This is a genomic window from Pseudodesulfovibrio portus, assembly GCF_026000375.1.
Classification (GTDB): Bacteria; Desulfobacterota; Desulfovibrionia; order Desulfovibrionales; family Desulfovibrionaceae; genus Pseudodesulfovibrio; species Pseudodesulfovibrio portus.
The window spans coordinates 2503015-2560685 of the sequence record NZ_AP026708.1 but is presented as its reverse complement, the minus strand read 5'-3'; the positions used below and the strand labels follow the sequence as shown (position 1 = coordinate 2560685).

Sequence of the window (57671 nt, the reverse complement as noted above, 5' to 3'; positions counted from 1 at the left end):
ACCTTTCCCTGGACGGGTCCATCCTGCTGTCGGCCATGGCCGCCTTTGCCTGCGCCGCCACCTTCGACTCCCCGTGGCTCGGCGTGCTGGCGGGCGCGGGCGTGGGCGCGGCCATCGCCGGGGCACTCGGCCTGATCGGCATCTTTCTGGGCCAGTCCCAACTGGCCGTCGGCTTCATCCTCACCCTGCTCTGCCGCGACCTGGCCTACTTCCTGGGCCACACCTTTTCCCGCCAGCCCGGACCGGACCTCGGCCTGTGGACCATCCCCGGACTGGGCGACGTCCCGCTGGCCGGGCCGATCTTCGGCTCCCAATCCCCGGTGGTCTACCTCAGCCTTTTCGCCATCGGATTCTGCTGGTGGTGGATGTACCGCACCGAGGGCGGCATGCGGCTCCGGGCCGTGGGCGAATCCCCGCGCGCGGCCTTCGGGCGCGGCATCCGGGTGCGCCTGGTCCGCCTGTATTACTGCCTGGCCGGGGGCGCGCTGGTGGGCCTGGCCGGTGCGGCCTATTCCCTGGCCGTGAAGCCGGGCTGGGGCCGCCCCCAGGGGTGCGAGGGCGCGGGCTGGATCGCCCTGGCCATCGTCATCTTCGGCGGCTGGCATCCGGTACGCGGCGCGCTGGGCGCGTTCTTCTTCGCCGCACTCCAGGTGGCGGGCATCCACCTTCAGGAAATCTTCCCCTCCATCCCGGCCCCGGTCTTCCAGGTGGCCCCCTTCCCCATGATGATCCTGACGCTGCTCGCCGTGAACATGGGCCGCATGGGCTGGGTACAGGACATCGTCCGCCGCCACCCGCTGTTCAAAAAATGTTCGGGAGCCTGGCCCATAGAGGCCCCCGCCGCCCTCGGCCAGGATTTCGACCCCAAAAAAGGATTGTAATCGTCGGTCTATAATTGACTCCGCTGATCAGGGAGACATACTCTCCCAGAAAATCAGAACGTAAACCCGAGCGGGAGCACCATGGAATCACCCGACCGCCCAACCGTCCTCGTTGTTGACGACAACCGCTTGAACATCGACCTGCTTGTAGAAATCCTCAGGAATGACTATGAGTTGCAGGTCGCCCTGAACGGCATGACCGCGCTGGAAATCGTCCAGGATTCCCTGCCGGACATCATCCTGCTCGACATCATGATGCCTGAAATGAACGGGTACGACGTATGCCGCCGCCTCAAAAGCGATCCCCGCACGCAAAAGATTCCCGTCATCTTCATCACGGCCAAGACCCAGATCGAGGACGAGGCCCTCGGGCTGGCCATCGGTGCCGTGGACTATCTCACCAAGCCCGTCAACCCGGCCATTGTCCTGGCCCGGATCAAGACCCATCTGGCCCTGTACAACCAGAACCAGGAGCTGGAGGCCAAGGTCAGCCAGCGGACCGAGGAACTGGAGAAAAGCAGGGAAAAGGCGAAAGACGCGAGCCGCGCCAAGTCCGCCTTCCTGGCCAACATCAGCCACGAACTGCGCACCCCGCTCAACCACATCATGGGGCTTTCCAGCCTGTTGCTTGAGATGGACACCGACCCGCAACGCCTCGAGCTCATCCGCCCCATCAACCAGGGGGCCGGCCATCTCGCCAATCTTTTCGACCAGCTGCTCGACCTGACCATGCTCGAATCCGATGCCCTGGTCATCGATTTCAAGGCCTTCGACTTCATGAAGGCCGTTTCCCAGAAGGCGGCCATCTACAAGGCCTACGCAGAGAAAAAGGGCATCGAATTCAGATTCAACGCCAGCGGCGACCTGCCGCAGTCGGTGCACGGAGCCCCCGCCGAGACCATGCAGGCCCTGAACATCCTCCTTCTCAATGCCTTCCGCTACACGGAAAAGGGCTACGTCAGCCTGGACGTCCGCATCGACCCCGACAATTTCGCTGGGACGGACACGGACAAGGTCATGATCCTTTTCACGGTCAAGGACACGGGTGTCGGCATCCCCGAGGACAAGCTGGATACCATCTTCGACAGCTTCGAAATCGGCGAAAAGGTCATGACCAAACGACTCAGCGGATCGGGCGTCGGCCTGACCATCTCCAAATATCTGGTGGAGAAACTGGGCGGGAAGATCTGGTTCGAGACCGAACAGTTCAAAGGCAGCACCTTTTTCATCTCCCTCCCCTTCACCAAGGTCGGGGAGTGATCCCCAAAGACGGCTGCTTTCCCGGCGACACCCCGTTGACCGCCGAAATCAATTGCAGTACCACCATAGCGTCAAGAGGAACCACCATGACGCATGACACCACACCGGAAGGCCAGAAGGTCGGCCACGACATACCGATTCAGGATCTCAGGAGCTTTGTCGACGATTTCCCGGCACTGCTCTGGCGCATCGAGATCGCCCGCTCGCGCATCGAGTTTCTCAACGACTACCCGCTGTATCCGCTGGGCGACTCGGCCCGGCTGTTCCTCAAGAACCGGGCCTTCCGCAAGCAGATGCTCCTGCCCGAAGACGCCCACCTGCTGGACAGATTCCTGGACGCCGTCAGCCAGGGCAAGACCATGGCCACGGTCTTCAGGGTGCACACCCCGGCGGACTCCATCATGTGGCTCAAGCTCACCGGGGCGGTGAATTCATCGGACCCCCGCTACTATTACGGCTATCTCCTCGACGTGGGCGACACCGTGGACGTGATCCGGGACATCCAGCGCAGCGAGGCGGCCTCGCGCATGCGCATCGACAACGTGCCCACCCCGATCCTGCTCATCAACCACCAGTCGCTCAGGCTCCGCCAGGCCAATGCCGCGGCCCGCAACCTGTTCGGCCTGCCCAGCCCGACCACCGGCAGACTGCCCCATTTCACCGAAATCTCGTCCCATTCCCTCGAACACCTCGGGGCCATCCTCAACGACCTGCCCTACCAGCCGTGGAGCGGGAAGCTCGCATTCAACACCTACCAGGGCGAGCCCCTCAAGGCCGAGGCCGAATTGCGCTGGGTGCCGTGGAAGCAGACCGCCCTGGTCCGCATGTCGGTCACGCCCGTGCAGAACGACCGGAAGGACGCGGGCAGGCTCAGACGCAACGTCCAGGCCGCGTTCAGCGACGCGCCCAACCTGGCCGCCATGCTCAGCCAGGCCCTGGAACACCCTGACATCAGCAAGCGGTGCAACGCGGTCATGCTCTCGGACATCCGGGCCAAGAACGACACCGTCCAGGTCTTTGGAGCGGGAACGCCCCTGGCGGACATGGAGCCGGGCGAGAAGTTCTCCTACCGGGGGACCATCGCCGAAGACATCGACCGCTTCGGCCTGGACCACCTGGTGGTGGACGACACCATGGACTCCATCAAGCCCATCGACTGGGCCCTGTTCATCCCGCGCGGCATCCGTTCCTACTATGCCAAGCCCTTCTATCAGAACGACGTGCTGCGCACGGTGCTCATCCTCTGCTCCACGGAGCCGGAACGGTTCGTGGGCATGAAACCCGACGCCTTCGACACGGTCCTGGTCTCCCTCAACGAGGCCGTCAACACCCTCCGCATCCGAAACGGCGGGAGCTGATCCGCCCCCCTTGAATTCCGGCCGGAGACGGTATACGATTCTTCCCGTGCCCGTCCAAGCCCCCGGACGGACGAGGTTTCTCACCTGCCGAGCAGACGGCCGCTCCCCACACCAGCCGACATCGACAGAGCGTTTCGCATTGACGTTCAAACTCGTTGACGGAGTCAAACATGAATATCCTGGAACAGGGCGGCCTCATGATGTGGCCCATTCTCGCCCTCTCGATCCTCTCCCTGGCGGTCATCGCCGAACGGTTTCTCGCCTACACCACCCGACGTTTCCCCTCGCCCGACAAGCTCGACCCGGCCCTGGCCCTGTTCCGGGACAACCAGGCCGAATCGGCCCTGAAACACATGGAGGACGCGGCCCCGTTCTACGCGCCCCTCTTTGCCGCCTTTTTCAGCGCCCAGCCCGTTGAGCGCAAGGAAAAGGACATCCTGCACGCCGGGGAAGGGCTGCTCTTCGCCCTGAACAGGCGGCTGGAATTCCTGGCCACCGTGGCCACCGCCGCCCCGCTCATGGGGCTGCTGGGCACCGTGATCGGCATGATCTCGACCTTCTCCAACCTGTCCGCTTCGGGCAACGTGGACATCACCCTCCTGGCCAACGGCATCTGGCAGGCCCTGCTGACCACCGCCGCCGGGCTGGCCGTGGCCCTCCCGGCCCTGCTGGCCCACCGCTGGTTCTGCAACCAGTACGAAAAGACCGCCTACGCCATGCAGCATGCGGCCAACGTCTTTCTCGACCAGCTGAAAACTCCGGGGGACCGGGCATGATCTCCTGGACACGCGCCAGGCCGCGCCCGGCCGCGCCGGACATCACCCCGCTGTTGGACGTGGTCTTCATCCTGCTGATCTTCTTCGTGGTCTCCACGGTGTTCGCGGCCAGGGGCATGGACATGGACCTGCCCCCGGCGGAGTCCTCCACGCCCGTGTACGGCACCTCCATGGAGATCGAGCTGCGCGCGGACGGCGGGCTTTCCTGGGACGCCATGCCCATCACCCGGGACGCCCTGGACAACCGGCTGCGGGTCATCGCCGGGCTGCCCTTCGGCAAACAGCCGCAGAACATCCTGTTCAAGGCCGACCCCGAGGCCCGGGTGGAGGACTTCGTGCGCATCGTGGACCTCGTCCGGACGCACGGGTTCAGCAACCTGGTCATCGTCACCCGGTCCACCGACGGGCACGCCGGGGCAGGGGGACGGCCATGACGCGGAACCAGATTCTCGGCCTCTGCATCGCGGCCTCGTTTTTCCTGCACATGTGGGGGCTTGACCTGGACTGGCGGATGGACGACCCGGCGGGCGGCGACGAGATGATCATCCCGGCTGACTTCGCCATCGCCGCCGACGTCCCTGCCGGGGACGGCATGGCCCTGGAGCAGGCCGTGGACACGGGCAGCGAACACTCGGCGGATAGCGCGGCCAGGCGGCTGCTCAGGCAGGCCCGCCGCCGCTACTTCCAGCAGGTCAGGGAGGCCGTCGAGCGGCGCAAGTTCCAGGCGGGCGGAGACCTGTCCGGCCTCATCGGCAACGTCCTGTACTCCTTCAGCATCCGGGACGACGACACCTTTGCGGACGTCCGCATCCGGAGGTCCTCGGGCGATCCGGCCCTGGACCGTGCGGCCGGAAACGCCATCCTCGCCGCCAGCGGCCGGGTCAAGCGCCCGGACATCCTCAAGGGGCAACGTTTCAACCTGTCCGTGGCCGTCAAGTACCAGTACAACCTGTAGCCGGTCGCCCGGCTCCTCGCCCCGTCATTCCGCCGCGTCCGCATCGCCGGGCGCGGCTCCTTTTTTCAGGACCGATTCCCAACTGGTTCAACCACACTTTTGTAGTCGGAAATACAGTTGGTTCTACCAATTGTCTTATTGGGTCAAAAAATGCTAATTTCTGGTCCAATATAACACCATCGGCAAAATATATTTGTCTGTCGATGTTGCGGACCGGTAATTGGTAACTCCAATGGCACAACAACAGTGCAAGGACGGCGTGTCTCCCATGGGAAAGAAAGACAAGGCGCTTGAAAAACTCGGGCAGGTCATCCAGGACCTGGAACTCAAGGCCGGCGACAGGCTGCCGCCGGAACGCAGGCTCGTGGAGCTGCTCGACGTCAGCCGCAACACCCTGCGATCCATCCTCCATTCCCTGGAGGCGCGGGGGCTGGTCTCCATCAGGCGGGGCAGCGGCTGCTACCTCCGGGTGGGCATCTCCAGCGCCCACGACAACCCCCTGGACCTGAACCTGAGCCCTGAAAAGGCCATCGCCGACCAGCTGGAAGCGGCCTACATGATCATGCCCATGGTGGCCGAGCACGCGGCAGAGCGCATCGGCGAACGCCACCTGGACGAGTTGAAGCGGTGCAGCGTGAACATCTCGCGCTCCATTTTCCAGGAGTCCACCGAGCGGGTCTGGTCCGAGAGCCTGACCTTTTTCCGGCTCATCGCCGTGGGCACGGGCAACGACTTCCTGGTGCGGACCGTGGAGCAGATATGTTCGGCGGACATGCCCGCCTACGACTTCTTCTTCTCCATGCGCCGCGACGAGCGCGAGGCGATCTTCGCGGACCATATCAAGCTCCTGCACGCATTCCGCGCCCGGGACGCGGAGTGGGCCCGGTCCATAACGGCCAACTACTTCTTGCGCATGTGCCGAGTTCTGGAAGAACGCGAGCAGGTGCCCATGAACGATCTGATCTTCCGCTCCCTGAGGGAGAAAGCGGAACAGGACGAGGGAATTCAGACATGGCAAGCATGACGCGCAGACAACTTTTCAGGGGAGGTCTCAAGGCCGGGCGGCACGGTGCCGCCGAGGCCGTCGGCGATGATCAACCCGTGCCGCGGAGCGCATCGCGCATGGCGGACGGGTTGGGGGCCATCGCCGGGGACTTCCCCCCGGAAATGCTTTCTATGGAAGCACAACGACTGGGGCTGGACCCGGACTCCACGGACCGCGAAACCCTGCTCAAGGCCGTATACGAAGCCATGGCAGGGAGCGGCCCGCGAAGCGCCGGGCAATGACAACCGAACACGACCGGGAGACGGGGTGGGGCCCGCAACCCGGCAACCCCTGCAACGAGGAGGTTACTTATGGAACGGTTTGGCGAAGGCTACTTGGAGGAGCGCAAACTCGTCAAGCGCTGGTCGGGACCCATTCCCGCACTGGTCAGCTTGGTGTTGACGCTCGCCGTATTCTACGCGACCTGGTGGATCTTCCAGGACCCGCGCGGCATCATGCGCATGTACACGCCGTACGTGGGCTACATGTACTGCCGCTGGTGGCTGATCATGATGATCTGGATGGTCTACATCTTCAACTTCTGGCCGTTCAAGCGCAAATGGCTTGAGACAACGCATCCGGTGATCAAGGGAGCGATCCTGACGATCATTTCCGCAGTCATCCTGGTGGCCCTGATCAAGGGCTTCTTCGAAGGCCTGCTCGGCAACTACGGCCTGGCCTACTTCAACCCGGAACAGCTTGAGAAGCTGCCCGGCGTGACCAGCTTCTTCGCCATCGAGTACTCGGCCCTCGCCATTCTCATGTTCGCGGCCATCGCCAGTTGGCTCTCGCCGGCATGGGTGGTCGCCATGGAAGAAGCGCCGTGGCAGAAGCTCACCCAGCCCGCCAAGGGCTTCTCCATCCTGGTGATGACCTTCTTCCTGTCCACGGTGGTCTACTTCGTGACCATGCACCCGCATATGGGCATCCTGTATCACCCGTGGCAGTACTTCACCTCCATCGCGCCGCCGTACTGGGAACAGTTCGCGGACACCGTGTCCGGCAACTTCCACGTGTCGTGGATCATGTGCTGCACCGTGGTGGTCTGGCTGGTGGAAACCATCTGGGAACGCTATCCCTTCAACCTGATCAAGAACGACTGGGCACGGCGGTTCGCATGCTTCTTCGGCATCATCGCCATCGCCCTGGCCATGCACTTCTTCCTCTACTTCGCGCAGGAACTGACCTGGGGCGAAGCCATCAGGGGAACCCGCCGCGCATTCGCGCCCGACTGGCGCTGGCTGCACGTGGGTGAAATGGCCATCTTCTTCCTGGTCCCGGCCCTGTTCATCACCTTCTACTGCGACAACTGGCCCAAGAAGTACTCCATGCCCGTCAACGTGCTGATCCGCACCGTCGCGACCACGGTCGGCGCAATCGCCCTGTACATCGTGTACTACAAGACCTCGCACCTGTTCCTGGGCACCCAGAAGGGCTTCTCCCATCCGCAACAGTTCCCCATGATCCCCATGATCTGGCTGGTCAACATCTGGCTGGTCCACCACTGGTTCATGGACAACTGGCCCGCATGGAAGATGGTCCCGAAGACCGCGGAAGAGATCGAATCCGATCACGAAGCGCGCGCGGAAGCCGTCAGGGACGTCCGCTGGACCCCCCGGTTCGGCGTGGGCCTGACCGCAGGCATCGTCATGGGCGTGGTCTTCTACTTCGTCACCGTCTGGGCCCTGCCCGCAGTGTACGCGGCCGTCAACATCATCCCCGGCAAATAGCCCGGAACAGGAGAATCGCATGTCAGACAACATGAATCGACGCGACTTCCTGAAGGGAGCCGCAACCGGCGTGGGCGTCGGCCTGCTGGGCGCCATGGGGCTGTATTCATACTCGCCCGCACGCAAACAGCACTTTACACAGGCCGAGCGCAAGATGACCGATATCGGCATGTGCCGGTCCGTCAAGGTCACCAACATCTCGGAGACCAGCTGGTTCGACAACGGCACGCTCATGGGCGACATCAAGGGCGCCGGCGGGCTGCTCGTCAACCAGTACGACTACAACTGGCCGCCCTTCGGCAACGGCAAGGGCCTCGGCAAGGGCTCCTACGACGAGGGCATCGCCCAGATCAAGCACCTGCTGCCCAACAAGCTCGACGAAGCGTGGGAGATCATCCACGCCAACTCGGTCAACCCCGACAACGCGGGCGGCTACGCGGCCCTGGTCGAGGTGGAGGAAATGAGCGGCAACAAGCGCAAGTTCCTCCTGGACGTGGGCTGGTCCTACAAGTGGTGCGACGAGTGCTTCAAGCGGGAAGGCATCGACAAGATGCTCGAGAACAAGGAGATCGAAGCCCTGTTCTTCTCCCACGAGCACTTCGACCACTTCTGGGGCCTCCCGGTGGCGCTGAAGTACGACCCCGAGATCACCATCTACATCCCGGAAGGCTTCTACCCCGAGGGGCTGCAGTACATCAAGGACTGCGGCCACAAGGGCAAGCTGATCACGGTCAAGACCGGCCTCAACCCGGTCATCCCGGGCATGGCGAGCTACGTGTTCGCCATCCCCATCATCTGCCGCGTGTACGGGGAGCAGTCGCTCTACTTCAACGTGGCCGAAAAGGGACTGGTCTCCGTCACCGGCTGCTGCCACCAGGGCATCATCCGCTTCGCCGAGACCGCCTACACCGAGATCAAGTACGAGAACGACAAATGCTACGGCATCTACGGCGGGCTGCACATCTCGCCGTTCGATGACTGGGACCCCAAGTACGACGACCTGGTCATCTCCCTGGGCGACTACGGCTTCGAGCGCATCGGCTGCAACCACTGCACCGGCGTGCTCTGCGCCAAGAAGTTCATCACCGCCGGGTATCCGGTGGTCGAGGGAACCGCCCGGTTCCGCTCCAAGGACAAGGCCTACCTCGGAAACGGAGACACCATAACCTTCGGCTAACCAGCCCCCATCAACCAGGCCGTCCCCCTTCGGGGGGCGGCCGCCCCTATTTCGGAGCCGACATGCACGGACGACTGAACACCCTGCTCCCCCCCGCCCTGCTGGACAACCCGGTGCAGGCCGCCGTGGAACTGCCCCGCGCCCTGATCACCAGGGCCAACTTCATCCCCGGCGTGCGCCACCGGTTGGGATGGCGCGGAGTGCGCGACTGCGCCAAGGGCAAGGGCGGGCTGACCGCCAAGGTCACGGGCATGACCGGCGTGTTCGGGCTCTATCTTTTGAACGCCATGGACCAGGGGGGCGCGGGCCTGGCCACCATGGGCATCGTCTATTTCCCGGACCCTGAAGAAGAATTGGTGGAATCCTTTTCCATCGAGGCGGGCATCGCCGCCCAGGCCCCGGACTACCTCGACCGGGTGCGCGAATTCACCCTGTACGACGACCTGCGCTCCCTGTTCACCGTGGCCGTGGTGGAGATCCACTTCAGCCCGGAAGGCCCGGGCGTGTCGCTGGCCCTGACCGCGCCGGAAAGGGACACGGTCACCGCCCTGGACGGCGTCACCGTGACCACGCAGAACGGCCCGGTGCAGGCCGTCGCTCCCGGCGGCACGGACCAGGACCTGCCCGCCCTGGACACGGCCCTGCCCTTTTTCGAATCCCTGGCCGCCTCGGCCTCATACTGCATGGGCCATGGGCCGCAATCCCTCAGCCGCTCCTCCCGGCCCGGCATGCGCAGGGTCTACGGCGGCGACGCCGGGATGAAGTCCGAACCCGCGCCCGACGGCAGGGACGTCCGCTTCGGCCTCGGCTGGAACATGGCCGTGCCGGACAACCCGGACATGTCCGTCCCCGACCTCGCCTGGAACGCGCCCGACCCGCTGCCCGCCGAATTCGACGGCGCACCCTGGCTGACCGGCGACATCCCCGGCGCGGCCAACTCCCTGGACAAGCGGACCATGGGCATCACGGAAAAGCCGAGGCTCATCCTGCTGACCGGGTTCCTCGGGTCGGGCAAGACCACGTTCCTGGCCCGGTTCATCGAGGAACAGGCCGGACGCAACGGGTTCGTGGCCGTGGTCCAGAACGAGATCGGCCAGAAGGGGCTGGACGGCAAGCTGCTCGGCCAGCACTACGCCGTGACCGAGGTGGACGAGGGGTGCGTCTGCTGCACGCTGGCAGGCAGCCTGCGCGCGGCCCTGACGGGCATCCTGTCTGAATTTCAACCGGATTTCGTGGTCTTGGAGACCACGGGGCTGGCCAACCCGGCCAACCTGCTGTCGGAGATCGCCGACCTGGACGACATGCTCGAATTCGCTTCCGTGACCACGGTGCTCGACGCGGCCTGCGGCCTGCGCGCCCTCACGGACCATGAGGTGGCCCGCAGCCAGGTCAGGCTGGCCGACATCCTGCTCCTGAACAAGACCGACCTGGCGGACGGCGACGCCCTGGGCGAGCTGGAGACGCGAATCCGCGACCTCAACCCCACGGCGGACATCCACCGCACCACCCACGGCAACGTCCCGTCCACGGCGCTCTACGGCGTCAACTTCCGCAAACGGCTCAACCGGCCCGCCCCGTTCCTGCCGCCCATGGGCGGCCATCATGCCACCCACGAGGACGACTCCATCCAGAGCGCGCTCATCGATTTCGAATCGCCCCTGGACCGGCAATCCTTCCGGGACGGCGTGGCCGGGCTTCCGGACGACGTGCTCCGGGCCAAGGGCGTGGTCCGGTTCACGGACGCCGCCGCGCCCGAGGTGTTCCAGTACGTGCCGGGACACCACGACCTGACGCCCGCCGAGGACGCCGGGGACTGCTTCGTGGTCATCATCGGCCGGAACGCAGAACGCATCGCCGGGGCGTTCCGCTCGGCCGTCGGCGCTTGATGCAGGCCCGGATCAGCCGACCACCTCGTAGGTGGTGGACGGTCCCCGGCCCCGCTTGATCAGCAGCCCGCGTTTGACGAAGTCCTGCAAATCATAGATGGCGGTCCGGGAAGACAAGTCCCCCCCGACCATATCCTGGTACTCCTTGCGCGTGACCCGTTCCCGCTTGCGGATCTGCGGCCACGCCTCCTTCTGGCGCGGGTTCAGCTCCGGCTCGGCGGGCGACGGCTTCACGATCGCCGGGCGGTCCGGAACGCTTCGGGGCGCGTCCTCCGGTTCCGGCGAATCCTTCTCCTGCGCATCGGGCACCGGATACAGCGCATACGCCTCGTTCTCCAGACGAATCTCCTCGACCTGGATGATGTCCGTCTCGGCCATCACCGCAGCCCTGGTGATGCAGTTCACCAGCTCGCGGACGTTGCCGGGCCAGTCGTAAGCCACCAGCTTGGCCAGCGCCCCCTTGCTCAGGTCCAGGGTCTCCCGACCGGCCAGTTGCTCCGCCTGCCTGAGGTAGTAGACGCTGAGCAGCGGGATGTTCTCCCGGTGCTCGCGCAGGGCCGGTGTGGTGATGGAGACCACCTTCAGCCGATAGTACAGGTCCTCGCGGAAGGTCCTGTTCTCGATCAGCGAGGGGATGTCCACGTTGGTGGCGGCCACGATGCGCACGTCCACGACCAGTTCCCGGTCGCTGCCCAGGGGCTTGATCCGCCGGGAGGCCAGGGCCCGGAGCAGGGACTGCTGGACCTTGGGCGACGCGGACTGGATCTCGTCCAGGAACAGGGTGCCGCCGTCCGCCTCCACGAAGGCGCCGTTGCGGTCGTCCTTGGCCTCGGAAAAGGCCCCCTTGACGTGGCCGAACAGGGCGTCCAGGAGCAGGTTCTCGTCCAGCGCCCCGCAGTTGATGGAAACGAACGGTTTCTCGCTGCGGCTGCCGTGGTTGTGCACGGCCTCGGCCACCAGCTGCTTTCCGGTTCCGGTCTCGCCGGTGATGAGCACGTCCACGTCCACCTGGGCGGCCTTGAGAATGTTGACCTTGAGGTTGGCGATGGCCGGCCCGGTGCCCACGATCTCCGGGATGCGGCTCAGTTCCGCCTCGGCCAGGACTCCCTTCTCCCGGTCAAGGGAGGCACGCTCGCGCTTGTTGACGTTGAGGATGACCTCATCCCTGGCCTGAATCTCCTCCACCTGGTGGCGGACCCGCCGGATGATGTTGTTGATGGACTCCTGCAGGGTGGTGATGTCGAACCCTGAATACGGCAGACGGATTTCCTCCATGTCCTCCAGGGAACTGATGGAGTTGACCTCGGCGGCCAGCTCACGGATGGGCTTGGTCAGAATCCGACCGAACCAGAAGATGAAAAACGAAATCAGTATGATGGCGCCAATGGTCACGAACAGCATCACGTCGAGGTTCTTGTAGCCGGCCACCACGGGAAGCTGGCTCCGGTCCACGAAGACAACCCCGCCCAGCACCTCGGGCTCCCGGCCCGGCACGGACAGGAATACCACGGGAGCGTAGCCGAAGTAATAGGAGTCCACTGCGGACCTGCCCCCCCGCTCCTGGGCAACCTTCCTCAGACCGCTCTCGCCCTTGCGGATGTCCTCCACCACCGTCCAGTAGCGGAGGTACTTCTCGTTCGGCCGGAAGGCCGCTTCCTGCCCGGCCTTGCCCAGGGTGCCGGAGAAGTTCTCGCGGGCCAGATAGGTGGTCAGGGGCTTGTCCCCCTGCGCGTAGTCCTCGGACTGAAAAAGCATCCACCCGTCCCGGTTGAGGAAATAGCTGAAGCGCAACTCGTCGCTGCGCGGAAAGGCCCACAACGGCGATTTGTCCGAGTTGTACCAGGAAAGGATGTTGCGCAGCTTGGCGGCTTCAAGGGAGATGAAGAGCAGCCCCGGCGGGGTGGTGTCGCTGCCCGGCACCCTGGTGACCAGCCGGATGACCTGTCGCGTCTCGTACCGGTTGGCTGCGGCGGCGGTGGGCATGGGATAGGTCACCTCCACGACGTCCGAGACCTCCACCTGCCCGTCGGCCAGGGAGGCCAGCATGTCCAGCTGGGCAAAGGGGTTGGGCCGCACCTTGGCCAGGCCGTCCGCGCCCATGCGGCGGACGATGTCCCCCTGCCGGACCATGGCCACCGGATCGCCGCCCGTGGCCGGGACAAAGCACAACTCGAAGTATGCCTTGCCGCCCACGCCCATGCGCCGCTCGAACACGGTCTGCAGCCCGTCAGCCGACAGGTCGCCGCGGGCAAGGAAGAGCAGGTCCCTGCGGCATTCGTCCAGGTACTGCTCCACCTCGTGGGCCACTGCCAGGGTGTGCAGCTTCACCGTCCGCTCCAGGGCGATGTCGATGAACTCCTCGGTCACCGTGTACGAGGCATACCCCGTGGCCAGCAGGACCGCCACGATGGGCGGCAGCAGGGCCAGGAGCAGCTTTCCACGCAGGCCGAACCGGCGGACGACCCGGCCGAAAACCGGAAACCGCCCGACAAAAAACCGTTTGTCCGGCTTGGGCCTATCAGATGTGGCGGGCGCGGTGGGCATGAACACCTCCTGTTGCAAGTCGCGGCAGCGCAATGCGCGCAATACCTGGTCACACTTTGCCGTTATTCCCGCGCAAACCGTTTGTCAAACCAATTCTGGCACGACGATTGCTTAATTACACGGGACAACGACTCGCAAAGGGCTTATTTTTGCGAGATTTTTTAACTATTTAAAATACAATGGTATTTTTGATCTTCACGCGCAAAAAAATCGAGCATTCACCATGAACACCCCATCGAAACCTTGCGAGATTCGCCGCCTGCTCCTCATATCCATGATCCTGGTACCCGCCATCCCGCTTCTGTTGACTGCGGCTATCGGTTTCTACGCCTTTTCCGAAACCACCAGAGGATACGCCGTCTCCTCCCTGAGCCAGGCCGTGGTGGACCACCGGAGGATGATCGACGACTTCCTGAAGGAACGGCGGGGCGACCTGGAGTCGTTCCTGTCCCTGCTGCCGCCCGAAGCCCTGACCGGGGAGTTCGCCCGGCAGGAGGTCGCGGCCATGCTCAAGACCGGCGGCGGCGCCTTCCAGGACATGGGCATCATCGGCCCGGACGGGACCCACACCGCCTACGCCGGTCCCTATGACCTGCTGAACAAGGACTACCGGCAGGCCCCGTGGTACGTGGAGACCCTCAGAATGGGCTATTACGTCAGCGACGTCTTTCTGGGTTATCGCAACGTGCCGCACTTCGTGGCCGCCGTGGTCAGGCGCATCGACGGCCGCCCGTGGGTCCTGCGGGCGACCATCAACTCCGCCGTGTTCGAGGACATCGTCAACGCGGTCAACATCGGCGACTCCGGCGAGGCGTACGTCCTGAACCGTGAGAACCGGTTCCAGACCGGGCGGCGGTCGGGCGGCGCGCTGCTGGAAGAGGACGACTCCGTCTACCCGCCCCAGCAGGGCGATCTCATGACCTTCACCGACGAGAAGGACGGCGAGGGCTATCTGTCCGCGTCGGCCCCGCTCAACGACGGGAAATGGCGGCTCATCGTCCGCCAGAAGACGGCCGAGGCCTTCAACGACACGGTCATGGCCGGGTACACCGTGCTGCTCTGCCTGCTGTGCGGCGGCGCCGTGGTCGTGGTGCTGGCCATCGTGGTCAGTCGGCGGCTGTCCGACGCCATGGAGGAAAAGACCGAGGCCGTGCGCAAGCTGGAAGGACAGCTGCTCCAGGCCGCCCGGCTGGCCGAACTGGGCGAGATGGCCGCCGGGTTCGCCCACGAGATCAACAACCCGCTCCAGATCATGAAAGCGGACCTGGCCCTGTTCGACCTGACCCTCAAGGACATCACCGAGCGCGAAGCGGACAACGGGGAGAACAATGAAGCGAAGGCCGAACTGACCTCCATCGCCAACCAGCTCAATATCCAGATAGACCGGTGCGCGGCCATCACCCGGGAAATCCTGCGCTTCGGCAGGCAGGACGCCCCCTGCACCCAACCGCTCGAGATGGCCGTCTACCTGCCCAGGCTATGGTCCATGGTCGAGAACAAGGCCCAGGTGCACGGCATCAAGCTGCATTGCGACGTGGCTCCGCACATCCCCACCATCCAGGCGGACCCGGGCCAGTTGCAGCAGGTCATGATCAACCTGGTCAACAACGCCATCCACGCCGTGGTGGAACGCCACGGGAGCGAGGGCGGCGAAATAGAGGTCAGTGCCCAGAAGGACGACAGGGGGAACGCCGTCATCACGGTGTCCGACAACGGCACGGGCATGAGCCGTGATCACCTGGGCAAGATTTTCATGCCCTTCTTCACCACCAAGGCACCGGGCCAGGGCACCGGGCTGGGACTGTCCGTCTGCCACTCCATCATCGACTCCATGGGCGGCGAACTGTCGGTCGCGAGCCGCAAGGGCGAAGGCACCACATTCACGGTGACCATCCCGGGCATGAAGGCCTCCTGACGCGGCGTTTTCCCGGAAGCGGCCAAACCGCTTCCCACTGCGCCCGGTTGATGTCAGGCGCTACAGACACCCATCGATCTCGCCGGTCCGGTCGAGCGACCGGGCCAGTCCCTCCAGCTCGTCCAGGTACGGGGCGTACCGAAGCAGGTAGAAGGAAAGCGCCTTGGAGAAGTTGCGGCCCACGAGGCCGTTCACGAACAGGGTGGCCACCTCCTTCTCTTCCCTGAGTATCTGCTGCGAGGCAACGAACACGGCGCGCTCGTCGCGGGTCATCCGCTCCATGGCCTGGCGCAGGGCATCGCCCGCCCGGGGCTTGTAGGCCCGGATATAGAGTAGATCCAAAGCATTGGCCATGAGGGCGGATACGTGGTCCACCTCCCCGGCCCGGGACAGCTCCATGAACTCGGCGGGCGAGCGCAACGCGTCGAGCATGTTCCGAGTGGGGAAAAGAATCTCCAGACGGGTGAACAGCTCGAACACCTGGCGGATCTTTTCCGTGTAGTCCCATTTGCGCATGGAGATGTTGTACGCCCGGTCGGCCAGTCCCTCGATGATCCCGGCCACGAAGTCCGAGGCCAGCTTGGAAATGACCGCAGCCCAGAGTTGCAGGACCGCCGCAACGTCGGCCACGCCGACAATGGAGAGGAGCGAGCCTATCCCGCCGTTGAGCGCTATGGCCACCGGGATGGACAGGATGGAGCGGAAGAAGTTGGCCATGGCCGCCTTGCGCGGCAGCCCCCGGACGATGTTGTGGCCGGAGATGTAGACGCCGTTGGTCACGGCCATGATGGTGTAGAGCAGGAGCGGGCTGGTGGCCGTGGTGATGTTGAGCCCCCGGTCCAGGAGCATGGACTTGCACAACCAGTCCAGCAGGGGGACGGAGAAGCCGGTGTAGAGCAGGGAGTCGGCGATGCGCTCCCAGTTGATGTAGTCGTTCCAGGCCAGGTGGGGGGATCGGCGGAACCCGCCCCCGCCGAGCACGGACTGGATGACGTTGCGGAAGCCGGTGATGAAAAACCAGATCACCCCGCCCAGGTAGGCGAGCACCCACCAGTCCTTGGTCAGCCAGAAGGTCAGGAAGGCGGGGACGAAACCGGCCACGACCTTGAGCGCGTTCATCAGCGCGGTGTTGAGCCGTCCGAGGGGCGGCCCCCCTTCCTTTGCTTCCTGCTCCTCGAACAGGGTCAGCCCGTTGCCCTCCTGGCTGATGCCGCCCAGGGTGACCACGTCGCCGCAGGCCGTGGCGTCTATGCGCAGCTCGTCGACGTGCCACCAGTGGCGGGTTTGACAGAAGAGCCCGCGCAGGCCCGGCAACCGGGAGGCGAAACGGGCTATCCGGCCGGACAACCCGCCGCCTCGGGGCGGAATGAATTCCACGGAGGCGAAGGCCGACCCGGCCACGGGGATGCAGCTGGAAGGCGGCCTGCGCCGCAGCTCCCGTTGCGCCTTGAACGGCAGGGTTTCCGCCACGGCAAAGCCCATGCCGTGGGTGCGGGACGACCGGCCCGTGGACCCGCTGCCCACGGCGGACTGAAGGGGCGTGCGCCGATAGCGGTCGAGCAGCCGGTTGAAATCCGGAAGAATGGCCTCCAGCCGTGCTGCCCTGTCGTGGTTGTCCGGCTCATCACGGAACCGCTCGATTCGGTTGCGGATCATCCGCTTCAGGACCACGGCGTTCTGCTCGTTGATGGCCTGCTGCAACTGGCTGAACGGCCTGCGCTGCCGGACCTGGAGATCGGTCAGGAACTTGGTGTTGAAGACCTCGAAATGGGTGATGCGCCCCTGGCAGTCGTAGAGTATCTCGATGACGTCGGACAGGTCGAGGTCGGCCAGGATGAGGGTCAGGCTGCTGGACGGGCACGCCCTGCGCAACCGGGCCGTCAACTCGGCGGGCGTCAGACTGAGCAGCTCCGGGCCGTCCTCGCCGGACACCACGTCCGGATCGGGTATGGCCGGGTTTTCCGCCGGGAGCAGGTAGCGCGCGATGAGCGTGTCCGCATCCAGGGCGTCGAGGGACTCGACCTGCATGGCGATGGCGGCCTTGGCGTCGTAGTCCGCATCCACGTACTCCCGGCGCAGGGCTTCGACCCGCTCGGCGAACAGGGGCAGGGCCTCCTCGTGGATATGGTTGCCCAGGTGGTAGACCGACGGCTGGCCCGTCCCGATGACCCGCTCCACGGCGCGGTAGTCCACGGGCGGCAGGGAAATGCCGAATTCCTGGCGGATGGACTCGCGGTGCACTTCGTTGAAGGCCGTGGTCACGTCGCGCACGTAGCGGGTCCGCCGCGCCTGCACCTCCTGGCCCAGGCGCATCAGTTCCCGGACCGGCTCCTGGCGGAAGAACTCCTCGATGTCGCCGTCGTCCCGCAGCCCGTTGGGCCCCCAGACGATCTTGACGTACCGGTCCCGGAAGCGCGCCCGGAACTCGATGCCGATGCTGGCGTTCACGCCGAGTATGCGGGCCGAGGCGAACAGCTCCCTGGCCACGGCAGGGTCCATGAAGTTGTAATAGACCACGGTCAGGTTGCGGATGCCCTTGACCCAGGCGTCCATGATCAGGTGGGTTGCGGATTTGCGCCCCTTGCTGTTGGCGTCGTGGACCCGGTCGTCAAAGGTGATCTGGTTCCACTCCTCGGGCATTTCCAGAAGGTGGTACTTGCGCAGCTGCTTGCGCAGGAAGCCGACCTTGCCGATGGCCGCCCGCCTGAAGTCGTGGGCAAGTTCGAGTTGCCTGTCCTCCATGCCTTCGGCCCGGATCAGCTCCTTGCCTATCTGCACCAGGACCCGCGCCCGGTTGTTGCGCATGCTCCCCCTGGACGCAGCCAGGGTCTCGTCGCGCAGGGCGTTGAGCGCCTTGATGCGGTCGGCGGCCTGATCGGACTTGAGCGACTGCAGCAGGTGCATGATGGCGTAGCCGATGCGCAGGCCGGGATCGGCGGCCAGCTCCTTGATGCCGTGGGGCCGGAGGTACGGTTCCAGGATGGTCTTGAAATGCGACCGGTCCACCCCCCGCTGCATCAAATCATTCAGGATTTCAAGCAGCTTGTAGTCATTGGCGTCGTAGTACAGCGAACGAAAGGGCAAAATGTCTCTCCAAGGTTGGTTGTCACGCAACCGTAACATGCACCAACCATGCCTTGCTAGACCCCTCTCCCATATCCCCGCCCCGGAAATCACAACCCTTCCAAGCCCGGAAGCGGGCTTCAGCCCCCCGCCCCATTTCCTCCCCACCCTCTCTCCACTCCCGCGTCCAGGCCCCGGCGATCTATCACGCAAAGTTGTTTTGCGCAATTTTTCTTAATTTAGATCAATTATATTAGACTTTTGTGTTTGGCACACCGGTTGCTAAACGAAATTCATATTCGTTCAACAACGACGTTCAAAACGCATGGTGGCAACATGGAACAAATGACAATCCTGCTGGTGGACGATGAAGAGCGGCTGCTCAGCACCACAAAAAAACTCTTCGATAAAATCGGCATTGAGGCCCTGACGGCCAACTCGGGCAGGGAAGCGCTGGAGCTGCTCCAGTCGCGTGAAGTGGACGTCATTTTCCTCGATATCAAAATGCCCGGGATGGACGGCATCGAAACCCTGCAGCGCATCAAGAAGAGCCATCCCCTCACCGAAGTCATCATCCTCACCGGGCACGCGACCATGGAAACCGCCGTGGAAGGACTGAAGCTCGGTGCCCAGGACTACCTGATCAAGCCTGTGAGCATGAAGGATTTCCTCAAGAAGGCGGAAGAGGCCTTCGAGAAAGTCACGCTCCAGAAACAGAAAATCCGTTCTGCCCGCATGGCCGAAGCCGATGGCGGACAGGACGAACTGCGATAGCAAAATCAAGGAGGTTGTAATGGTAAAAATCAAGGTCCTCATGGTCGACGATGAGGAACGATTCCGCGTCACCACGGCGAAAATCCTGGACCGCAAGGGATTCGACACGATCCTGGCGGCCAGCGGTGAAGAGGCGTTGGAAAAAATGGCCGAGAACCCGAATGTCGTCATCCTCGACGTCAAGATGGGGGGACTCGACGGCCACGAAACTCTGAAACTCATCAAGGCCAGGACACCGGACACGCCGGTCATCATGCTGACCGGGCACGGCGGCGTTCCCAGCGCCCAGAAAGCCTATGACACCGGGGCATACGACTACCTGGCCAAACCGTGTGACGTGGATCTGCTGAGCGCCAAGATCAAGGACGCCCACGACTACGCCACCAAGGTCGCCTACATCGAAAAACTGGCGGGCGACATCATGATCCCCCTGGAACGGTACACCCAGATTCCCCTGGAATCCACCGTACGGGACGCCATCAAGGCACTGGAAAAAGCCATGCGCCATCTGATGGCCACGGACAGGCTCATGGACACCGGGCACCGCTCGGTGGTGGTCACCAACCTCGACGGCAGCGTGGCCGGGCTCCTCAGCCCCCAGGACCTCATCGACGCGGTCAGGCCCGAATACCTGTCCGCGCCCAAACCGGCCATGGCCGACAGCCTGCAATACTCCGCCATGTTCTGGCAGGGGCTGTTCACCTCCAGGGTGAAGGAAATCATGGACAAACCGGTCCGCGATTTCATGACCGCGCACATTCCGGTCATCGACGCCCAGGCCAACCTCATGGAGGTGGCCAACACCATGGTGTCCCTCCCGGCCCGGCGCATGCTGGTGCAGGCGGACAACGCCGATGTCGGCGTGGTGCGTGAGCAGGAGCTGTTCTATGAAATCGCCAAAATCATCTCATCGAGCTGATTTAATTGAAGTTCAAAACACAGAGGTTAGACATGGCTCAAGATAAGAAAAAAGCGACCGGTTACGACAAGTATGTCAACTGGAAGCTCTTCATATTCCCGGTTGTCCTTTTCGCTGCGGTCCTCGTCCTCCCCACGCCCAAGGGGATGAAGGACGTGGGCATGCAGTATTCGATCGGCCCCGACAAGGTAGTCGATTTCCTGTGCACCGAGCTCTTCAACAAGGAAAGCGCGGACTGCGAGCAATGGGAGCTCCTCACCGCCCGGATGATGGAACAGAACATGCGCATGGGCGCACTGTCCAAGGATCGTCTCATGAAGCGGGACCTCAAGTGGGCGAAAAAGTACAAGATTCCAGTTGATTCGACCAACTTCAAGCGGGCGTCGGACTTCATCAAGGACTCGGTCTCGGCCGAGGCGTACCTCAAAACCATGAAGAGCGCGTTCGACCTGCGCATGAAGGGGCTCAAGTACGACACCCTGTCCAAGCCGGACCAGAAGAGTGCCGACAAGGGCGCCTGGGACATCAAGGTGGCCATCGCCCTGGTGGTGTTCGTGGTCTTCTGCTTCATGACCGAGTGCATCCCCCTGCCCGGCGTGGCCTTCTGCATCGGCCTGATCCTGGTCTTCACCGGGGTCGTGTCCCGCAGCCAGGTGGCCGGACTCTACTGGTCCGACGCCTGCTGGTTCATCATGGGTTCGCTCATGTTCGCCGCCGCGTTCGTCAAGACGGGCGTGGACAAACGCATGTGCCTCATGATGTTCAAGAAGCTGGCCGTGCCCAACGTTCGCTGGATCACGCTCATCTTCTTCATCGTCATCAGCCCGCTGGCCGCGTTCATCTCGGACCACGCCCTGGCGGCCATGTTCCTGCCCATCGGCATGCTGCTCTACCAGAACAGCCTGTCCGATGAAGTCCCCGAGGACAAGGAGCTGGCCAAGATGCTGATGATCACCATCGCCATGGCCTGCAACATCGGCGGCCCCGGCGCACCTTCGGGCGGCGCCCGAAACGTCATCATGATGACCTACCTGACCGACATGTTCGGCATGGACATCGGATACGCCCAGTGGATTCTCTACTGCATGCCGTTCGTCATCATCATGATCCCCATCACCTGGATCGTGACCAACGTGATCTTCAAGCCCCGCATCACCTCCCTGGCCCCGGCAATGCGCCACCTCGAAGGCGAGATCAGCAAGATGGGCAAGTGGAACAAGCATCAGATCTGGGCGATGATCATCTTCGCGGTCATGGTCTTCGGCTGGTTCACGGAAAAGGAATTCTACAACATGGGCATCTACCCCATCCGGCTGGGCATCGGCGTCATCGCGGTTGCCGGTGCGGTGGCCTACCTCCTGGCGGGCGTGGTCAACTGGCGCGACTACCAGGAAAAGGTCGACTGGGGCGTTGTCTGGCTGTACGCGGGCGCGATCATCTTCGGCCGCACCCTTGACCAGACCGGCGCAGCCTACTGGCTGGCCCAGTCCGTCATCGACATGCTGGCCCCGCTGGGCATGGACCAGGGCATCCCGCTGATGCTGACCTCCAACGGGCTGACCGCCGTGCTGACCAACCTGATGGCCGACGGCCCGGCTGCCGCCGCGGTCGGTCCCATCACCCTGAACATGGCCAGCATCGTGCACCCCGGCACCACCTTCCTGCCGTTCATGGCCATGGCAACGGCGGTCGCTTCCTCGTTCGCCTACTGCCTGATCATCGGCACGCCGCCCAACGCCATCGTCTACGCCTCCGGTTACCTGGAGCCCAAGGACTACATCAGGGTCGGCATTCCCATGTGGTTTGTCGCCAACATCATGATCGTCGTCCTGACGGCGGTCTACTGGAGCGGCATCGGATTCAACAACCTGCCCGGCTTCTGACGAAGCTGAGGCGGGACATATATCCCGGCGGCCCCACGGGGCCGCCGGGCCAACAAGGAGAACAGACATGGAACGCAACAACGACGAACAACGATCCTTCTTCCACAAGGCCGGCGTCACCTACTACACCAAGCGGACGGAGCGGCGGGTTCTCTTCCTGCTCACCCTGGCCATGCTCACCTGGGGCGTCATCGACTACGCCATGACCCATTTCTAGGGAGACCTCACCATGGAAGCCACCACCGCCCGGACCTCCACCAAGCTCGGCATCAAGGAATACTTCGAAATCATCTTCGACGTCATGCGCTCCCCGGCCCGCCACTTCGAACGGGCCGCAGCCGAGACCGGCTCGCGGAGGGCGCTGCTTTTCCTCATGATCTCCGGCATCTTCTACTGCTCGGTTTCCATGACGTATTTTTTCGAGAACTCCCTGGTCATGGGCGTGGTCATGATGGCCAACGCCGTGCTCATGCCCGCGTTCGCGGCCGTGATCACCTTCATCCTGCTCGGCATGACCGGGCAGGGGCGCGTGCCCTTTGGCCGGGTCTTCAACATCTACGCATACGCCAGCGGCGCGGTCATGGTCGTGTCCTGGATACCGGGGCTGGCCATCATCATGGAGCCGGTCCGCGCCGTACTGGTGGGCATCGGCCTGGTCAAGATGCTCGGCATCGGCAAGGTCAAGGCAGGGCTGATGGTGATCCTGACCGGTGTCCTGCTGCTGCTTTTCTTCTGGAGCGCGGCCCCGCTCGTCTTGGAGCTCAAATCGATTGTTCAGTGAGGATGCACCATACTCCTTCCAGCGCAAACACTACGGTGCATTCCCCTCCCCTCCGGTCGGGGGCGCCCCCTGCCCCCGACCCAGGAAGGGCAACGCCCGGGAGAACCGACATGAAAAAGATACGCCTGCTGCTCGTTGACGATGAAAAGGACTTCCTGACCGCCTATTCGCGCCGGTTCATCCGCAGAAACGCCGAGGTGACCATCGCCTCAAGCGGCCCGGAGGCCCTGGACAGGATCGGGGAAACCGACTTCGACGTGGTCATTCTCGACGTCATGATGCCGGAAATGAACGGCATAGAGACCCTGCGCCGCATCAAGGCTGCGGCCCCGGACCTGCCGGTGATCATCCTGACGGGCCATGCCGACCACAAGACCCTCATCCAGGGCATGGACATGGGGGCCTTCGACTTCCTGCTCAAGCCGGTGGGAACCGACGAGCTGTTCTTCAAGGTCATGGACGCGGTCAAATCCCGGTCGCGGACGCGGTCCTAACCCCGGAGGCATGACATGAAGACAGCCATCAAGACCTTTTTCAACTTCATCCACAGGCAGCAGGACCGGGACGCGGAAACCAGGGGCACGTTCCTGGCCAAGTCCGAAAATTTCCGGCTGCTGCTGGCGGCCAACAACAAGGCCCTCGAGACCATGGCCGAGATGCAGGAAGCGACCCGCTCCGGGTCCGTTCTCGGCATCGCCCACGTCCGGGCCCAGAGCCTCAAGGTGGCGGCGGGCGTGCGCCAGATGATCGAACGCCTCTGCCGCATGGCCCCCGGCAAATACGAAGAGCTGCGGGGCGTGTTCAACGACATCGTCCAGTCCATGGACCAGACCCTGAACGCCCAGGCGGCCAGACCCACCGGCCCGCTCATCCTGTACATGGCCGATATCCGGGCCGGGTCCATGCCCGAGACCGGGTCCAAGATGGCCCTGCTCGGCGAGGTCCGTTCTGCCCTGGGCGTCAACGTGCCCGACGGATTCGCCGTCACGGCCTCCGCCTTCCACCTGTTCATGGAGCGGACCCGGCTCGCCGACGAAATCAACCGCCTCATCCAGATTCACGGATGCCGGGACCTGGAGGAACTCCGCGCACTGGAGGAGTCCATCCGCCGTGCCATCGACCTGGCCCCCCTGCCGCCCGAGCTGGAGACCGCCATGCGCACGGCCTGCGAGCGCATGGGCGACCCCCTGCTGGCCGTGCGCAGCAGCGCCCTGGGCGAGGACTCGGAACGGGCCAGCTACGCGGGCCAGTTCCTGTCGAAGCTCGGCGTCAGGCCGCGCCGGCTGCCCGACGCCTACCGCGCGGTCCTGGCCAGCCTGTATTCGGCCACGGCCATGACCTACACCCTCAACCGGGGGCTCAGGGAAGACGAGATGGTCATGCCCGTGGGCTGCATGGAGATGGTGCGTGCCGCAGCGGGCGGGGTGGCCTACACCCGCTTCCCCATGGGCAACAACGGCCGCCGGATCGTCATCAACGCCGTTCCGGGCCTGCCCTGCGCCGTGGTGGACGGCAGCTCCCAGGCGGATTCATGGGTCATCGACCGCAAGACCATGGAGGTCCTGGACCGGGAGATCGCGGAAAAGAGCGTGCGCTACGTGCTCCGCTCCGACGGCAGCGTGGGCAAGGAAAAGGTCTACGGCGAGGCGTGCATGGCCCCGGCCATCTCCGAAACCGACGCCCTGCGCCTGGCCCGCACCGCCGCCCGCATAGAGGAACATTTCAAGCACCCGCAGGACATCGAGTGGGCGCTTTCGCGCGACGGCCGGATCACCATCCTGCAATGCCGCCCCCTGGCGGTCTGCCGATTCCCGGTCTCGCCGCCCCCGGACAACGACGCGGACAGGCCGTTCACCCTGCTCAGCGGGTGCATCCCGGCCAGTCCCGGCGCGGCCTCGGGCTACGTGTTCAAGGTCGGGACCGACGACGACATGCTCCGCTTCCCGGACGGCGCGGTCCTGCTGGCCCGCAACGCCCGGCCCCAGCTATCCGCCCTGCTCCCGAGGGCCTCGGCCCTGGTCACGGAATACGGCAGCGCCGCCGGGCACCTGGCCAACGTGTCCCGCGAATTCGGCATCCCGGCCCTGATCGGTGCGCCGGGCGCCATGGAGCGGCTGTCCGGCGTGTCCATCGTCACCGTCAACGGCTCCACCGGCACCATCTACCTCGGCCACCGGCAGCAGCAGATTCACGACGCAGCCGAACGGAACGAGCCGCGCAAGCCGACCAACGTGACCCAGGCCCTTGAAAGCGTGCTCACGTTCATCTCCCCCCTGAACCTGACCGACCCGGAGTCCCCGGACTTCAGGCCGGACCGGTGCCGGACCCTGCACGACATCGCCCGGTTCTGCCACGAAAAGGGCGTGGCCGAGATGTTTGCAGGAGGCAGGCGGCCCGAGGGCAGCGCCCGCCGGCTCAAGGCCGGGCGCACCATGCAGTACTGGCTGGTGGACATCGGCGGCGGCACGTCGGGCTCCGACGACGACAAGACCATCAGCCTGGAAGACGTCCGCTCCAACGTCATGCAGGCCCTGTGGAAGGGCATGACCGCCGTGCAGTGGGAAGGCCCGCCCCCGGTCTGCGTCAAGGGATTCATCTCCGTGCTCACCAGTGCGGCCCAGAACCCGGCCCTGTCGCCGGGCGCCGCCAACGCCATGGGCGAGCGCAGCTACTTCATCGTGGGCCGGAACTACTGCAACCTGCAGTCCCGCTTCGGCTTCCACTTCTGCACCATCGAGGGATTCGCCGGGGACGACCCCAATGAGAACTACGCCCTGTTCCAGTTCCAGGGGGGCGGCGCGGACATGCTGCGGCGCAACGCCCGGGCCCGCCTGGTGGCCGACATCCTGGAGCTGCACGGGTTCATCGTCGAAGTCCGGGACGACGCCCTGTTCGCCCGACTGGAGGGCGTGTCGCGCCAGGCAGCCGAGCAGGCCATGGCCATGCTGGGCTACCTGCTCATGCACACCCGGCAGATCGACATGGTCATGGCCGACCCCGAGGCCATCCTCCGCTACCGGAAGCGGTTCGAGACGGACATCGAAACCCTCATGGCGGAAATGGGACACGAGCCCGGCACGGCGAGGTGCGCGTCATGACCGCCCCATCCTACGTCCGGCTCAAGTGGAACCTAGTCCTGACCACCCTCGGCCTGTCCCTGGTCCCCCTGTTCGCCCTGGGCTACGTCATCCATTCCGAGTTCAAGCAGGCCTACGAGGAAAAGCTGACCGGCAACCTGGTGCTCACGGTGGCCAACAAGCGCGACGCCATCGACATGTTCCTCAACGAGCGGGTCACCCAGCTCCAGATGCTGGCCGACATGCACACCTTCGAACAGATGAAGGACCAGCACCACCTGAACACGATGTTCAAGGCCATCCACGAGCGGTCCCGTTCCTTCGTGGACATCGGGGTCGTCGGCCACAACGGCCGCCACGAGGCGTACTGCGGCCCCTTCGACCTGAAGGAGGTCAACTACAAGGACGAGCCGTGGTTCCACCAGGTCATGCTCAAGGGGCTGTACATCAGCGACGTGTTCATGGGCTTCCGCAATTTCCCCCACTTCATCATCGCCGTGAAACGGCAGGAGGCGGGCAGGACCTGGATTCTGCGGGCCACCATTGACTCCGACGTGTTCACCTCCCTGGTGCGCAACGTCCGCACCGGGCGGCTGGGCGACGCCTACCTGGTCAACGCGGCCAACGAGCTGCAGACGCCCTCCCGGTTCGGCGGCAAGGTGCTGTCCAAGGCGGCCCTGCCCGCCGACGCGGGCGGCCAGGGCATCGAGATCCGGCGGTGGGCGAGCAGGGGCACGAAGTTCGTGGCCGGGACCACGGTCCTGGCCCACACGGGCTGGCGGCTCGTGATCATGGAGAACCCGGACGAGGAGCTCTCGCCCCTGCTCCGCTCCCGGACCCTGGTCTACATCCTGCTCGCAGCCTGCGGCCTGATGATCTTCGTGGGCGCCTACGCCACGGTCAATTCCATGGTCAACAAGCTCAGGCTCTCGGACCGGGAGCGGGCGGCCATGGACGCCGCCGTGCTCCAGTCGAGCAAGATGGCCTCGCTGGGCAAGCTGGCCGCCGGGGTGGCCCACGAGGTCAACAACCCCCTGTCCATCATCCGCGAGAGCGCGGGCTGGATACGGGACATCATCAACGACGGAGAGCTGGGGGAAGGACCTGCCGTGGACGACCTCCAGGAGGCCCTGGGCGACATCGACCGCCACGTGGAACGGGCGCGCACGGTCACCCACCGCATGCTCGGCTTCGCCCGCCGCATGGAACCCCTACACGAGGACGTGGACCTGAACATGCTGGCCAACCAGACCACCTCGTTCCTGGAAAACGAGACCCGGCACAGGGACATCAACGTCGCCTGCGAGCTCGACCAGGAGCTGCCGCTGATCACCACCGATTCCAACCAGTTGCAGCAGGTCATCCTCAACCTGCTGGAAAACGCCATCGACGCCGTGGGCGAAAACGGCTCCATCACCCTGTCCACCCGCCGGGAGGGCGACCGGGTGGTCATGGACATATCCGATACGGGCGCGGGCATCGCCAAGGAACTGCTGCCCAAGGTGTTCGACCCGTTCTTCACCACCAAGGATGCCGGGGAAGGGACCGGCCTGGGCCTGTCCATAGTCTACTCCACCCTCAACAAGCTCGGCGGCACCATCGACGTGCGCAGCGAGCCGGGCCGGGGCACCACCTTCACCATCAGCCTGCCGCTGAACTGCCCCTATTTCCCCGGCTGCAAGGAGGAATGATGTCCAGAATACACGTACTCGTCGTTGACGACGAACCCGATTTCCTGAAGCTCATCAAGCGCCGCCTGACCAAACGCAACCTGGACGTGGACACTGCGGCGTCGGGCGAGGAAGCCCTGGAATTCCTGCGAAGCGGCAACGTGGACGTGGTCATACTCGACGTCCGCATGCCCGGGCTCGACGGCATCGAGACCCTGAAGGAAATACGCAAGCGGTTCCGGGAGACCTCGGTCATCATGCTCACCGGCCACGGCTCCATGCAGTCGGGCATCGAGGGCATCAGCCACGGGGCCTACGACTACATCCTCAAGCCCTTCTCCATCGACGACCTGCTCGAACGCATCAGGGCGGCCTTCGAGCACGCCCAGCTCCGCAGGAAGGAAGGGGACAAGGCATGAACCTGTCGCGAGCCCGGCGCATCGTCCGGCTGGGGCAGTACGCCTGCCCCGCGTCCTGCGTGGCCATCGCGGCCATTGCCTGGGAACGCTCCGCGGCAGGCAACGCGGCCACCGTGGGCGTGGCTCTCGGGTTGGCCGCGGCCGTGTGGATGCTGCTCCGGATCTCGACCCGCCGCCTGGACGAGGCCAGCCGGGAGCAGGCGGACATCGGCAAGCAGCTGATCCAGTCCCAGAAGACCCTGGCCCTGGGCGAAATATCCACGGGCATCGCCCACGAGATCAACAACCCCCTGAACATCATCATGCAGGAAGCGGAACTGATCCGGGTCACCCTCGTCTCTCCCCCGTCGCCCGAGGCCATGCAGGAGATCCAGTCCAGCCTGGACGTCATCTTCGCCCAGGTGAACCGCTGCTCGGACATCACCCACAAGCTCCTGGACTTCGCCCGCAGCCGGAGGACGGTGGCCCAGTTCGCCGACATCAACCGCCTCATGGAGGACATGCTGACCCTGGTGGAGCGCGACACCGTGCCCAAGAACATCCGGGTGGTCCGCCTCTTCGACGAACACATGCCCATGGTCATGACCGACCCCCCGCTCCTGCGCCAGGTCTATCTCAACATCCTGATCAACGCGGTCCAGGCGGTGAAGAAGGACGGCCTGATCTTCGTCACCACATACTCCACCAATGACCGGGCGTGCGCCGAAATCCGGGACACCGGGCCCGGCATCCCGCCCGAGGACTGGGCGCGGGTGTTCAACCCCTTCTACACCACCAAGCAGCCCGGCGAAGGCACGGGACTCGGCCTGTCAGTGAGCCTGCGCATCGTCAACGAACTCGGCGGCTGCATCACAGTGGACTCCCCTCCCGACAGGCAGGGGGCACGGTTCACGGTCTGCATCCCCAGAAACCCCGGAGGTACGCATGACGACCAAGATACGCATTCTCGTCGTGGATGACGAAGACCGGTTCCGCGAGTCCATCGCCCGCCTGCTGGCGGCAGAAGGGCACTCGGTGTCCACGGCCCGCGACGGGATGGAAGCCCTGAACGCGCTGGCCGGCAACAGCTTCGACGTGGTCCTGCTGGACATGAAGATGCCGGGGCTGTCCGGAGCCGAGACGTTCAACGAAATCCGGTTGCAGGGCTTTGACGTGGAAACCGTCTGCCTGACCGGGCACGCCGCCATCGACGAGGCGACCCGCCTCCTCCGGAAGGGGGTCTTCGACTACCTGCTCAAACCCGCCTCGGTGGAGGAAATCCTCCAGACCGTAAAGCGGGCCATGGAAAGAAAACTGCTGCGCCACGGCAAGATCGACATGGCACAGCTCATCGACGGGTCCGCCGTGGACTGATCCCGGCCGCCCCATTTCAAGGAGACTCAGCTTGTATACCCCATTCCCCACCGCCTTTGCCCGCAACTTCCTCGGCAACGCGCCCCGCTGGTACAAAGGCGCCATACTCGCGTTCCTGCTGCTCAACCCCATCCTGGTCCGCACGGCCGGGCCCTTTGTCACGGGCTGGGTGCTCATAGCCGAATTCATCTTCACCCTGGCCATGGCCCTCAAGTGCTATCCCCTGCCCGCGGGCGGGCTGCTGGCCGTCCAGGCCGTGGTCCTCGGCCTGACCGGGGCGGACAGCGTCTACAAGGAGGCGCTGGCCAACTTCGAGGTCATACTGCTCCTGATCTTCATGGTGGCGGGCATCTATTTCATGAAGGACCTGCTCCAGTACACCTTCACCCGGATCCTGGTCTCCATCCGCTCCAAGATGATCATCTCCCAGCTCTTCTGCCTGGCCGGGGCGGTCCTGTCCGCCTTCCTCGACGCCCTGACCGTCACGGCGGTGATCATCGCCGTGGCCTACGGGTTCTACAACGTCTACCACCGGTACGTGTCGGGCAAGGACCGGGTCTGCGACCACGACCTGTGCGACGACGACCAGTGCAGGGAAGCCGTCAGGGAGGAGCTGTTCCAGTTCCGGCGATTCCTGCGCAACTTGATGATGCACGGGGCCGTGGGCACGGCATTGGGCGGGGTCTGCACCCTGGTGGGCGAACCGCAGAACCTGCTCATAGGGGCCGAGATGGGCTGGCACTTCTCCACCTTCTTCATCAAGGTGGCGCCCATCTCCATGCCCGTCCTCGCGGTCGGCCTGCTCACCTGTGCGCTGGTGGAGCGGTTCTCGCTGTCCGGGTACGGGGCGAAGCTGCCGGAGAACATCCGCGCGCACATGCTGGAAACGGCTATGGAACGGGAGGCGGAAATGACCCGGTCCGACCGGGCCAGGCTGATCATGCAGGCGGTCTGCGCCCTCTGGCTGGTCATCGGCCTGGCCTTCCACCTGGCCGCCGTGGGCATCATCGGCCTGTCGGTCATCGTCATCCTGACGGCGGTCAACGGCGTGACCGAGGAACACCAGCTGGGCCGGGCCTTCGAGGAGGCGCTCCCCTTCACCGCGCTGCTGGTGGTCTTCTTCGCCATCGTGGCCGTCATTCACGACCAGCACCTGTTCAAGCCGGTCATCGACTTCGTGCTGCACATGCAGGGCAATTCGCAAATGGCCGCCTATTACGTGGCCACCGGGCTGCTCTCCATGATCTCGGACAACGTGTTCGTGGCCACGGTCTACATCACCGAGACCAAGATGCACTTCACCCAGATGCTCCAGGGCGTGCCGGGCATCACCATGTCCGGGCAGGCGCTCATGGACATGCTGACCGATCCCCACCTGGCCCGGGCGGACGTGCTCGCCGGTCTGCCCGCCGAGGCGGCAGGCAGGGCCGGGGAGATCATCGCCAACTTCGACAAGCTTGCCGTGGCCATCAACACCGGGACCAACATCCCGAGCGTGGCCACCCCCAACGGCCAGGCCGCGTTCCTCTTCCTGCTCACCTCGGCCCTGGCCCCGGTCATCCGGCTCTCATACGGGCGCATGGTCATGCTGGCCCTGCCCTACACCATAACCATGTCCCTGACCGGATTTGTCGCAGCCTGGCACATGCAGGACATCGTCCGGTTCTTCTGCGGAGGATGACGCCATGGCCTCAAGCAACCCGACCCCGGAGACGAGGATGAACGATTTCACATACGAAAACATGGGCATCTGCTACTTCAACGGCGAACTGGGCCCGTTCAACGTGGGCGTGGTCGGCACCGGCCCGGCCCTCAAGGTCCTGATCAACATCACCTACAACGAGGCGTTCCGGGAATTCCTGCCGGGCATGGTCCTGACGGCCATCTCCAACGCGACCCCGGAAGACGTGTCCGGCAAATACGACACCTCCTGCCCGGTCTACCCGACCCATGAGGAAATGCTGGCCGCCCACCCCGAGATCAACCTGGTGGTGGAGATCACGGGCAACCGCGCCATTTGCGCCGCGCTCCGGCGGACCCTCCCGGAATCCGTGGCCCTTCTGGACCATCGGGAGGTGATCTTCCTGTGCGGCCTGCACGACATGGCCGTGGTCAAGGGCAACTACATGAATCACATGGACAACCAGCGAACCCTGATCCAATCCATCATCGACGAGATCAGGGAGGACATCTTTCTCCTGGACAAGTCCGGTACCGTGGTGGACCTGAACCGCACCGTCTGGCAGCGGGCGAACCGGTCCCGCAAGGAACTGCTGGGCAAGCCGTGCTGGCACGCGGCGCGCCTGATGGACGGCTCGTCCTTCTGCCAGTCCCTCGACCCGTCCTGCCCCTTCTACAAGACCCTCCAGAGCGGCAGGAAGGAGGAATCCCTGGTCACCCGGATCAACGCCAGCGGGCTGCTGCAGTACTACCGGCTCTATGCGTACCCGATCTTCGACATGCGCGGGAACATGACCCACATCATGGTCATGCACCGGGACATCACCGAACGAACCCACCGGGAGAAGTACCAGCAGCACCGCGACAAGTTCACCATCATCGGCGAGATGTCCACCTACCTGGCCCACGAAATCCGCAACCCCCTGTCCGCAGTGGGCGGTTTCGCCAACTCCCTTTTGCGCTCCCCGTCCCTCGGGGAAAAGGAAAAGGAGAAGGCGCAGATCATCGTGGACGAGACCCGGCGGCTGGACCGGCTGCTGACCGACATGCTCGATTTCGCCCGTCCGGCCCGCGTGCCCGGAGGGACCGTGGACATCCTGGCCGTGTGCACCGACGTGGTGGAGCTCATGGACATAGGCTACGGCGGGCGGGGGTATCGCATGGACATCAGGGCCGAGACGCCCATCCCGGCCGTGCTGGGCGACCCGGACGCCTTCAAGCAGTGCCTGGTCAACCTGATCCGGAACAGCTTCGAGGCCATGCCGGACGGCGGCACCGTCACCCTGGACCTGTCCCTGGTCGAGGACGAAGTGGTCCTCAAGGTCACGGACCAGGGCGTGGGCATGACCGAACAGGAGCAGGACAAGGCCTTCAGCCCGTTCTACACCACCAAGGACGGCGGCAGCGGTCTCGGCCTGGCCATGATCAAGAAGCTCATAGAAGAATATGACGGCACCGTGGAGCTCGCCAGCCGACCCGGTGAAGGCACCACCGTCTCCCTCCACCTGCAACCCGTCCTGGACATAGACGAACAACAGCCCCAAGCCGGATGCGGTGCGTAATCCTCCCAAGAACGCGCCGCACCAAAGGCAGCCCCCCGCACCATCGGGTACGGGGGGCTTTATTTCGGGGTACGGATAACCCCGACAGGGGATGGGGTGGTCTATTCGGAAACGGTTTGCGAGGTCTTGTCGCGGAAGGGGAACGGCGGCCCCTCGTGCTCGGGCGCGCCCTGGTTGAGTTCACGCCGCACCTCCTCGAGGTCGATGATGCGCGGCGGCACCAGGGTGAACCCCGAGGCGTCGCACCAGTCGTGGTTGGTGGCGAATTCGTCGTCGTACCGGACCTCGTCGAGGATGAAGTACCCCCGCTCGCCCATGATGCGGTCCCATTGATGCACCATGAAGTCGAACTTCGCCGGGTTGAACTCCTCGATGTTGCTCCACTTCCAGGTGAACTTGCAGACCTCGTTGTCGAAGCCGAGGACGCAGAGGAACTTGGCCCTGCTGTCGAGATACAGTCTGCGGCGTATCTTCAGGGGGTCGGCCACGATGGCGGTGCGGTCGAGTTCCACGGGCTCGCCGTCCAGGGTGACCCGTATATGGCAGACGTCGTCGATGCGCATGCCCCAGGTGGCGGTGTTGCCCTTGCGCCACCATTCCAGGGCCTTCATGGAGTAGACCTCGGAGCCCTGTTCCTGGATGATTCTGGCCGTCTTTTCGGACACGGGGTGCAATGCAAGATCGCATGAGTGGCCGTGCACGGTGAATTCGAGTTCCATTATCCATTCTCCTTGTTGGATTTTCTGTTTGCCCTGCCTCTGCATATGCAGGGGGCGTGCCTATCCTTCAAGGAATCGTGAATTTATATTACATGCTGATTTAAATGAATAATATCCCGCAAACAACACGCCTTTCGCGCATTGCGCGACCTGCGGGAAGCCGGCGGTACAGTGCGGGGGCATGAAGCGCGCCCCCCCGTACGGGCGGAATATGCGCCACGCGGCTACCGCCGGATGGAGTCGAGGAACTGCTGGAGCTTTTCCAGTTCGATGGGCTTGACCACATAGCCGTCCATGCCCGCCTCGAGGAATTTCTCCCTGTCCCCGACCATGGCGAAAGCGGTGACCGCCGCAATGGGGATGTCCTTGGCGGCTTCCCCGGCCGCGCCGGACCGGATCGCTTTGGTGGCCGTCACGCCGTCCATGACCGGCATCTGGATATCCATCAATATGACGTCGAAACAGCCTTCGCGCACGGCCGCGATCGCTTGCTCGCCATTCTCGACCACGCAGACGTCGTGCCCGGCCTTTTCCAGGAGACGCCGGGTGACCAGGCTGTTCACCCGCTCGTCCTCGGCCAGGAGCACCCTGAACTTCCCGCAGGCGCAGCAGACGCGGTTCGCGGCGACGGCGGGGCGGGGCTGCTCGGGCGCCTTGCTGATCACGAAAGGCAGGACCACGTAAACAGCCGTGCCCCGGCCCACCTCGCTTTCAACGGAGATGCCCCCGCCCATCAGCTGAATGAGCTGCTTGCAGATGGCCAGCCCCAGTCCGGCACCCTGATGCTGCCGCGTGTATCCCTCGCCGACCACCTGGGTGAAGGTGTCGAAGAGCGTGCCCAGCTTGTCGTCGGGGATGCCCTTTCCCGTGTCGGATACCGTAAACAGGATTCGGTACACTTCCGGAGTGCTTGAAGGCAGAACCGAGGCGGAAAGGGCGATGTGCCCTTCGGGCGTGAACTTGAACGCATTGCCGATCAGGTTCGTCATCACCTGCTGCACCCGGAGGGGATCCCCGGCCAGGAAGTCGGGGATGGCGGGATCGATTTCGCAACGCAACGCAACGCCGCTCTGGTCGGCAGTCAGGCGGTACAGGTCGCAGACCTGGCGGCAGGACTCCTTCAGGTTGAAGGGGATGTCCTGGACCATGAGCTTGCCCGCCTCGACCCTGGAAAGATCCAGGATGTCCGTCAACAGCCGCGTCAGCCTCTTGGATGATTGAATTGCATCCACCACGTATCCCGCCTGCTCCATGTCCAGGTCGGAATTCTGCAGCAGCTGGAGCATGCCCAGGATGCCGTTCAAGGGCGTCCGTATCTCATGGCTCATGTTGGTCAGGAACTCCGTCTTGGAGCGGCTGAAGGCCTCGGCCTCCTCCTTGGCGCGCTGCAATCCGTCCCTGGTTTCCTTGCGCTCGCTGAAATCCTCCAGCGTGGCGATGACCTCGGTGGGCGGCCGACCGAGGTTCACCGGATTGAACTGGACGTGCAGATAGGTCTCCTTGTTTCCCGACACCGAGGTATAATAATCCTCATAGGACGACGGCTCCCCGTGCAGCGCCTTGCCGAGGGCCTCCCGCATCTTCCGGTTGCTCCTCTTCAGGGTGTGGAACCCGATCAGCTCCTCGCGGGTGGACCCCATCAGCTCGACGAAAAGGCTGTTGCAATCCAGGATTCGACCATCCACGCTGAAACGGACCATCCCCAAGGGCGAATTTTCGAAAATGACCCGATGCCGGAGCTCGCTGTCCCGCAGTTCCTTTTCAGCCTTCTTGCGCTGGGAGATATCCCGGAACTCGACGGTTCTGACCATCCTCCCCTTGTACGGGATATTCCTGCCTTCCAGCCGGAGCGGGTACTCTTCGCCGTTTTTCCGAACGCCGACGGCCTCGTAGGGCTTTTCATACCCGGCGAGGATATTCCCCATGACCTTTTCCCGGGCGGACTCGCCAATGAGCTGCAACCCGTCCATGCCGATCAGCTCTTCCATGCTGAACCCGGAAATGTCGGCCAGCCCCTGGTTGCAGTCCAGGATGAGGCCCTTGTCATGAATGGCTATGCCGCCGAAGGACGCGTTGTGCAGGGCCTTGAACCGAAGCTCGCTCTCTTTCAACTGGTCCGCGATGCGGTTTCTCCTGGTGATGTCACGGGCCACGCCCAGAACGCCGATCAGCGCTCCCCGATCATCGAGCATGGGCGTCTTGATCGTCTCAAGTTCCTCTATATGCCCGTCGTCCTTGTACTTCACCGTCTCTTCGTTGACCGTAGGCTTCCCTGCGGCCATGGCGGCCCTGTCGTGCCGCCTGAAAGAATCCGCCAGTTCCCTGTCCACGAAATCATAATCCGTCTTGCCGACGATTTCCGCTTCGGGTGCGCCGTACAGTCTTTCGAACCGTTGATTGCAGGAGAGGAACACCCCGTTCACGTCCTTGAGCCAGACGAGATCGGGGATGGTCTCCACCAGGGTGCGCAGGTGGGCCATGTTCAGGCGCAGGGCGCTGATAGCCGCCTCGGCGGCGTCCTTGGCCTCCTTGAGTCCCAGTTCCGCCAGCTTGCGCTCGTGGATATCCGTATGCGTCCCGACCATCCTGACCGTGCCGTCGCTGTCGGAAGAAACGACTTTGGCCCTGGCCAGGATCCACCGCCACTCCCCCGCCTTGGTCAGCATGCGAAATTCGTACTTGAAGGAGCCTCTCTTCTCCAGAGCTTCCCGAAGCAGAGACTCCGTCTCCTCTATGTCACCCTTGTGGACCAACTCCCGCCAGGTCTCATATCCGGGCGGTTTCTCGTCGGGTTCGTAGCCGAGCATGATGAACCACTGGGGGCTGAAAAAGACCTCATGGGTCACGGGATTCCATTCCCACACGGCGTCCCTTGCGGCTTCCAGCGCCAGGCTCAACCGCTCCTCGCTCGTGTGCAGGGCGGCCTCGGCCTCTTCCTGTGCGGTCAGGTCGATGCCCAGGCTGGTGACGTTGAGCGCATGCCCTTCCTCGTTCAAGGTCAGCACGTTGAACCAGGACACGTCCCGGACGTTGCCGTCCCTGGTGACTATCTTGTTCTGGTGCCTGGAATGGGGGCCGACATCATTGCGCCGCATGGTCGCCAGGAACACCTCGCGCACGCCTTCCCGGTCGTCATCGGTCAGGAACAGGTCGAACCAGCTCCTTCCGGATATCTCCTCGAAACCCCACCCGGTGAGGTCGAGAAAATACTGGTTGGCGAACACGATGTTCCCCTCAGGGTCCAGACTGATCCCGATCAGGGGCACATACTCAATGATGCTGTGCCATTTCGATTCCGACTTCTGCAGCTCCCTTTCCAGGAAAGCGACCCGGCTGCCGCCGGAAATAGAATTGTCTTGGGACTCTCGCTTCACCTACGCCTCCTCAAGGCAAAACCCGCAATACATCACACCACTAACCGCGCTACCATGAACAGAGGAAAACGAGAACCCGGTTATAAAATTTAAGTGGTGGGACCCTGAACAAAAAAGGGCGCCAACCGGATCGGTTGACGCCCATGGTCGCGACTGCGGAGCTTGTGGCCCGCATTCCTATTGACGGATTCCTATTGCAGGCGGCCGAAGACCGCGACGGCCTCGTCCGGCGGCTGTTTTTCCACCCGGCGATACTCGCCGCCGTCGGGCGTCCTGTCCACCAGCCCCAGGTCGACCAGCCACCGCCGCAGCAGGGTATGGTCGCAAAAGGCATGGCCCAGGATCAACCGCTCGTCCAGCTCGAGCTCCGACATGGCGGTCCGGGCGGGCAGCCGGGACCAGAGCACCCACAGGCACAGCTCGCGAAGGCTGTGTTTCTTGGGCCAGGTGGACAGTCTGCCATCCAGGTCGAAATACCCGGCGGCCTTCTTGACCCGCTTCCGGTTTATCTCGGCGGGTTCCGGCGCGCCGGGCGCGTCCTGTTCCGCCTTCAGGTGCTGGAAATTCCTGTACCCGCCCGCCTTGGCCAGCAGGTTGAGCATCTCGACATGGCTCGGCACGCGCTCCTGCTCGCCCATGCGCCGCCTGAGCGACCGGGCCAGAGCGGACACGTCGCCTACGTGAATGGAGAAGGGTTTTCTCGACATGGCTTATCCTTTGATTCGCGCCCTTCCGCAAAGGGATCGCCGGTGGTCGCCGACTTCCGACCCGGCACGAGGACAAGTGTCGAATGGAATGAGTATGCAGGCAGGTTTAGCTCCCCAAACGGGGCGGCGACGCCTCGGTGAACTGCCGACCGGCTTCTTCGTTATAAAAAATGCCGGGGAGTTGCAACCCGCCGGAAGAGACAAGACCATGGTGATCGACCCGGCCGACCCGACTAAAATCATGGACCGGGTATTCCCATCCCCACAAATATGGTTACAATCAAAGAACGGATGCATGCCCCCGATATGCCGAACCCCGGAGAAAGCCATGAAGCATGACAAGATACAGGACCGCGCCGCCGGTGCCCTCATGGGGGCCTGGATAGGCGACGGACTGGGCCTCGGCCCGCACTGGTACTACGATCTCAAGGAACTGCGCCGCGACTACGGGGACTGGATCACCGACTACACCGACCCGAAACCGGACCGCTACCACGGCGGCATGAAGGCGGGCCAGCTCTCCCAGTCGGGCATCATCCTTGAACTCATGGTCCGCTCCCTCACCGTACGCGGCGGGTATGACCAGGAGGATTTCTGCCGCCGCATGGATGAGGAATTGTTCCCCCAACTCAACGGCGAACCGCCCCACGGTCCCGGCGGATACACCAGCCAATCCATCCGCGAGGCATGGCGGCGGCGCGTGGAGCAGGGACTGCCCTGGGGCGAGACCGCAGGCCATGCCGACACCACGGAAGCCCTGGAACGGGCCCTGGCCATCGGCATCCGCTACGCCCTCGATCCGGGCGCCATGGCCGATGCCGTGAGCCGGAACACCGCGCTCACCCAGTCCGACGAAACCGTCGCGGCCATGACCGTGGCCTTCTGCGCCGCCCTCGGCCTGGTGGTCAAGGGCAGCAAATTCAACCGGGTCATCTCCGGCAAGCTCATGAAGCTGGTCAAGGACGGCGTCCTGCCCTTCCACGCCGTGACCCGCGACAACCTCAAGCCGCCGCGTCCCGGCGATCCCGACCCGCCGCGCGCGGGCCGCTTCTCCTCGCCCGACGCCCTGCTCTCGCCCGGCTACATGGCCACCGCCGCCGAGGACCCGGACATCCGCATCGAGCCCGCCTGGAAGGTCTCCCTGGTGTACGGCATGCCCTGCGCCATCTACCACATGCTCCCGGCGGCCTACTACCTGGCCGCCCGGTTCCCGGACGACTTCGAATCGGCTGTCCTGCACGCCGTCAACGGCGGCGGGCAGAACCAGATCCGGGCCATGCTGACCGGAACCCTGGTCGGCGCGCAGGTCGGGCTGTCCGGCATCCCGGCGCGGTTCATCGACGGGTTGGAAAAAGGCGAAGAATTGAAGGGGCTGGCCCAGAAGCTGGCCGGACAGGCGACCGGCGAAGCCGACTAGGCCGTACCGCAACCGAATGGAGCAGGCATGACCGACACCAGGCATACCGTGTTGTACATCTCTCACGGCGCAGGCCCCCTGCCCATCCTGGGCGACGAGGCCCACACCGAAATGGTGGCCAACCTCAAGGAGCTGGCCTCCCGCATAGGCAAGCCCTCGGCCATCGTGGTAGTAAGCGCCCATTGGGAGGAGCCCGTGCCCGCCGTCACCGGCGCGGCCCGGCCCGAACTGATCTACGACTACTACGGCTTCCCGCAGGAATCCTATGAGATCGAATATCCGGCCCCCGGCGAACCAAAGCTGGCTGCGGCCCTTCATGGCGCGCTGACCCGAAGCGGTGTGGAGTGCCGCCTCGACGGCCAACGCGGCCTCGACCACGGCGTGTTCATTCCGCTCAAGATCATGTACCCGGAGGCGGACATCCCCTGCGTGCAGCTCTCGCTCATCCAGGGACTGGACCCGGCGGCCCACGTCGCCTTGGGCAAAGGGCTGGTCGGAGTCGAGCACGACAACCTGCTGATCATCGGCTCGGGCTTCTCCTTCCACAACATGCGCGCCTTTTTCGCGCCCGACACGCCGGACACGCGGCAGCAGAACGCGGCCTTCCAGGAGTGGCTCGTCGAGACCTGCGCCACGGACATGAGCGCCAAAGACCGGGAGGACCGGCTCCTCGACTGGGAGTCCGCGCCCCACGCCCGCTACTGCCACCCGCGGGAGGAGCACCTGCTCCCCCTGCACGTCTGCTGCGGCGCAACCGGCCGCCCGGCCGACGACCATTACGGGCTGACCATCTTCGGCAAGCAGGCCACCGCCTTTTTGTGGGAGTGACCCGGCCCGGTCCACCGAGGGGCCGCCCCCTGAAACATATCGAGCGTAAAACAAGGGATTCCGGGTTGTTGCCCGGGTCCCTTCTTTTGCCGATCAGCGCGGTCCTTCCCGAGCAAAAAAATATCGATGCCACGCTGCTGCATTCCAGTTGACACCGGATACGGATAGGCAGATATTTATATTGATGTATCTATTTTTAACCTGGTAAATCAGGAGGTTAAAATGTCAAAAGACATCGTGTCCAAACAGCGGAACAGGTTGGTGAACCGACAGCGCCCGGAAAATCTCTTCGACATGATGGAGAACTTCTGGCGCACTCCCTTCAGCGCCTTCAGCCACATGCCTTTCGAGGGGGGAGATTACCCGTCCATCGACGTCAGCGAAAGCGACAAGGCGATCATGGTCTCCGCCGAACTGCCCGGAGTCGCCCCGGATGACATCGAAGTCACCGTCAACCGGGGGCGTCTGACCATCAAGGGCGAAAAGAAGTTCGAGGATGAAGAGAAAAAGGACAACTACCACAGGATCGAAAGGAGCTACGGCAGCTTCCAGAGGACGGTGGCGCTGCCATCGGATGTTGACGACCAGCACATCACGGCCACGTTCAAGAACGGCGTATTGAAACTGGATATACCCAAGTCCGCCGCCAGCAAGACCGTCAAGGTGAAGGTCGAATCCAAGGGATAAACCAATCAACCGACTCGAGAGGGGCGGATCGCCTGATCGGCCCCTCGTCGCCCCCCCCCTCGAAACGCCGTCCTCAGACCGCGCCGTCCTTACCCCGCCGAAATCTCTTCCCAGAGCAGTTCCATGATTTGCGACTTGACCTCGGAGAACTCCGGGGTGAGGGAGGCCTTGTGGTCGCGGGGACGCGGGATGGACACCTTGACCCTGGCCTTGATGCGGCCCGGGCGACGGGACATGATGTAGACGTTGTCGGCCAGGAGGATGGCCTCGTCGATGTCGTGGGTGATGAATAGGATGGTGGTCTTTTCCTTGCGCCAGACCTCCAGAAGCAACTCCTGGAGCAGCAGCCGGGTCTGGGCGTCGAGGGCGCCGAAGGGCTCGTCCATGAGCAGCATGACAGGGTTGTTGGCCAGCACGCGGGCGATGGCCACGCGCTGTTTCATGCCGCCGGAAAGCTCCTTGGGCAGGGCGTTCTCGAACTCCGACAGCCCCACCAGGTCGATATACTTCCGGGCGATGCCCGCCCGCTCGCCCGTGGGCACGCCCTTGAGGCGCAGGCCGAACTCCACGTTCTTGCGCACGGTCAGCCACGGGAACAGGGTGTAGGATTGGAAGACCATGCCCCGGTCCGCGCCCGGCCCGGCGATGGGCGCACCCTCGAGCACGGCCTCGCCCGACGTGGCCTTTTCCAGCCCGGCCACGATGTTCAGGAGCGTGGACTTGCCGCACCCGCTGGGACCGACGATGACGGCCAGTTCCCCCCGGTCCACGGAAAGGTCGATGTCCTCCAGGGCGATGACCGGCCCCTTTTGGGAATCGAACACCTTTTCCAGTCCGTTGATGGCGAGCATGCTCATTGTTTTTCGCTCCAGGGAGTTATGACGCGCGTGAGCAGCTTGAACAGGAAATCCGTCAGCAGGCCGAGCACGCCGATGACGATGAGCCCGGCAAAAATGCGGTCGATGGCCAGGAAGCGCTGGGCGCGCAGGATCATGTAGCCCAGCCCGGAGTTGGCGGCCACCAGCTCGGCCACCACCAGATAGGTCCAGGCCCAGCCCACGGTGATGCGCAGGTCGTCCATGATGGACGGCAGCGCGCCGGGGAACAGGACCAGCCGGTAGGTCTGCATGCGCGAGGCCCCCAGGGTGGCGGCGGCGCGGCTCAGGTCGCCGGGCACGGCGGCCACGGAGTCGGCCACCATCAGGACCAGCTGGAAAAACGTGCCCAGAAAGATGATCGCGAATTTCTGGGCGTCGCCGATGCCGAAGTAGAGCAGGGTCAGCGGGACCAGGGCCACCACGGGCAGGTAGCGGGCGAACTCCATGAGCGGGGCCAGCAGGGACGACGCGCGGCGGGAGGTGGCGATCAAGAGTCCCAGCGGCACGGCCATGACTGCGGCCAGGGACCAGCCGACCATGACCCGGTACACGCTGTCCCAGGTGTAGGAGAAGAGGATGCCCTCTTCGTACATCTGCCCGAAGGACAGGAACACCGCGTGGGGCGGCGGCAGGAACAGGGGCTTGACCGAGCCGGAATAGGCGGCCAGCGCCCACAGGGCGAAAACAGCGGACAGGGACGCGGCCGCAAGCCACGCCCCTTTCCGCACTGTCGGTTGTTTCATGCTAGTCCGCGTTCACGTACTCGGGAGTGATCAGGGTATCCACCGACACGTCCTTGGTGATGATGCCCTTGGACTTCCAGAAGGTGATGGCCCGTTCGGCAACTTCGAAGATGCTGTTTTCCTTGGACTTGTCAAAGAAGACCTTGTTGTCCGCACCGCCGATGAAGGTCACGCCGGAGGCCATGTCGGCCATTTCCTGGGTCTCCAGGCCCATGGCCTTGGCCATGATCTCGTTGCCCTCGTCCGCGTTCTGCTCGTACCAGGCGATGGCCTTGTTCCAACACCTGGTCATCTTGGCGGGCACCTCGGGGTGGGCCTTGACGAAGTCGGCGTTGAGCACGAACACGTCCACGATGGTCTTGGGCATCTCCTTGGAGGAGACCAGCACGTGGCCGCCCTCGCGCTCGCCGGCGTTGGTCAGCCAGGGCTCCCAGGTCACGGCACCGTCGATGCGCCCGGCAACAAAGGCTGCACCCGCGTCGGAAGCGCCCATCTCCGTGATGTTGATGTCCTTCTCGTCCACGCCGTACTTGGCCAGGAGGGACAGGAAGAAGAAATAGGAAGTGGAGGACTTGTCCAGGCCCACGGTCTTGCCCTTGAGGTCGGCGACCGTCTTGATCTCGGCGGAGGAGATCACGCCGTCGCCGCCCGAGGACTCGTCCATGGCGAAGACCACGACCTCGGGGGTGCCCTTGGCAAAGTGGATGACCTCGCGGTCGAGCACGTTGCCCAGGCCGTCGATGTTGCCGGAGGCCAGGGCCGCGGCGTACTGAGCCTCGTCCTCGATGATCACGATATCCACGTCAAGGCCTTCTTCGGCGAAGTAGCCGAGATCCTTGGCGATATACAGTGGGCCGTACCCGACCCAGGTGGCGTGGGCCACTTTGACGGGAGTGCCCGCAAAAGCGGTGGAAGCAAAGAGAACGAGTGCGCAGGCCAGCAAAATGATGCGTTTCATGGTATCCTCCAGGGCATTCGGGACGGGAAATCGACACAAGCCGCACGCTGCCGGAACCAATTCACGCACATTTCGGCCCGGATTTCCCCCAATCCGTATTTTGATCATCCCTGATAGTCCGCTTCAGGCACAAACGCAACTTTTTCGGAAGGATAAAGGCGCATCCGAAAGCGAAAACCCGTCCGGGATCACAATTTTCGCATTTCGTTTACCATGTTGCGGCCCGCCAACACCCTCCGCCCGAACAAAGAGGACGCCGTCCATCGTCGGCGTCCCTGTTGTGTGCATGCGGGTCCAAAGCACCTCGCTCCTGCGGTCGGTTGCGCTCACTCCCGCCAGTGCTCGGGCCGGTGCAGGGCGTCGGCGCATGCGAACGTGCCCTGCACGTCCCCCAGCGCCGCGCCGTTCAAGGCCCGGACCATCCAGGCACCGGCATGCTTCTCGGGGATCGAATACGGAGCCTTCAGTCCGTAGGTGTGGGCCGGAACGAAGCCGAACCGGGGATAATACGTCGGATGCCCCAGCACGAAAACCAACTCAACGCCCATTGCGGCCAGGTGTTCCAACCCGGCTTCGACGAGCTTGCCCCCGACGCCCTTTCCCTGGGAATCCGGGACAACCGAGAGTGGAGCCAGCAACGACACCTTGACCCCGCTGCCCTCGATCCGCCCCGCGGTGAACAGGATGTGCCCCACGGCCCGGTCTCCGTCCATGGCCAGGAGCGACACACGGGGCTCCGCCGTGGGATCATCCAACAGGGAATCCACCAGCCTTGCCTCCTTGTCATACCCGAACGCCTCGGCCTCGACCCGGAACACGGCTTCCCTGTCCGCCCCGTCAGTCATGCGAATATTCAATTCATTCTCCTTTTGCACTTTGATTACAGCCGGATATCCGCAACAAGTGGTGCTGCGGCAGCCTCAAGCCAAAAGGAACCCTGAACTATAAACCCATAGACAGGTCAACGCATCGCGGTCGTTATTTGGAAAGAGATGGCTCGTTAATCTGCCTACCTAAAAAAATCGCCGCTCGGTGGTCCAACAAAGTGGGACCACTTCTCCTAGACGCATGATGCAAACAGGAGTATCGATTATTCGAACACTTGAAGCTGTAGCCACATATTCACAGTTGAGGTTCTTATGATTTCAAAGATATCTAATGTTTGCGACTTTGGTCCATTTTCGAAGTTCAATTGGGATACGACAGTAAAAGATCAAGATGATAACATCATCGAGTTTAACAAACTGAACATCATCTACGGACGGAACTACTCTGGGAAAACCACCCTATCTAGAATCCTCAGGTCGATTAAACAAAAATCAGTTCACGAGGACTATCTGAATGCCAAATTCGACATAGAGCACTCGACCTGCGGATCCTTTTGTCAGGACGACTTAGAAGATATCGATGTTGACGTTAGAGTGTACAACTCTGACTTCGTCAAAGACAATCTTAAGTGGCTGCAAGATAAAGATGGCAACATCCAACCGTTTGCAATTGTTGGTTCTAAGAACATTGAAATTGAGAAGAAGGTTAAGACTTTAGAAAATGAAATCGGAAATGAAAAGTCTGGTCTAACAAAGGAAAGTGAAGAGACCCACAAGCGCTACCTATCCCAAAAAACTCTAGCAGATAAAACCGAGAAGAACCTTGAAGGAAAGCTCAGAGATCAAGCTCGAGAAATCAAAAACAACTCTGTTAGGTATAATGTACCGACATATAACATTGCTTCGATCAAAACCGATATTCGAAAGGTTCACGGCAAAAAATATACTCTCACGGAGGAAGAGCAGGTCAAACATCAGCAAACCATCAACGAAACTGTTAGACCTAACATTGAACCAAGAAGGGTCGTAATTCCTAACTATGAGAAGCTAGTAGAATCCGCGACGAACCTTCTTACTAAAGAAATCTCTCCCTCAAAAACAATTAAGGAACTACTCGAAGACCCTAACCTGCAAGAGTGGGTAAGGAAAGGATCGCAGTTGCATAGGGGAAAACGCAATCTATGTGCTTTCTGTGGCAATGAGATACCGAGTGGTTTGTGGGAAAAGATAGATGCTCACTTCAACAAGGAATCTGAAACCCTCAGGAAAGAATTACAAACTGAAATCGAACATGTTGATAACGAGATCGATCTTTTCAAATCAAAAGTAGTTGTCCCCGATGCATCGATATACTCACAATTAAGAAAGCAAATATACTCTCAACAAGATGAAGCTAACAACTTCATTAGCGAGTACAAAAAGAATCTAAACAAACTAAAAAAAGCTATAAACAAACGGCTCAACAACATCTTTGCAACCACGACCTATGACAACAATTATGATAATGCAGACAAGATCGTCATTGCTATAGAAAATATTAACAAAAGCATAGAACAAAACAACCTGCTAACCTCTAAAATTGATGAAGAGAAGGTTCAAGCTAGGCAATCTTTGAGACTACACACCGTTCAAACCTTACTCTCGACAATAGATTACGATAAAGAGAAGCAAAACATACTCGACCAAAACAAAAATCGAGACTCCTTAAAAGAAGAGAGGGATACACTAATCAACTTAATCGAAAGAAAACGATTAGAAATAAGGACATTAAAAAGTGAACTAAGCGACGAGACGAAAGGAGCTGAGGAAGTAAATAACTATTTACGGCATTTCTTTGGACATGACGCACTAACCCTCTCATCTGAAAAAGATGAAACTGGTTCTAGGTTCGTACTTAAACGAGGAGAAGAAAAAGCTCACAACCTCAGTGAAGGCGAGTGCAGCCTAGTGGCCTTTTGCTATTTCATCGCAAAACTTCAAGAAGCAGGGTTTGAAAGTAAAAATTCTATCATATGGATAGACGATCCAATCTCTAGCTTAGATAACAACCATGTATTTTTTACTTTTAGCCTTATCGAAAATGCTCTGGCAAAAAACCAAAACTATGAGCAATTGTTTATCTCTACCCACAACCTTGAGTTTCTTAAATATCTTAAGAGATTAACATGGGCCAACAAAGAGAAGAAAGCGAACTTTTTTATTATTGAAAATGACAGTAAGTGCGCTAGACTTCGACCAATGCCATCCCATCTCAAAAAATACATAACAGAATTCAACTACCTCTTTAGTGTCATTTACAAGTGTGCACACCCAAAACCAAATGGGGAAGACACTTTTGACTACTATTACAGCTTCGGTAACAACCTAAGAAAGTTCTTAGAAGCCTACTTGTTTTATAAGTATCCGAATCAAACAAAGGTAATTAATAAGATCGATAGGTTCTTTGACGGGGATCACCAGTCAACAAAACTGGTCAACAGGGTCATTAATGAATACTCACACCTAGAGGAAATCTTTGACAGAAGCACAACCCCTATTGACATACCTGAAATGAAAAAGTCTGCGCTTTATGTACTTGATACAATTAAATGTAAAGACCCAGACCAGTACGAAGCGTTATTAACTAGTGTAAACATCGTACCATAGAACAATAAAAGCCCTTTGAACTATACATCAAAGGGCTTTTTTATCGTGTTCCGATCAACAAAAAGAAAAGGACATTAACCCATATCAGATTAATGTCCTAATTCTTTTAGTGGCGGAGCCGACGAGACTCGAACTCGCGGCCTCCGGCGTGACAGGATATTGCAGCGTGCGCACTCCCCGCATTAACCCGCATTTCACCGTGGTTTACAGTGTCTCAAAGAGGCGGTTTGCGGATAGATTTACGTCCCGATTTACGTCCCTTACTAGCTATATAACATGTTCCTTTCAGCCTCATCTTTCGCCCACCTACTAATTCTCCGATTGAGCAAACGAACCTCTTGTGCAGCCCAACGTCTAACATTTGGGTGAGGATGGTCGAGGCAAGTACTAATAACCCCTTGGGCCCGTTCCATGTGCGGCACTATCGAACCGCTCCATGACGAAGGAACACACTTGTTCGCCAACGTGCTCAGGAAACCATTATTATCCGGGAAGGCATCTAACATTTTAGCGACAAAATCACTCCACTCATATTTCTCATTTTCATCCTTCTGTAAGATCGGTGCTATATCTAGCAAGAACTCTGGCCCGACTTCAGGATACTCCATTGCCCACCTAAGAAGCATATCATGAGGAAGATCAAACAATATCTTAGCTGAGAGTGGCCCCCTGCTTCCATAGTCAGACAACATCATCTCAAGTCCCATCCTAAAACGCCGCCCATCATCTAGTACATATTTTTGGATTGGTCCCCACACCTGCTCAGGGTAGTCGGCTATTAAAGACTTAATAATTTCTCTAAAGGTGTGATCGACATCATGATGGAATATCCTATCGCCAGAAACTGTATTCACAATTATTTCAACCAACTGAACAACAAAGCCTTCATCACGCCCTGTCAAAGCTGCTTTGATAGCAACTCGCTCATAAGAATAGTGCCGGTCATGGCTGTCGACCTTTTCAGAAAATAATTCCGGGCTAATTGTTAGTGCCTTTGCCGTAGCCAACAACTCATCTGGGATATATTTTTCACCATGTAGATACAGACTTAAAATATCTATAGCCTGCCACTTTTCACGGCTACCCCTTTCCGATAAAGCAACTAGCAATTCTGCAACCTTGCCCCTGCTAACAGTATCGAGACTTCTTCCCATTCCGAGATAAGCGAACGCCCAAGGGTCGTAGTCTTTTTTTAAAGACGCCACTATCCGATCGATGTCGCTGTCTGTCATATCTTTTATGACGCTGAACAAGGGCAAAAAAGCAATCAATACTTCCGACTCAAAAACTCTGTCTAGAATTCGGGCATGCAGGTCCATATCCTGGTTTGCGTAAATCAAACCTTTCAATACTCCATCATTTAAATGCTCAATCCCCCCTTTTTCTGCGGCTTTAATTACTTCAAAAATGTCGCTCTCAAGTGAATCACTTAGCTCGCCCACCTTGCGCATAAACGAAACAACATTCCCTGCATCAGAGTATAAAAGTCTCTCAAGTATCCACCCAAGTCCTAACTCCTTTGCCTTCCATTCTTCAGCGATGGATTGGGCCATAACCTCAGCATACTTTTCACCAGCAAGCACATCGCCATCTTTATCGTACGGGACATTGGGGTCATGAATCCCCCAAGGCTTTTGCAAGACAAAGTATTCAAGTCTGCTTTCAAGCGAATCAGGCCCAAGTTGCCCATGAAGGATTTTAACCCTTTCAACCAAGTCTCCATCGCTATCCTCAGCATTGTAATACAGCCAGTCCGCTATCGCTTTTACACAATCAGGCCAAAACCCAACCTCTTTGCAGACAGCCACGACAAACTGCTCCACAGGGTCAAACACACCGTTTCGAATCAAGCCCCGTATCTGGCCTGCCACTCTACCCCTGACACTTTCTCCCACGCTGTCCTTTCGTACCGCCAACGGTTGAAGACGGTCCAATATCCCAACAAAATGCCCCACAAGCTCAACATGGGTTTTTGGCTGCCAATCTACTAACGCCTTTTGTCCTGCCTGTTCCTCTGCCCCGCCCATACGACTAAAATGCCAAGACGTTAATCCGTGACATAAGGCTTCGATACAAACGTCCCTCACACGTTCGTCGCCCATCCCTAAGCCACTATCAGCAACCAACAGCCGCTCTTCCGGAGGGGCCTCTGTTCCCGATAAATAACACTGATAAAAATTCTTAAATTGATTAAAGGCGTTGTTACCGATACCAGTCTCGACCTCAGCCGCGCCGAGCTTCATCATCATTGTTGCTGCTGGCTCAAAATAATCTTTTCTAAAGGCCAGTTTTTCTAAAGCCCAAACCATGTATCGCCGACCGTCCTTGAACGAAAACAAGTCATCAATCGACAGACCTTCAAAGACATGCTCAAGGATTCTTGAAGCCGCTTCGGGAACAATTTCAACTAGGTAATAAAAAGACTTTGCTCCGACCTCTGAGTTCAAGGCTTCAAAAGAGCCGAGGATTGAGGCATCAAACAGTAACTTTTCAGCTACCGCGAGAGACTTCCCGTGCTCCCCCAGGCCAGCAAGTCGGCGACAGAACCCCGTTGTTAAAGATTGGGGAAAATCTTTCGTAAAAAACTTTGCAAAAGTATCTGTAGGGGTACGGTCAACAACATCTCTCGCTAACCTATTGGCAATGGGGTGTGGCCGAACTTGCCCATAATCTCCTTGCCGTTGCAGCACTTCACGGGCAGTCCATTCAGCGGCATGGCGATAAGCAATCTCTGGATCAATTTTGAAAACCTCAGCAACAGCATCTAGCTGTTTACGAGGGCCTGCCCCGTCAACTCCAATATGTTGAAACAAAGAGAGCACTCCCAAAGTCCACTCAGCAGCAGCGTCTTCCCCTTTACGCTGCCGGACTATTTTCCAAACCATCTCATCGTCTTGTAGCTCTGAGATTCCTGCACCGCCATCAACCAAGTAATCACCAAACAAAACAGCCATGCCCGGATAGCCCTCAGCGAACTTGACCACCCTCTTCAAATCTTTCTCGCCCATATAGGGGTATCTCTGTTGAAGTATCGCTTCAATCACTGAATCACTCGCTGGCAAAGCTTTATAAAACAATGTCTTATTAGCAGTGTCGGCGGCATCGTGGTCTATCGTCACCAACCGCATCCGACTCTTGTTTGCAGAAATCAGATCATATAGAGCGTTATGGACAGGTAGTGGACACTCATCAACAATGTACACACAGTCAGCCCCTATATCTCGCAAGGACATAGCCGTTCGAACAACCTCATCTCTTACGACTTGGTAGTTTACATACAAGGCTTGTTCTGACCGAGCTCTTCCATCCAGACTATCATCTGCCTTGAACGCTTCCAAAATCAAACGTGTCTTGCCAAGACCGGACAATCCCACAAGACGAGAGCACTGCCTAGGTGAAGCCAAATGATCTCGCAACTCTTGAAAAGCCTCGCCAATGGCCAAAGCTTCATTCTGATCTTTAAGCGTCCTCACAACACGGGGGCTGTCGTCCCCTTCAAATGAATAATTCTCAGCACCCGAATCATCTGCCCACTCTGCCCAAGTCTGATATCCGCCAAGAGAAATTCTCTTCTTTAATTCAAACAGCCACAACGCGACTGTGGGGTACAAGTTGCTCCAATCTGCAAGCTTTGTTGCATCATAAAAATCAAGTGCTGCTGCTTTGCGCCAATCTTCATCACATTCAGTAATACCGTCTCGTATCGCCTTTTGCCTTCTCGCCAACTTTTGCCCAACGGCGGTTTCGTTACATATTATTATGTAGGCATGGCCTTCATTCAAAACCTCTGCCATGGCTTCATTTAATATATCATCGCCGCCTTTAACTTTGACCTCTTTCTTACAATCTGACGGCTGCATGATCGTGGCCTTTATTTGGATAACGCAGTTGCGGTGGGGCAAATAGTCTGTTTTCTCTGGGCCATCCCCCCATTTTATCCGCGCATCCTCACCACCATCCGGAATGTTGATTTCGCAAGGAACATGAATTCCTCCTAGTAATATACCGTTAGAACGTGCCTCCGCGTGAAGCAAACGCCTCACCAACTCTACAAGCTCTACGGCATCAAGAGACTTAATCATCTCAGAATCAACTTCAAATGGCATTGGCATTACTGACTCCCATGCAATATATAGTGGGCATAATTATGGCGAGCTAAGGCAAACACCTCGCCAAAAACCTTGATATTATTATACGAAGACTACTGGCTCTTCTCAACAGCACTAGATTCAATCTCTTTGTAAGTCCACTCAGAGCACTCGTTAGTACTGCCAGTGCATAGCGTCATGTAACTATTCGTTCCTGAATTGGTATCAAATACCAATTTCTCAACAGTTACAGACTCTCCAGAATCGCTTAGATCACTGGTATAATTCCATCTCATTCCATTGGTGAAGACCAAAAAGCTTGAATAGATGTTGCCGCACTCGATTTCTAACTTAGCCTTTTCACAGTGCCCTAATGGGGTACATATTTCATAAACGGGCATCGCAGACTCACCCTTTAGAGAATACTCATTGCACCCCGCATATGTGGAAGTGGCTCCACAAAAAATAATAACAATAACAAACAAAATATTTTTCATAGCTAGACGGCCTTTAGTCCTCAAACAGATTTAAAACATAAACGTACGCGACTACTGTTGAATCTTCGCCATCGCCGAACTTGAGACAAATCCAATTCCACCTTCGTTGCCAGTGCCAGCCTTCTTTACCGTTACAATGATGACAGCCCCTTCATACCCCTTCAAACCAACATTGTACGCTATTTGCTTCTGAATCCCAGACTCCAAGACTCCCGCTTGCTTGGCTTTGTAAAGCTGCCTTATCATCTCCAAGACTTCTTTTTGGGGAAGGTCTTTAACGAGGACTGAACAACCGCCCCCTTTAACATACGCTACAATGTACTCCACCTCGTCACTTTTGAAATGAAATGCCTTACCGTTATTCTCCCGCATCACAGGGTCCCAATTCGTTAAGTTTTGAGGGACCTCTTTGCCACCAAAAGAATCCATAAAATGGTCAATATTTTCATAGTGTTCAGAGCATTGGACACAAAGCCCGTCAAAAGCCTCGATAATGCTTGAAGCCCTCTCTCCTGAATCAACACCGTTATCAATCTGCTCACTCGCAAAACAACCAACCGACATCCCGGCCATAACTACAAACGATAACAGCATATTAGCGACTAGCCTAAACAACTAATCCTCCTCACTTTCATGGGACCACCCAGACAGAACATTGCGCATAGTCTTCATATTGAGCACCAACAAGACGGCACATAACAAATCCACAATGACCCAAATCTCTCGGCCCAGATTTACTTTCACGAATGGATTGAACAGAACAGCCATTACTCCAAAACAAACCACCCAATAATCCAAGCCTCTTATGCGATGATGCCGCAAGGCCAGGTACCCGGCAGCGGAACAAACCATGAAGCGCAATAGGGTATAATAACCGTAAGGCATAGGAAGCAACGCCAACAAAAGCGCCCCTGCTGGCACGAGCCAAATCAATTTAGACATATGAGACTAGCCGTAGTTTTTCTCACGCATGAAGAAAGCGAAAAGAATCATCAAACCGAAGCTCCCAAAAAAGAGAAGCCCTGCCTGAATAAAGGACCACCCCCACCCCTTCATTGCCCCGAAGAATCCGACAATAGTTCCTACGACCGGAGTGTATGCCAGGAAAAGGGCCAATGGCCCCTGGATAATAAAATGCCACCCCAGCCATTGATCTAACCCCGCATAAACCGCTGCTAGTTGGAAAATACCCAACACAAAATATGCAATATAAACGATACCTGCCATTGCCCCCTCCTTTGGGTTCAAACGACGCGCTCTTGTATTAACCAAACTATCTAAACATTTGTTTACAATCATTAACACAACCAACCAACTACAAACAATGAATTAATATCCTACCGCCGAACTTCAAAATCTAAAAACGAGCTTGCATGCCGACTTCCCGAGATGTACACAAATAGTTAAACCTTGATTTAAGAATTTGATACTGCTAGGGTGAGGCATGGTCAACAAGTTTATTTCATATCTCAGAGTGAGCACTGCCAAGCAGGGTAAAAGCGGATTGGGCTTGGAAGCGCAGAGGACAGCCGTCATCGAATACCTTAATGGCGGTCAGCATGAGCTAATCCACGAATATGTAGAGGTGGAGAGCGGGAAGAAAGATAATCGCCCAGAACTTCGCAAAGCCCTCAAGCATTGCAAGGTGACAGGAGCAATCCTTGTGATCGCCAAGCTTGATCGACTTAGCCGAAATGCACGCTTCCTACTGGAGCTTCAAGAAAGCAGAGTGAGTTTCATTTGTGCCGACATGCCGGAAGCAAACGAGATGACCATTCAGATCATGGCGGTAATGGCTCAACACGAACGAAAGATGATATCTCAGCGTACTAAAGCGGCGCTAGCAGCAGCCAAGGCGCGGGGAGTAAAGCTAGGAAATCCCCATGGCGCAAAATATTTGCAGGGGTTGGGCAACTCCGAAGCGGTGACGCAAATAAAAAAAGAAGCACATGAAAGAGCAGAGGACCTACGAGAAATAATCGAAGACATTCAACAGAACGGAATAACCTCAGTCAGAGGGATTGCTTCCGAACTTACAGCCAGAGGAATCAGAACTCCGAGGGGTGGCAAATGGCACCCAACAAGTGTGGCTCGCCTCTTGAAACGTCTCGGCGAGTAACCGCCTTTGCAGCTTTAGGGGAGCTGCTTCGGCTACCCCTATCAGTCTACACTCTTCCGTAATCCTTTTTAGAGAGCGGCCCACTAACTCACATTTTTATTTACTTTTTTATCTTATTCGGGGGAGTGTTCAACCAAAATCCCCACACCGCAAGAATCCCCACGCAGTAAGAATTACCCCTTAATTCCAACCCGTTGAATTAGGTTGCCGATGATAGAGAAAGGTATCACCGGTTGCTGGTGATGCTGAGAAGACATCCCCACCCTACCCATCTCACCAGCATAAACCACACATTTTCAACTTAGTGGATAAGGAGGTAAACGATGCCACCGGACATAATAGTCATCGACGGAGTCATGGGGGCAGGTAAAACTACCCACATAATCAACGAGATAAACAAGGGAGTCATGCAGAGATACATCTACGTCACTCCCTTTCTTGATGAGGTTGAGCGAATCAAGCTGGCCTGCCCAATGCACGACTTCAAAGAACCCAAAAGCCTCGACGGAAGAAAGCTAAAAGGCTTGAAGGAACTGGTGGATAGTAATGCAAACATTGCAACCACACACGCCCTGCTCTCGCTCATGGACAACGAACTAATCACCCTTTTACACTCGAAAGACTATACGCTGGTGATTGATGAAACGCTTGAAAGCTCAAGCATCGAGTATGTTTCTCCGATCGCCCGTCAACTGATAGCGCAAACTCAATGCGTTTCCATCTGTCCCGAAACCGCGAAAGCAACATGGGACTCCTTCGCTTTCCCCTCCACCGAGGGTAACGAGGAGTTTGATCGTATCCGCAAGCAATGCGATTGTGAGGCTTTGTACTGGCTCCCCCGCAACAGGGAGAAGGGCGACGGCTTCATCGCGTGGCACTTCCCGGCGAAAGCCTTTGCCTGCTTTAGCAAAGTCTACATCCTGACATATCAGTTTGAAGGCTCGCCAATGGATGCGTATATGCGTCTCCAAGCCCTTGAGTACCGCATAGACAATCGTTTCTCAGACTTAGACACAGAGAGCCGAACAAGGTTCAAGGCCCTTATCAACTTCATGGATTCACAATCCCCATGGGTAACCGATCTTGACGACTACGCACTCTCACGGTCGTGGTTTATGCGAGACAAAGAAAAACGAATAAAGCAAGTCAGTGCGACACTTAAGACGCTGTGCAACAAGCACAAAGTAACGTCCAAAGAGGCCATGTGGACTTCTTTCAAGGAGCCCGCAAAAGAAATTGCGACTTCAAAAATGGTGCTAAGCAAACCAGTGCCGCCGGAAGCAAGCGAGGCACGAAAGCGACGTTGCAACTTTGTGCCGTGTAATTCCAGAGCGACAAATCGACATGGGGAGAGGAGCGTCCTTTTCTATCTGGCCAATCGGTTCCCAAACTTGGAGTTGGAACAATACTTCAAATCAAGGGGCCTCCCCCTTGACCGGGACCGGTTCGCCCTCAACGAAATGTTGCAGTGGATTTTCAGGAGCCGCATTAGGAACGGGGAGCCTATCAAGCTCTTCGCCCCTAGCCCCAGGATGCGAGGGCTTCTGGAAGACTGGTTGAACGGTGATGATTTGAAATCAGAGTCGAGCCTATCCCACGCTGCGTGAGACAGATATTTGTCTTTAACCGAATCTACCGCCCCAATCTCTAGCCCCAAAAAAATGTAGAATCGTGAGGGGGCATTTGAGTATCACCCCTCTTGGATTCTCCCCCATACCCCCCCAAAGGCTATTACCTCTTTGAGTTCTCTCAAGGAGGTCTTTTCATTCACCCGTAGAACATATAGGACCACCATCGGTTTGATGAGCTACACAACCAACAGGAGGCTACCATGAAAATATATACTGACGGCGCATGTCGTGGGAATCAGTACGGCAACGCAACCGGAGGATATGGAGTCATCATTGATTCCGGCTCAGCCCGTGCCGAATATGCCCAAGGCTATGCGGACACGACCAACAACAGGATGGAGCTTAGGGCTGCTATCGCTGGCCTTAAAGCCCTGACTACCCCCACACAAGTTGAACTTGTCACCGACTCCCAATACGTGAGCAAAGCGTTCACGGACAACTGGATAGCAGGGTGGCTTAAGCGTGGGTGGAAGAACGCCAGCGGCAAGCCCGTAAAGAACCGCGATCTGTGGGAAGAGTTAATCCCTCTGACTGAAAAACATAAGGTCACATGGACATGGGTACGGGGCCACAACGGACACCCTGACAATGAACGCGCCGACGAACTGGCGTGCATGGCGGCAGACAACGGGCCTCTGCTCAAAGACATCGGGACTACCACGCTCACAGCAGTAACGCTCTAAACCACACTCAACCGCGAATACAAAGGCCGCTTCTCAATACTGAGGGGCGGTCTTTTCTATTGGAGAACACATGAAACAGATCAACGACCTAGGAATCAAAATGAGTGCAAAGACAGTTTCAACCCTCTTCGAGGTTGAGGAAAGCACGGTGACGCGGTATCCCCATCGGTACGGTGGAGTGCGCATTGGCCGCCGTATCCTGTTCTTTGACAAACTGATTAGCGAAGCAGTGAGGGAAGCATATGCCCTACAGAAAGACAAAGAACGGGAAGAAGCGTTGGGTCGGTTCGGTAATGATCAACGGACGACGCAAGGAAAAGATATTCGACTCCAAGAAGGATGCGAAGGCATGGGAAGCAGGGATGCACAGTGCGGGAGACCTGACCGCCACTCCATCCTTGCTTAAGTGGGCCGAACAATACCTAGACTACTCAACAAGATTCTCACCAAAAGTATACAGCGAAAAGCGCGGGGCCTTCCGGCGCTTTTTTCAATTCATCAAACCATCAGCCACGGCAGACAAGATGACACCCCGCCTTGCCCTTGAGTTCCTGCAAAAGGAATTCAACAAAAGGACGGGCAACGCCGCCAACCGAGACCGCAAGAACCTCGTGGCCGCGTGGAACTGGGGAATCCGTTACCTTGAAATGCCAAAGCCAAACCCTTTTGAAATGGTGGACAAGTTCCCTGCCGATGAGAAAGGCCATTACGTACCGCCAGAAGCAGACTTTAGAAAGGTTCTCGGAGTTGCCGAGGGCCAAGACAAAGTCATGCTACTGACCTTCCTACACACAGCAGGCAGACGCGGTGAAATATACAGACTCCAATGGGAGGACGTGGATTTCATCAACGAACGAATCCGCCTCAAGACAAGGAAAAGGAAAGGCGGTTCGCTGGAATCCGATTGGATACCAATGACCGAGGAATTGACCGACACCCTGAAAGCCCACCGCAAAACAGCGGTTAATGAATGGGTGTTCATCCAGCCCAAAGGTCAGCACCAAGGAAAGCCATACACAGAAAACCGGGGATTCCCCCAAGCCTTATGCGACAAAGCAGAGGTAAAGCGGTTTGGCTGTCATGGCATTCGAGGACTCACAGCCTCAATACTCGCCAAGCACAACGTTCCAATGGTCGCAATTCGGGACACGCTCAGACATAAGAATCTGAGAATCACCGAGCGATACGTGCGCGGCCTGGATTCGGTGAGAGATCACCTTAAGGTATTGGAGGTAAAAACAGCATGAGACCAAACAGGACGCTTACGTCCCTTTTACGTCCCGGCTATTTTGACAATGGCAAAAGAAAAAGGATTCTAGGGATAATTCCTTAGAATCCTTGATCTTTAGTGGCGGAGCCGACGAGACTCGAACTCGCGGCCTCCGGCGTGACAGGCCGGCGTTATAACCAGCTTAACTACGGCTCCGCACTATATAATAAAGGGCGTTAAGCTATCCCTCTATGTCAAAGATGGTGGGCGCGACAGGGCTCGAACCTGTGACCCTCGCCTTGTAAGGGCGATGCTCTTCCAGCTGAGCTACGCGCCCGCAGGAAGAGAGCTTTTAGCTTGACCCGGTTTGCTTGTCAACCAGATTTTTCATCTCGTGTTCCAAGCGGTTAGCCGGGCGCTCTCACGCATTCAGCGAAGGGCATACTGCCCACACACAGCCCGTTTGTCAACGCTTTTTGAAATAAATTTGCATCTCTCCAACCATCCGGGATAAAAGACTATTTCCCGGCCCACAATAGCCGCTCACCCTTCCTCGACAGCCAACCCACGGGCAGGCCGCGATAATAGAGGCCCACCGACCCGCCGCCCCTGGCGAAACGCACGCTCCGGCCGGTGAACAACTGCTCCAGGACCGCCGTGTCGTCCACGTCCAGGACATCCACCCCGGCACGGGCCGGATCGTCGGGCAGCAGCACCCGGGCCAGCGGGCCGGGGGTGAACTTCATCCCGGCCCCCTTGCCCGCCACCTTGCCCAGGGGGAACCCCTGCCACCGGATCGAGCCGGGGATCATGGACAGGGCGCGCCGGTGCAGGAAAAACGGCTTGCCGTTGAAGGCGTATACCTCGCCGGGAGGCAGTTTGGTCAGGTCCAGCCCCTTGCCGCCGGGCATGGCCGCGAGGTCCAGGCGGACGCCGGGCAGTTCCCTTTTT

Annotated in this window: 47 protein-coding genes and 2 tRNA genes (2 of these 49 only partly in view); 33 read left to right on the top strand and 16 right to left on the bottom strand. The window is 59.8% G+C overall.

The genetic code is table 11. From position 1 onward, the window contains the following. The 11 genes from OO730_RS12230 to OO730_RS12180 all read left to right on the top strand — a co-directional run. Window positions 1-881 carry the 3' portion of an ABC transporter permease gene (locus tag OO730_RS12230; RefSeq protein WP_264981745.1) on the top strand. 103 nt of this gene lie to the left of the window's left edge, so the window shows 881 of its 984 coding nt (coding positions 104-984); its start codon lies off the left edge, out of view; its stop codon occupies window positions 879-881. A gap of 81 nt (window positions 882-962) precedes the next feature. Continuing rightward, window positions 963-2141, top strand: coding sequence for a hybrid sensor histidine kinase/response regulator (locus OO730_RS12225; RefSeq protein ID WP_264981744.1), 1179 nt, complete (start codon window positions 963-965; stop codon window positions 2139-2141). Between the two features lie 86 nt (window positions 2142-2227). Next, window positions 2228-3499 (top strand): PAS domain-containing protein, encoded by a 1272-nt coding sequence (locus OO730_RS12220; RefSeq protein WP_264981743.1) that lies wholly within the window; start codon window positions 2228-2230, stop codon window positions 3497-3499. Window positions 3500-3669: 170 nt separating this feature from the next. Beyond that, window positions 3670-4275 carry a MotA/TolQ/ExbB proton channel family protein gene (locus tag OO730_RS12215; RefSeq protein WP_264981742.1) on the top strand — a complete coding sequence of 202 codons (606 nt, stop codon included), beginning with the start codon at window positions 3670-3672 and terminating at the stop codon, window positions 4273-4275. Continuing rightward, complete coding sequence (locus OO730_RS12210; protein ID WP_264981741.1) at window positions 4272-4709, top strand: ExbD/TolR family protein; 438 nt, start codon at window positions 4272-4274, stop codon at window positions 4707-4709. The genes OO730_RS12215 and OO730_RS12210 overlap by 4 nt, the downstream gene beginning before the upstream one ends. Then, window positions 4706-5230, top strand: a complete 525-nt coding sequence (locus tag OO730_RS12205) for a TonB family protein (RefSeq protein ID WP_264981740.1) — start codon at window positions 4706-4708, stop codon at window positions 5228-5230. Before OO730_RS12210 ends, OO730_RS12205 begins: the two co-directional genes overlap by 4 nt. 232 nt (window positions 5231-5462) lie before the next feature. Continuing rightward, complete coding sequence (locus OO730_RS12200) at window positions 5463-6254, top strand: FadR/GntR family transcriptional regulator (protein WP_264981739.1); 792 nt, start codon at window positions 5463-5465, stop codon at window positions 6252-6254. Further along, window positions 6242-6517, top strand: a complete 276-nt coding sequence (locus OO730_RS12195; protein WP_264981738.1) for a hypothetical protein — start codon at window positions 6242-6244, stop codon at window positions 6515-6517. Before OO730_RS12200 ends, OO730_RS12195 begins: the two co-directional genes overlap by 13 nt. 69 nt (window positions 6518-6586) lie before the next feature. Next, the gene (locus OO730_RS12190) at window positions 6587-8005 is read left to right on the top strand and encodes a hypothetical protein (protein WP_264981737.1); all 1419 of its coding nucleotides are present in this window, start codon (window positions 6587-6589) and stop codon (window positions 8003-8005) included. Between the two features lie 19 nt (window positions 8006-8024). Then, window positions 8025-9182, top strand: coding sequence for a twin-arginine translocation signal domain-containing protein (locus OO730_RS12185; protein ID WP_264981736.1), 1158 nt, complete (start codon window positions 8025-8027; stop codon window positions 9180-9182). A gap of 62 nt (window positions 9183-9244) precedes the next feature. Further along, a complete protein-coding gene (locus tag OO730_RS12180) occupies window positions 9245-11068 on the top strand; it encodes a CobW family GTP-binding protein (RefSeq protein WP_264981735.1) in 1824 nt (607 codons plus the stop codon). A gap of 12 nt (window positions 11069-11080) precedes the next feature. Here the strand turns inward: OO730_RS12180 and OO730_RS12175 are convergent, their stop codons facing one another. Next, window positions 11081-13612 (bottom strand): sigma 54-interacting transcriptional regulator, encoded by a 2532-nt coding sequence (locus tag OO730_RS12175; protein ID WP_264981734.1) that lies wholly within the window; start codon window positions 13610-13612, stop codon window positions 11081-11083. Window positions 13613-13835: 223 nt separating this feature from the next. On the opposite strand from OO730_RS12175, the gene OO730_RS12170 reads away from it, so the two are divergent. Continuing rightward, window positions 13836-15527, top strand: coding sequence for a sensor histidine kinase (locus OO730_RS12170; RefSeq protein WP_264981733.1), 1692 nt, complete (start codon window positions 13836-13838; stop codon window positions 15525-15527). A 60-nt stretch (window positions 15528-15587) separates the two neighbouring features. On the opposite strand, the gene OO730_RS12165 is transcribed toward OO730_RS12170, so the two are convergent. Beyond that, window positions 15588-18611, bottom strand: coding sequence for a hypothetical protein (locus OO730_RS12165; protein ID WP_264981732.1), 3024 nt, complete (start codon window positions 18609-18611; stop codon window positions 15588-15590). A gap of 315 nt (window positions 18612-18926) precedes the next feature. Here OO730_RS12165 and OO730_RS12160 point away from each other — a divergent pair, with 315 nt between their 5' ends. From OO730_RS12160 to OO730_RS12100, 13 genes are all read left to right on the top strand, one after another. Continuing rightward, entirely contained in the window at window positions 18927-19364 is a 438-nt protein-coding gene (locus tag OO730_RS12160) for a response regulator (protein WP_323373357.1), read from the top strand. Window positions 19365-19383: 19 nt separating this feature from the next. Beyond that, window positions 19384-20283: a response regulator gene (locus OO730_RS12155; protein ID WP_264981731.1), complete on the top strand. Its 900-nt coding sequence runs from the start codon at window positions 19384-19386 to the stop codon at window positions 20281-20283. Between the two features lie 32 nt (window positions 20284-20315). Then, complete coding sequence (locus OO730_RS12150) at window positions 20316-22166, top strand: SLC13 family permease (RefSeq protein ID WP_264981730.1); 1851 nt, start codon at window positions 20316-20318, stop codon at window positions 22164-22166. Window positions 22167-22233: 67 nt separating this feature from the next. After that, window positions 22234-22383 (top strand): hypothetical protein, encoded by a 150-nt coding sequence (locus tag OO730_RS12145; protein WP_264981729.1) that lies wholly within the window; start codon window positions 22234-22236, stop codon window positions 22381-22383. Window positions 22384-22395: 12 nt separating this feature from the next. Continuing rightward, the gene (locus OO730_RS12140) at window positions 22396-22947 is read left to right on the top strand and encodes a YIP1 family protein (protein WP_264981728.1); all 552 of its coding nucleotides are present in this window, start codon (window positions 22396-22398) and stop codon (window positions 22945-22947) included. Between the two features lie 110 nt (window positions 22948-23057). Beyond that, on the top strand, window positions 23058-23441 hold the full coding sequence (locus OO730_RS12135; RefSeq protein ID WP_264981727.1) for a response regulator: 384 nt from the start codon (window positions 23058-23060) through the stop codon (window positions 23439-23441). A gap of 15 nt (window positions 23442-23456) precedes the next feature. Next, window positions 23457-26045 carry a PEP/pyruvate-binding domain-containing protein gene (locus tag OO730_RS12130; protein WP_264981726.1) on the top strand — a complete coding sequence of 863 codons (2589 nt, stop codon included), beginning with the start codon at window positions 23457-23459 and terminating at the stop codon, window positions 26043-26045. Further along, window positions 26042-27715 carry a sensor histidine kinase gene (locus OO730_RS12125; RefSeq protein WP_264981725.1) on the top strand — a complete coding sequence of 558 codons (1674 nt, stop codon included), beginning with the start codon at window positions 26042-26044 and terminating at the stop codon, window positions 27713-27715. The genes OO730_RS12130 and OO730_RS12125 overlap by 4 nt, the downstream gene beginning before the upstream one ends. After that, a complete protein-coding gene (locus OO730_RS12120) occupies window positions 27715-28113 on the top strand; it encodes a sigma-54-dependent transcriptional regulator (RefSeq protein WP_264981724.1) in 399 nt (132 codons plus the stop codon). Before OO730_RS12125 ends, OO730_RS12120 begins: the two co-directional genes overlap by 1 nt. Continuing rightward, window positions 28110-29072, top strand: a complete 963-nt coding sequence (locus OO730_RS12115) for a sensor histidine kinase (RefSeq protein WP_264981723.1) — start codon at window positions 28110-28112, stop codon at window positions 29070-29072. The genes OO730_RS12120 and OO730_RS12115 overlap by 4 nt, the downstream gene beginning before the upstream one ends. After that, a complete protein-coding gene (locus OO730_RS12110; RefSeq protein ID WP_264981722.1) occupies window positions 29038-29466 on the top strand; it encodes a response regulator in 429 nt (142 codons plus the stop codon). The genes OO730_RS12115 and OO730_RS12110 overlap by 35 nt, the downstream gene beginning before the upstream one ends. A gap of 31 nt (window positions 29467-29497) precedes the next feature. Continuing rightward, window positions 29498-31147 (top strand): sodium/proton antiporter NhaB, encoded by a 1650-nt coding sequence (nhaB, locus tag OO730_RS12105; protein WP_264981721.1) that lies wholly within the window; start codon window positions 29498-29500, stop codon window positions 31145-31147. Between the two features lie 37 nt (window positions 31148-31184). Further along, window positions 31185-32708 carry an ATP-binding protein gene (locus OO730_RS12100; RefSeq protein WP_264981720.1) on the top strand — a complete coding sequence of 508 codons (1524 nt, stop codon included), beginning with the start codon at window positions 31185-31187 and terminating at the stop codon, window positions 32706-32708. 101 nt (window positions 32709-32809) lie between these two features. On the opposite strand, the gene OO730_RS12095 is transcribed toward OO730_RS12100, so the two are convergent. From OO730_RS12095 to OO730_RS12085, 3 genes are all read right to left on the bottom strand, one after another. Then, the gene (locus OO730_RS12095; protein ID WP_264981719.1) at window positions 32810-33427 is read right to left on the bottom strand and encodes a hypothetical protein; all 618 of its coding nucleotides are present in this window, start codon (window positions 33425-33427) and stop codon (window positions 32810-32812) included. Window positions 33428-33651: 224 nt separating this feature from the next. Beyond that, window positions 33652-36801, bottom strand: coding sequence for a PAS domain-containing hybrid sensor histidine kinase/response regulator (locus OO730_RS12090; RefSeq protein ID WP_264981718.1), 3150 nt, complete (start codon window positions 36799-36801; stop codon window positions 33652-33654). Between the two features lie 191 nt (window positions 36802-36992). Next, window positions 36993-37508, bottom strand: coding sequence for a DUF2087 domain-containing protein (locus OO730_RS12085; protein WP_264981717.1), 516 nt, complete (start codon window positions 37506-37508; stop codon window positions 36993-36995). A gap of 328 nt (window positions 37509-37836) precedes the next feature. Here OO730_RS12085 and OO730_RS12080 point away from each other — a divergent pair, with 328 nt between their 5' ends. The 3 genes from OO730_RS12080 (at window position 37837) to OO730_RS12070 (ending at window position 40440) form a co-directional block, all read left to right on the top strand. Next, window positions 37837-38925: an ADP-ribosylglycohydrolase family protein gene (locus tag OO730_RS12080; protein ID WP_264981716.1), complete on the top strand. Its 1089-nt coding sequence runs from the start codon at window positions 37837-37839 to the stop codon at window positions 38923-38925. Window positions 38926-38952: 27 nt separating this feature from the next. Beyond that, complete coding sequence (locus OO730_RS12075; protein ID WP_264981715.1) at window positions 38953-39753, top strand: DODA-type extradiol aromatic ring-opening family dioxygenase; 801 nt, start codon at window positions 38953-38955, stop codon at window positions 39751-39753. Window positions 39754-39975: 222 nt separating this feature from the next. Then, window positions 39976-40440 (top strand): Hsp20/alpha crystallin family protein, encoded by a 465-nt coding sequence (locus OO730_RS12070; protein WP_264981714.1) that lies wholly within the window; start codon window positions 39976-39978, stop codon window positions 40438-40440. An 89-nt stretch (window positions 40441-40529) separates the two neighbouring features. On the opposite strand, the gene OO730_RS12065 is transcribed toward OO730_RS12070, so the two are convergent. From OO730_RS12065 to OO730_RS12050, 4 genes are all read right to left on the bottom strand, one after another. Next, window positions 40530-41297: an ABC transporter ATP-binding protein gene (locus tag OO730_RS12065; RefSeq protein ID WP_264981713.1), complete on the bottom strand. Its 768-nt coding sequence runs from the start codon at window positions 41295-41297 to the stop codon at window positions 40530-40532. Further along, window positions 41294-42061 carry an ABC transporter permease gene (locus OO730_RS12060; RefSeq protein ID WP_264981712.1) on the bottom strand — a complete coding sequence of 256 codons (768 nt, stop codon included), beginning with the start codon at window positions 42059-42061 and terminating at the stop codon, window positions 41294-41296. Before OO730_RS12060 ends, OO730_RS12065 begins: the two co-directional genes overlap by 4 nt. Before the next feature lies 1 nt (window position 42062). Beyond that, window positions 42063-43019, bottom strand: coding sequence for an ABC transporter substrate-binding protein (locus tag OO730_RS12055; RefSeq protein WP_264981711.1), 957 nt, complete (start codon window positions 43017-43019; stop codon window positions 42063-42065). A gap of 326 nt (window positions 43020-43345) precedes the next feature. Then, window positions 43346-43876, bottom strand: coding sequence for a GNAT family N-acetyltransferase (locus tag OO730_RS12050; protein WP_264981710.1), 531 nt, complete (start codon window positions 43874-43876; stop codon window positions 43346-43348). Between the two features lie 282 nt (window positions 43877-44158). Between OO730_RS12050 and OO730_RS12045 the strand changes: the two genes are divergently transcribed. Then, window positions 44159-46492: an AAA family ATPase gene (locus OO730_RS12045; RefSeq protein ID WP_264981709.1), complete on the top strand. Its 2334-nt coding sequence runs from the start codon at window positions 44159-44161 to the stop codon at window positions 46490-46492. 263 nt (window positions 46493-46755) lie between these two features. Here OO730_RS12045 and OO730_RS12040 read toward each other — a convergent pair whose 3' ends face one another. The 4 genes from OO730_RS12040 to OO730_RS12030 form a co-directional block, all read right to left on the bottom strand. Further along, window positions 46756-50604 carry a hypothetical protein gene (locus OO730_RS12040; protein ID WP_264981708.1) on the bottom strand — a complete coding sequence of 1283 codons (3849 nt, stop codon included), beginning with the start codon at window positions 50602-50604 and terminating at the stop codon, window positions 46756-46758. A 524-nt stretch (window positions 50605-51128) separates the two neighbouring features. After that, the gene (locus OO730_RS12035; RefSeq protein ID WP_264981707.1) at window positions 51129-51692 is read right to left on the bottom strand and encodes a hypothetical protein; all 564 of its coding nucleotides are present in this window, start codon (window positions 51690-51692) and stop codon (window positions 51129-51131) included. Then, window positions 51693-52019 carry a DUF6804 family protein gene (locus OO730_RS16315; protein ID WP_407681893.1) on the bottom strand — a complete coding sequence of 109 codons (327 nt, stop codon included), beginning with the start codon at window positions 52017-52019 and terminating at the stop codon, window positions 51693-51695. Between the two features lie 6 nt (window positions 52020-52025). Further along, the gene (locus tag OO730_RS12030) at window positions 52026-52304 is read right to left on the bottom strand and encodes a hypothetical protein (RefSeq protein WP_264981706.1); all 279 of its coding nucleotides are present in this window, start codon (window positions 52302-52304) and stop codon (window positions 52026-52028) included. A 217-nt stretch (window positions 52305-52521) separates the two neighbouring features. Between OO730_RS12030 and OO730_RS12025 the strand changes: the two genes are divergently transcribed. From OO730_RS12025 to OO730_RS12010, 4 genes are all read left to right on the top strand, one after another. Beyond that, on the top strand, window positions 52522-53196 hold the full coding sequence (locus OO730_RS12025) for a recombinase family protein (protein ID WP_264981705.1): 675 nt from the start codon (window positions 52522-52524) through the stop codon (window positions 53194-53196). 323 nt (window positions 53197-53519) lie between these two features. Next, the gene (locus OO730_RS12020) at window positions 53520-54803 is read left to right on the top strand and encodes a DEAD/DEAH box helicase family protein (protein ID WP_264981704.1); all 1284 of its coding nucleotides are present in this window, start codon (window positions 53520-53522) and stop codon (window positions 54801-54803) included. A 224-nt stretch (window positions 54804-55027) separates the two neighbouring features. Further along, window positions 55028-55510 carry a ribonuclease HI gene (rnhA, locus tag OO730_RS12015; protein ID WP_264981703.1) on the top strand — a complete coding sequence of 161 codons (483 nt, stop codon included), beginning with the start codon at window positions 55028-55030 and terminating at the stop codon, window positions 55508-55510. 242 nt (window positions 55511-55752) lie between these two features. Further along, a complete protein-coding gene (locus OO730_RS12010) occupies window positions 55753-56757 on the top strand; it encodes a tyrosine-type recombinase/integrase (RefSeq protein ID WP_264981702.1) in 1005 nt (334 codons plus the stop codon). Between the two features lie 102 nt (window positions 56758-56859). Here OO730_RS12010 and OO730_RS12005 read toward each other — a convergent pair. The 3 genes from OO730_RS12005 to OO730_RS11995 all read right to left on the bottom strand — a co-directional run. Then, window positions 56860-56936, bottom strand: a tRNA-Asp gene (locus OO730_RS12005). A gap of 45 nt (window positions 56937-56981) precedes the next feature. Beyond that, window positions 56982-57057: transfer RNA gene (locus OO730_RS12000), tRNA-Val, on the bottom strand. Between the two features lie 181 nt (window positions 57058-57238). Continuing rightward, window positions 57239-57671, bottom strand: the end of a protein-coding gene (locus OO730_RS11995; protein WP_264981701.1) for an NOL1/NOP2/SUN domain family protein. 851 nt of this gene lie beyond the right edge of the window; 433 of the gene's 1284 nt are visible here — the last part of the coding sequence; its start codon lies beyond the right edge, outside the window; it ends in the stop codon at window positions 57239-57241.

What these genes read in the sequence shown, in the direction of transcription:
- OO730_RS12225 (WP_264981744.1), top strand. Translation starts at nt 963, where the DNA reads ATGGAATCACCCGACCGCCCAACCGTCCTCGTTGTTGACGACAACCGC.
- OO730_RS12220 (WP_264981743.1), top strand. Translation starts at nt 2,228, where the DNA reads ATGACGCATGACACCACACCGGAAGGCCAGAAGGTCGGCCACGACATA.
- OO730_RS12215 (WP_264981742.1), top strand. Translation starts at nt 3,670, where the DNA reads ATGAATATCCTGGAACAGGGCGGCCTCATGATGTGGCCCATTCTCGCC.
- OO730_RS12210 (WP_264981741.1), top strand. Translation starts at nt 4,272, where the DNA reads ATGATCTCCTGGACACGCGCCAGGCCGCGCCCGGCCGCGCCGGACATC.
- OO730_RS12205 (WP_264981740.1), top strand. Translation starts at nt 4,706, where the DNA reads ATGACGCGGAACCAGATTCTCGGCCTCTGCATCGCGGCCTCGTTTTTC.
- OO730_RS12200 (WP_264981739.1), top strand. Translation starts at nt 5,463, where the DNA reads ATGGCACAACAACAGTGCAAGGACGGCGTGTCTCCCATGGGAAAGAAA.
- OO730_RS12195 (WP_264981738.1), top strand. Translation starts at nt 6,242, where the DNA reads ATGGCAAGCATGACGCGCAGACAACTTTTCAGGGGAGGTCTCAAGGCC.
- OO730_RS12190 (WP_264981737.1), top strand. Translation starts at nt 6,587, where the DNA reads ATGGAACGGTTTGGCGAAGGCTACTTGGAGGAGCGCAAACTCGTCAAG.
- OO730_RS12185 (WP_264981736.1), top strand. Translation starts at nt 8,025, where the DNA reads ATGTCAGACAACATGAATCGACGCGACTTCCTGAAGGGAGCCGCAACC.
- OO730_RS12180 (WP_264981735.1), top strand. Translation starts at nt 9,245, where the DNA reads ATGCACGGACGACTGAACACCCTGCTCCCCCCCGCCCTGCTGGACAAC.
- OO730_RS12175 (WP_264981734.1), bottom strand. Translation starts at nt 13,612, where the DNA reads ATGCCCACCGCGCCCGCCACATCTGATAGGCCCAAGCCGGACAAACGG.
- OO730_RS12170 (WP_264981733.1), top strand. Translation starts at nt 13,836, where the DNA reads ATGAACACCCCATCGAAACCTTGCGAGATTCGCCGCCTGCTCCTCATA.
- OO730_RS12160 (WP_323373357.1), top strand. Translation starts at nt 18,927, where the DNA reads ATGGAACAAATGACAATCCTGCTGGTGGACGATGAAGAGCGGCTGCTC.
- OO730_RS12155 (WP_264981731.1), top strand. Translation starts at nt 19,384, where the DNA reads ATGGTAAAAATCAAGGTCCTCATGGTCGACGATGAGGAACGATTCCGC.
- OO730_RS12150 (WP_264981730.1), top strand. Translation starts at nt 20,316, where the DNA reads ATGGCTCAAGATAAGAAAAAAGCGACCGGTTACGACAAGTATGTCAAC.
- OO730_RS12145 (WP_264981729.1), top strand. Translation starts at nt 22,234, where the DNA reads ATGGAACGCAACAACGACGAACAACGATCCTTCTTCCACAAGGCCGGC.
- OO730_RS12140 (WP_264981728.1), top strand. Translation starts at nt 22,396, where the DNA reads ATGGAAGCCACCACCGCCCGGACCTCCACCAAGCTCGGCATCAAGGAA.
- OO730_RS12135 (WP_264981727.1), top strand. Translation starts at nt 23,058, where the DNA reads ATGAAAAAGATACGCCTGCTGCTCGTTGACGATGAAAAGGACTTCCTG.
- OO730_RS12130 (WP_264981726.1), top strand. Translation starts at nt 23,457, where the DNA reads ATGAAGACAGCCATCAAGACCTTTTTCAACTTCATCCACAGGCAGCAG.
- OO730_RS12125 (WP_264981725.1), top strand. Translation starts at nt 26,042, where the DNA reads ATGACCGCCCCATCCTACGTCCGGCTCAAGTGGAACCTAGTCCTGACC.
- OO730_RS12120 (WP_264981724.1), top strand. Translation starts at nt 27,715, where the DNA reads ATGTCCAGAATACACGTACTCGTCGTTGACGACGAACCCGATTTCCTG.
- OO730_RS12115 (WP_264981723.1), top strand. Translation starts at nt 28,110, where the DNA reads ATGAACCTGTCGCGAGCCCGGCGCATCGTCCGGCTGGGGCAGTACGCC.
- OO730_RS12110 (WP_264981722.1), top strand. Translation starts at nt 29,038, where the DNA reads ATGACGACCAAGATACGCATTCTCGTCGTGGATGACGAAGACCGGTTC.
- OO730_RS12100 (WP_264981720.1), top strand. Translation starts at nt 31,185, where the DNA reads ATGAACGATTTCACATACGAAAACATGGGCATCTGCTACTTCAACGGC.
- OO730_RS12095 (WP_264981719.1), bottom strand. Translation starts at nt 33,427, where the DNA reads ATGGAACTCGAATTCACCGTGCACGGCCACTCATGCGATCTTGCATTG.
- OO730_RS12085 (WP_264981717.1), bottom strand. Translation starts at nt 37,508, where the DNA reads ATGTCGAGAAAACCCTTCTCCATTCACGTAGGCGACGTGTCCGCTCTG.
- OO730_RS12080 (WP_264981716.1), top strand. Translation starts at nt 37,837, where the DNA reads ATGAAGCATGACAAGATACAGGACCGCGCCGCCGGTGCCCTCATGGGG.
- OO730_RS12075 (WP_264981715.1), top strand. Translation starts at nt 38,953, where the DNA reads ATGACCGACACCAGGCATACCGTGTTGTACATCTCTCACGGCGCAGGC.
- OO730_RS12070 (WP_264981714.1), top strand. Translation starts at nt 39,976, where the DNA reads ATGTCAAAAGACATCGTGTCCAAACAGCGGAACAGGTTGGTGAACCGA.
- OO730_RS12065 (WP_264981713.1), bottom strand. Translation starts at nt 41,297, where the DNA reads ATGAGCATGCTCGCCATCAACGGACTGGAAAAGGTGTTCGATTCCCAA.
- OO730_RS12060 (WP_264981712.1), bottom strand. Translation starts at nt 42,061, where the DNA reads ATGAAACAACCGACAGTGCGGAAAGGGGCGTGGCTTGCGGCCGCGTCC.
- OO730_RS12055 (WP_264981711.1), bottom strand. Translation starts at nt 43,019, where the DNA reads ATGAAACGCATCATTTTGCTGGCCTGCGCACTCGTTCTCTTTGCTTCC.
- OO730_RS12045 (WP_264981709.1), top strand. Translation starts at nt 44,159, where the DNA reads ATGATTTCAAAGATATCTAATGTTTGCGACTTTGGTCCATTTTCGAAG.
- OO730_RS12040 (WP_264981708.1), bottom strand. Translation starts at nt 50,604, where the DNA reads ATGCCAATGCCATTTGAAGTTGATTCTGAGATGATTAAGTCTCTTGAT.
- OO730_RS16315 (WP_407681893.1), bottom strand. Translation starts at nt 52,019, where the DNA reads ATGTCTAAATTGATTTGGCTCGTGCCAGCAGGGGCGCTTTTGTTGGCG.
- OO730_RS12030 (WP_264981706.1), bottom strand. Translation starts at nt 52,304, where the DNA reads ATGGCAGGTATCGTTTATATTGCATATTTTGTGTTGGGTATTTTCCAA.
- OO730_RS12025 (WP_264981705.1), top strand. Translation starts at nt 52,522, where the DNA reads ATGGTCAACAAGTTTATTTCATATCTCAGAGTGAGCACTGCCAAGCAG.
- OO730_RS12020 (WP_264981704.1), top strand. Translation starts at nt 53,520, where the DNA reads ATGCCACCGGACATAATAGTCATCGACGGAGTCATGGGGGCAGGTAAA.
- rnhA (WP_264981703.1), top strand. Translation starts at nt 55,028, where the DNA reads ATGAAAATATATACTGACGGCGCATGTCGTGGGAATCAGTACGGCAAC.
- OO730_RS12010 (WP_264981702.1), top strand. Translation starts at nt 55,753, where the DNA reads ATGCCCTACAGAAAGACAAAGAACGGGAAGAAGCGTTGGGTCGGTTCG.